General features: G+C 70.3%; 57 protein-coding genes and 1 pseudogene (1 of these 58 only partly in view). 30 read left to right on the forward strand and 28 right to left on the reverse strand.

Annotation, left to right across the window (positions count from 1 at the left end; all coding sequences use genetic code 11):
- Both QLQ12_RS00005 and QLQ12_RS00010 read left to right on the forward strand, forming a co-directional pair.
- A partial coding sequence (locus QLQ12_RS00005) for an IS3 family transposase (protein WP_282756114.1) occupies positions 1-442 on the forward strand: 442 nt, incomplete at its 5' end.
- A gap of 349 nt (positions 443-791) precedes the next feature.
- A complete protein-coding gene (locus tag QLQ12_RS00010) occupies positions 792-1,505 on the forward strand; it encodes a hypothetical protein (protein WP_282756116.1) in 714 nt (237 codons plus the stop codon).
- Positions 1,506-2,303: 798 nt separating this feature from the next.
- On the opposite strand, the gene QLQ12_RS00015 is transcribed toward QLQ12_RS00010, so the two are convergent.
- Entirely contained in the window at positions 2,304-6,053 is a 3,750-nt protein-coding gene (locus QLQ12_RS00015; RefSeq protein WP_282756118.1) for a hypothetical protein, read from the reverse strand.
- 210 nt (positions 6,054-6,263) lie between these two features.
- Between QLQ12_RS00015 and QLQ12_RS00020 the strand changes: the two genes are divergently transcribed.
- Entirely contained in the window at positions 6,264-6,404 is a 141-nt protein-coding gene (locus tag QLQ12_RS00020) for a hypothetical protein (RefSeq protein ID WP_282756120.1), read from the forward strand.
- Between the two features lie 111 nt (positions 6,405-6,515).
- Here QLQ12_RS00020 and QLQ12_RS00025 read toward each other — a convergent pair whose 3' ends face one another.
- On the reverse strand, positions 6,516-6,860 hold the full coding sequence (locus QLQ12_RS00025; RefSeq protein ID WP_328518247.1) for a helix-turn-helix transcriptional regulator: 345 nt from the start codon (positions 6,858-6,860) through the stop codon (positions 6,516-6,518).
- Here QLQ12_RS00025 and QLQ12_RS00030 point away from each other — a divergent pair.
- The 5 genes and pseudogenes from QLQ12_RS00030 (at position 6,756) to QLQ12_RS00050 (ending at position 10,703) form a co-directional block, all read left to right on the forward strand.
- Positions 6,756-7,031 carry a hypothetical protein gene (locus QLQ12_RS00030; protein ID WP_282756910.1) on the forward strand — a complete coding sequence of 92 codons (276 nt, stop codon included), beginning with the start codon at positions 6,756-6,758 and terminating at the stop codon, positions 7,029-7,031. The two genes, QLQ12_RS00025 and QLQ12_RS00030, sit on opposite strands and share 105 nt — an antisense overlap.
- Before the next feature lie 14 nt (positions 7,032-7,045).
- A pseudogene (locus QLQ12_RS00035) lies at positions 7,046-7,135 on the forward strand (Crp/Fnr family transcriptional regulator); the annotation flags it as partial.
- A gap of 1,361 nt (positions 7,136-8,496) precedes the next feature.
- Positions 8,497-8,634 carry a hypothetical protein gene (locus QLQ12_RS00040; RefSeq protein WP_282756124.1) on the forward strand — a complete coding sequence of 46 codons (138 nt, stop codon included), beginning with the start codon at positions 8,497-8,499 and terminating at the stop codon, positions 8,632-8,634.
- 173 nt (positions 8,635-8,807) lie between these two features.
- Positions 8,808-9,215: a hypothetical protein gene (locus QLQ12_RS00045; protein WP_282756125.1), complete on the forward strand. Its 408-nt coding sequence runs from the start codon at positions 8,808-8,810 to the stop codon at positions 9,213-9,215.
- Positions 9,216-9,785: 570 nt separating this feature from the next.
- Entirely contained in the window at positions 9,786-10,703 is a 918-nt protein-coding gene (locus QLQ12_RS00050; RefSeq protein WP_282756127.1) for a tyrosine-type recombinase/integrase, read from the forward strand.
- A gap of 74 nt (positions 10,704-10,777) precedes the next feature.
- Here the strand turns inward: QLQ12_RS00050 and QLQ12_RS00055 are convergent, their stop codons facing one another.
- Both QLQ12_RS00055 and QLQ12_RS00060 read right to left on the reverse strand, forming a co-directional pair.
- Positions 10,778-11,326 (reverse strand): nucleotidyltransferase family protein, encoded by a 549-nt coding sequence (locus QLQ12_RS00055; RefSeq protein ID WP_282756129.1) that lies wholly within the window; start codon positions 11,324-11,326, stop codon positions 10,778-10,780.
- Positions 11,327-11,464: 138 nt separating this feature from the next.
- A complete protein-coding gene (locus tag QLQ12_RS00060) occupies positions 11,465-12,154 on the reverse strand; it encodes an SMI1/KNR4 family protein (protein ID WP_282756130.1) in 690 nt (229 codons plus the stop codon).
- Between the two features lie 84 nt (positions 12,155-12,238).
- Here QLQ12_RS00060 and QLQ12_RS00065 point away from each other — a divergent pair, with 84 nt between their 5' ends.
- A complete protein-coding gene (locus QLQ12_RS00065; RefSeq protein WP_282756132.1) occupies positions 12,239-12,571 on the forward strand; it encodes a hypothetical protein in 333 nt (110 codons plus the stop codon).
- Between the two features lie 57 nt (positions 12,572-12,628).
- Here the strand turns inward: QLQ12_RS00065 and QLQ12_RS00070 are convergent, their stop codons facing one another.
- From QLQ12_RS00070 to pcaH, 8 genes are all read right to left on the reverse strand, one after another.
- Entirely contained in the window at positions 12,629-12,961 is a 333-nt protein-coding gene (locus QLQ12_RS00070; protein WP_282756134.1) for a cold shock domain-containing protein, read from the reverse strand.
- A gap of 163 nt (positions 12,962-13,124) precedes the next feature.
- A complete protein-coding gene (locus QLQ12_RS00075) occupies positions 13,125-13,679 on the reverse strand; it encodes a hypothetical protein (RefSeq protein ID WP_282756136.1) in 555 nt (184 codons plus the stop codon).
- Positions 13,680-13,858: 179 nt separating this feature from the next.
- Complete coding sequence (locus QLQ12_RS00080; protein WP_282756138.1) at positions 13,859-14,521, reverse strand: hypothetical protein; 663 nt, start codon at positions 14,519-14,521, stop codon at positions 13,859-13,861.
- Positions 14,518-15,081, reverse strand: coding sequence for an RNA polymerase sigma factor (locus QLQ12_RS00085; RefSeq protein ID WP_282756139.1), 564 nt, complete (start codon positions 15,079-15,081; stop codon positions 14,518-14,520). The genes QLQ12_RS00080 and QLQ12_RS00085 overlap by 4 nt, the downstream gene beginning before the upstream one ends.
- A 169-nt stretch (positions 15,082-15,250) precedes the next feature.
- The gene (gene pcaDC / locus QLQ12_RS47340) at positions 15,251-16,387 is read right to left on the reverse strand and encodes a bifunctional 3-oxoadipate enol-lactonase/4-carboxymuconolactone decarboxylase PcaDC (protein ID WP_282756141.1); all 1,137 of its coding nucleotides are present in this window, start codon (positions 16,385-16,387) and stop codon (positions 15,251-15,253) included.
- 61 nt (positions 16,388-16,448) lie between these two features.
- Positions 16,449-17,657: a lyase family protein gene (locus tag QLQ12_RS00095; RefSeq protein ID WP_282756143.1), complete on the reverse strand. Its 1,209-nt coding sequence runs from the start codon at positions 17,655-17,657 to the stop codon at positions 16,449-16,451.
- Positions 17,658-17,748: 91 nt separating this feature from the next.
- Complete coding sequence (gene pcaG / locus QLQ12_RS00100; RefSeq protein WP_282756145.1) at positions 17,749-18,312, reverse strand: protocatechuate 3,4-dioxygenase subunit alpha; 564 nt, start codon at positions 18,310-18,312, stop codon at positions 17,749-17,751.
- On the reverse strand, positions 18,309-19,070 hold the full coding sequence (pcaH, locus tag QLQ12_RS00105) for a protocatechuate 3,4-dioxygenase subunit beta (protein ID WP_282756894.1): 762 nt from the start codon (positions 19,068-19,070) through the stop codon (positions 18,309-18,311). Before pcaH ends, pcaG begins: the two co-directional genes overlap by 4 nt.
- A 75-nt stretch (positions 19,071-19,145) precedes the next feature.
- Between pcaH and QLQ12_RS00110 the strand changes: the two genes are divergently transcribed.
- On the forward strand, positions 19,146-19,895 hold the full coding sequence (locus QLQ12_RS00110; protein WP_282756146.1) for an IclR family transcriptional regulator: 750 nt from the start codon (positions 19,146-19,148) through the stop codon (positions 19,893-19,895).
- A gap of 40 nt (positions 19,896-19,935) precedes the next feature.
- The gene (locus QLQ12_RS00115; RefSeq protein WP_282756148.1) at positions 19,936-21,102 is read left to right on the forward strand and encodes a 4-hydroxybenzoate 3-monooxygenase; all 1,167 of its coding nucleotides are present in this window, start codon (positions 19,936-19,938) and stop codon (positions 21,100-21,102) included.
- Here the strand turns inward: QLQ12_RS00115 and QLQ12_RS00120 are convergent.
- On the reverse strand, positions 21,025-21,621 hold the full coding sequence (locus QLQ12_RS00120) for a hypothetical protein (protein ID WP_282756149.1): 597 nt from the start codon (positions 21,619-21,621) through the stop codon (positions 21,025-21,027). The genes QLQ12_RS00115 and QLQ12_RS00120 overlap by 78 nt on opposite strands.
- Entirely contained in the window at positions 21,618-22,418 is an 801-nt protein-coding gene (locus tag QLQ12_RS00125; protein WP_282756150.1) for a hypothetical protein, read from the reverse strand. The genes QLQ12_RS00120 and QLQ12_RS00125 overlap by 4 nt, the downstream gene beginning before the upstream one ends.
- Before the next feature lie 231 nt (positions 22,419-22,649).
- Between QLQ12_RS00125 and QLQ12_RS00130 the strand changes: the two genes are divergently transcribed.
- Entirely contained in the window at positions 22,650-23,246 is a 597-nt protein-coding gene (locus QLQ12_RS00130) for an NAD(P)H-dependent oxidoreductase (protein WP_282756152.1), read from the forward strand.
- Positions 23,247-23,331: 85 nt separating this feature from the next.
- On the opposite strand, the gene QLQ12_RS00135 is transcribed toward QLQ12_RS00130, so the two are convergent.
- Entirely contained in the window at positions 23,332-23,982 is a 651-nt protein-coding gene (locus QLQ12_RS00135) for a response regulator (RefSeq protein ID WP_282756153.1), read from the reverse strand.
- Positions 23,979-25,190, reverse strand: coding sequence for a histidine kinase (locus tag QLQ12_RS00140; RefSeq protein WP_282756155.1), 1,212 nt, complete (start codon positions 25,188-25,190; stop codon positions 23,979-23,981). Before QLQ12_RS00140 ends, QLQ12_RS00135 begins: the two co-directional genes overlap by 4 nt.
- A gap of 140 nt (positions 25,191-25,330) precedes the next feature.
- Between QLQ12_RS00140 and QLQ12_RS00145 the strand changes: the two genes are divergently transcribed.
- On the forward strand, positions 25,331-26,500 hold the full coding sequence (locus QLQ12_RS00145) for a DUF418 domain-containing protein (protein WP_282756157.1): 1,170 nt from the start codon (positions 25,331-25,333) through the stop codon (positions 26,498-26,500).
- Between the two features lie 187 nt (positions 26,501-26,687).
- A complete protein-coding gene (locus QLQ12_RS00150) occupies positions 26,688-27,671 on the forward strand; it encodes a pectinesterase family protein (RefSeq protein ID WP_282756159.1) in 984 nt (327 codons plus the stop codon).
- A 27-nt stretch (positions 27,672-27,698) separates the two neighbouring features.
- On the opposite strand, the gene QLQ12_RS00155 is transcribed toward QLQ12_RS00150, so the two are convergent.
- Positions 27,699-29,231, reverse strand: coding sequence for a hypothetical protein (locus QLQ12_RS00155; RefSeq protein ID WP_282756161.1), 1,533 nt, complete (start codon positions 29,229-29,231; stop codon positions 27,699-27,701).
- A gap of 10 nt (positions 29,232-29,241) precedes the next feature.
- On the reverse strand, positions 29,242-30,333 hold the full coding sequence (locus QLQ12_RS00160) for an FAD-dependent monooxygenase (RefSeq protein WP_282756163.1): 1,092 nt from the start codon (positions 30,331-30,333) through the stop codon (positions 29,242-29,244).
- 130 nt (positions 30,334-30,463) lie between these two features.
- Here QLQ12_RS00160 and QLQ12_RS00165 point away from each other — a divergent pair, with 130 nt between their 5' ends.
- From QLQ12_RS00165 to QLQ12_RS00175, 3 genes are read left to right on the forward strand one after another with little or no spacing between them, the layout of a single operon-like run.
- Positions 30,464-30,856 carry a thiol-disulfide oxidoreductase DCC family protein gene (locus tag QLQ12_RS00165; protein ID WP_282756165.1) on the forward strand — a complete coding sequence of 131 codons (393 nt, stop codon included), beginning with the start codon at positions 30,464-30,466 and terminating at the stop codon, positions 30,854-30,856.
- Positions 30,853-31,500 (forward strand): DUF5819 family protein, encoded by a 648-nt coding sequence (locus tag QLQ12_RS00170; RefSeq protein ID WP_282756166.1) that lies wholly within the window; start codon positions 30,853-30,855, stop codon positions 31,498-31,500. The genes QLQ12_RS00165 and QLQ12_RS00170 overlap by 4 nt, the downstream gene beginning before the upstream one ends.
- Positions 31,490-32,578: an HTTM domain-containing protein gene (locus QLQ12_RS00175; protein WP_282756168.1), complete on the forward strand. Its 1,089-nt coding sequence runs from the start codon at positions 31,490-31,492 to the stop codon at positions 32,576-32,578. The genes QLQ12_RS00170 and QLQ12_RS00175 overlap by 11 nt, the downstream gene beginning before the upstream one ends.
- A gap of 88 nt (positions 32,579-32,666) precedes the next feature.
- Here the strand turns inward: QLQ12_RS00175 and QLQ12_RS00180 are convergent, their stop codons facing one another.
- Both QLQ12_RS00180 and QLQ12_RS00185 read right to left on the reverse strand, forming a co-directional pair.
- Complete coding sequence (locus tag QLQ12_RS00180) at positions 32,667-34,934, reverse strand: DUF4153 domain-containing protein (protein WP_282756170.1); 2,268 nt, start codon at positions 34,932-34,934, stop codon at positions 32,667-32,669.
- 206 nt (positions 34,935-35,140) lie between these two features.
- Entirely contained in the window at positions 35,141-35,428 is a 288-nt protein-coding gene (locus QLQ12_RS00185) for a hypothetical protein (RefSeq protein ID WP_282756172.1), read from the reverse strand.
- On the opposite strand from QLQ12_RS00185, the gene QLQ12_RS00190 reads away from it, so the two are divergent.
- The 5 genes from QLQ12_RS00190 (at position 35,417) to QLQ12_RS00210 (ending at position 38,768) form a co-directional block, all read left to right on the forward strand.
- Positions 35,417-35,650 (forward strand): PLAT/LH2 domain-containing protein, encoded by a 234-nt coding sequence (locus QLQ12_RS00190; RefSeq protein ID WP_282756174.1) that lies wholly within the window; start codon positions 35,417-35,419, stop codon positions 35,648-35,650. The genes QLQ12_RS00185 and QLQ12_RS00190 overlap by 12 nt on opposite strands.
- A gap of 133 nt (positions 35,651-35,783) precedes the next feature.
- Positions 35,784-36,284 (forward strand): SigE family RNA polymerase sigma factor, encoded by a 501-nt coding sequence (locus tag QLQ12_RS00195; protein WP_282756176.1) that lies wholly within the window; start codon positions 35,784-35,786, stop codon positions 36,282-36,284.
- Positions 36,277-36,786, forward strand: coding sequence for a hypothetical protein (locus QLQ12_RS00200; protein ID WP_282756178.1), 510 nt, complete (start codon positions 36,277-36,279; stop codon positions 36,784-36,786). Before QLQ12_RS00195 ends, QLQ12_RS00200 begins: the two co-directional genes overlap by 8 nt.
- A 114-nt stretch (positions 36,787-36,900) precedes the next feature.
- A complete protein-coding gene (locus QLQ12_RS00205; protein ID WP_282756180.1) occupies positions 36,901-38,106 on the forward strand; it encodes a sensor histidine kinase in 1,206 nt (401 codons plus the stop codon).
- Positions 38,103-38,768 carry a response regulator gene (locus QLQ12_RS00210; protein ID WP_282756182.1) on the forward strand — a complete coding sequence of 222 codons (666 nt, stop codon included), beginning with the start codon at positions 38,103-38,105 and terminating at the stop codon, positions 38,766-38,768. Before QLQ12_RS00205 ends, QLQ12_RS00210 begins: the two co-directional genes overlap by 4 nt.
- On the opposite strand, the gene QLQ12_RS00215 is transcribed toward QLQ12_RS00210, so the two are convergent.
- Both QLQ12_RS00215 and QLQ12_RS00220 read right to left on the reverse strand, forming a co-directional pair.
- On the reverse strand, positions 38,743-39,528 hold the full coding sequence (locus tag QLQ12_RS00215) for a CPBP family intramembrane glutamic endopeptidase (protein ID WP_282756184.1): 786 nt from the start codon (positions 39,526-39,528) through the stop codon (positions 38,743-38,745). The two genes, QLQ12_RS00210 and QLQ12_RS00215, sit on opposite strands and share 26 nt — an antisense overlap.
- A 100-nt stretch (positions 39,529-39,628) precedes the next feature.
- Complete coding sequence (locus QLQ12_RS00220) at positions 39,629-40,363, reverse strand: signal peptidase I (protein ID WP_282756185.1); 735 nt, start codon at positions 40,361-40,363, stop codon at positions 39,629-39,631.
- Between the two features lie 123 nt (positions 40,364-40,486).
- Between QLQ12_RS00220 and QLQ12_RS00225 the strand changes: the two genes are divergently transcribed.
- A complete protein-coding gene (locus QLQ12_RS00225) occupies positions 40,487-41,140 on the forward strand; it encodes a hypothetical protein (protein WP_282756187.1) in 654 nt (217 codons plus the stop codon).
- Between the two features lie 373 nt (positions 41,141-41,513).
- Positions 41,514-42,122: a hypothetical protein gene (locus tag QLQ12_RS00230; protein WP_282756189.1), complete on the forward strand. Its 609-nt coding sequence runs from the start codon at positions 41,514-41,516 to the stop codon at positions 42,120-42,122.
- 10 nt (positions 42,123-42,132) lie between these two features.
- Here the strand turns inward: QLQ12_RS00230 and QLQ12_RS00235 are convergent, their stop codons facing one another.
- Positions 42,133-43,197, reverse strand: coding sequence for a S24/S26 family peptidase (locus QLQ12_RS00235; RefSeq protein WP_282756191.1), 1,065 nt, complete (start codon positions 43,195-43,197; stop codon positions 42,133-42,135).
- Between the two features lie 406 nt (positions 43,198-43,603).
- On the opposite strand from QLQ12_RS00235, the gene QLQ12_RS00240 reads away from it, so the two are divergent.
- The gene (locus tag QLQ12_RS00240) at positions 43,604-47,065 is read left to right on the forward strand and encodes a LamG domain-containing protein (RefSeq protein ID WP_282756193.1); all 3,462 of its coding nucleotides are present in this window, start codon (positions 43,604-43,606) and stop codon (positions 47,063-47,065) included.
- 76 nt (positions 47,066-47,141) lie between these two features.
- Here the strand turns inward: QLQ12_RS00240 and QLQ12_RS00245 are convergent, their stop codons facing one another.
- The gene (locus tag QLQ12_RS00245) at positions 47,142-47,330 is read right to left on the reverse strand and encodes a tautomerase family protein (protein WP_282756195.1); all 189 of its coding nucleotides are present in this window, start codon (positions 47,328-47,330) and stop codon (positions 47,142-47,144) included.
- A gap of 171 nt (positions 47,331-47,501) precedes the next feature.
- Here QLQ12_RS00245 and QLQ12_RS00250 point away from each other — a divergent pair, with 171 nt between their 5' ends.
- From QLQ12_RS00250 to QLQ12_RS00270, 5 genes are all read left to right on the forward strand, one after another.
- Positions 47,502-49,001 carry a sodium:solute symporter family protein gene (locus QLQ12_RS00250; protein WP_282756196.1) on the forward strand — a complete coding sequence of 500 codons (1,500 nt, stop codon included), beginning with the start codon at positions 47,502-47,504 and terminating at the stop codon, positions 48,999-49,001.
- 107 nt (positions 49,002-49,108) lie between these two features.
- Positions 49,109-49,909, forward strand: a complete 801-nt coding sequence (gene kduI / locus QLQ12_RS00255) for a 5-dehydro-4-deoxy-D-glucuronate isomerase (RefSeq protein ID WP_282756199.1) — start codon at positions 49,109-49,111, stop codon at positions 49,907-49,909.
- 17 nt (positions 49,910-49,926) lie between these two features.
- On the forward strand, positions 49,927-50,664 hold the full coding sequence (locus tag QLQ12_RS00260; RefSeq protein ID WP_282756201.1) for an SDR family oxidoreductase: 738 nt from the start codon (positions 49,927-49,929) through the stop codon (positions 50,662-50,664).
- 44 nt (positions 50,665-50,708) lie between these two features.
- Complete coding sequence (locus QLQ12_RS00265; RefSeq protein WP_282756203.1) at positions 50,709-51,470, forward strand: IclR family transcriptional regulator; 762 nt, start codon at positions 50,709-50,711, stop codon at positions 51,468-51,470.
- A gap of 158 nt (positions 51,471-51,628) precedes the next feature.
- Complete coding sequence (locus QLQ12_RS00270; RefSeq protein ID WP_282756204.1) at positions 51,629-52,843, forward strand: oxygenase MpaB family protein; 1,215 nt, start codon at positions 51,629-51,631, stop codon at positions 52,841-52,843.
- A 10-nt stretch (positions 52,844-52,853) separates the two neighbouring features.
- Here QLQ12_RS00270 and QLQ12_RS00275 read toward each other — a convergent pair whose 3' ends face one another.
- The 4 genes in view from QLQ12_RS00275 to QLQ12_RS00290 are tightly spaced (at most 23 nt apart) and all read right to left on the reverse strand, a layout consistent with a single transcriptional unit that may run on beyond the window.
- On the reverse strand, positions 52,854-54,017 hold the full coding sequence (locus QLQ12_RS00275; RefSeq protein WP_282756206.1) for a TetR/AcrR family transcriptional regulator: 1,164 nt from the start codon (positions 54,015-54,017) through the stop codon (positions 52,854-52,856).
- A 23-nt stretch (positions 54,018-54,040) separates the two neighbouring features.
- On the reverse strand, positions 54,041-55,546 hold the full coding sequence (locus tag QLQ12_RS00280) for a tripartite tricarboxylate transporter permease (protein ID WP_282756208.1): 1,506 nt from the start codon (positions 55,544-55,546) through the stop codon (positions 54,041-54,043).
- A 1-nt stretch (position 55,547) separates the two neighbouring features.
- Positions 55,548-55,991, reverse strand: a complete 444-nt coding sequence (locus QLQ12_RS00285) for a tripartite tricarboxylate transporter TctB family protein (RefSeq protein WP_282756210.1) — start codon at positions 55,989-55,991, stop codon at positions 55,548-55,550.
- On the reverse strand, positions 55,992-56,517 hold the 3' portion of the coding sequence (locus tag QLQ12_RS00290; RefSeq protein ID WP_282756212.1) for a tripartite tricarboxylate transporter substrate-binding protein. 449 nt of this gene lie beyond the right edge of the window; the window shows 526 of its 975 coding nt (coding positions 450-975); its start codon lies beyond the right edge, outside the window; its stop codon occupies positions 55,992-55,994. It abuts the gene before it with no gap.

Here is a 56,517-nt window from a genome sequence, read left to right on the forward strand (position 1 = left end):
CATCGTCGGCTGGAAGACCTCTGATCGGTGCGACACCGATCTGATCCTGGCCGCGCTCGAGTACGGCATCTGGTCGCGTGACGTCCGCGACGGCCAGTTGATCCACCACTCGGACAGGGGTTCGAACTATACGAGTTTCCGCTTCTCACAACGGCTGCAGGACAACGGAATCCGACCGTCCATGGGCTCGGTCGGCGACTCGTTCGACAACGCGCTGATGGAGAACTTCTGGTCGACGCTGAAGATCGAACTGGTCTACCGCACGAGCTGGCGAACCCGAGACGAAGCCGAGAACGCAATCTTCGGATACATCGACGGCTGGTACAACACCCGCCGCATCCAGAAGGAACTCGGCTACCTCAGCCCCGACGAATACGAGACCGCCTGGCACGCCCAGACCGAGCCAGATAACCTCACCCCTACCCCCGCCGGAAGCAGGTAACCACCGCTCCGTCGAAACGGGGGGAACTCAAACGAGCTCGACGCCTTGGCCGCACACTGACATGCCGCTGAGCGGCCGCGCGAGCCGCGTCACCGGAGTCACCCTTGTAGCGAAGCCCTCAAGATTGTCTGGCCTCGATACGGCACGATGGCGGTCATGGCTTGGCGATTGAGCCGAAGACCTACAACGGCCTGCCCGGAGGAGGCACGGCATCAACGCTCGCGGCCACAGCGAGGCCACTGCCCGTCTGTCCGCTCCGGGCGTCGCCCTGCGTCAGGTGCAGCCGCTGGCAAGAGGCCGGAATGGTGAGCGAGGTCGGGGGCAAAAGCACCGTTTACCATGATCGCCCATGGCATCCACGAACGACACGCCCGCGACGTTCGAGCCGCTACCGGAACCGACGGTTGATCGGTCGGCGGCCTATCACGCCTTGCTACTGGCACTGCTCGAACTAGTCGGTGCCGAATCCTCGAACTTTGAGGAGCCCGACAACCACCTGTTCTGGCGTCACCGTGCCCGGCGGTCGATCGGTGAGGGCGTTACACGCCGGGCCAAACACCCGACCGGCGCTCGCGGCATGCCTGACGAATGGTTCGAACCGCTGCTCCGAGCTGCGGTGTACGAGCCGGATCCGAGCTTCAACCGGCAGCTGGTCGAACCCGCCATCGCCGCGTTCGGCCGCCGTCGTGTCCAGGTTGCGCTGATCGACTACCTCGACACCGGCGCCCCCGCCGACGCGGCAGGCGCGGCACGTGCCTGGTACTGGACCTCGGTAGGAGTCAGATACCTGCCGGGAACGACGACGATGACCCCCGAAAGCGCCGCTGAATTTGAGGCGGTCAGCGACCTGCGCGAGCGGTACCGCCTTACAGCATTGCGTCGCTTTCTCGCCGACGACGACCTCGACCTGCGCCGGTGCATACTGCCGGGCCTCACCCTCGACCCACAGATGTACCCCAGCCAGATGCGCGACCAAGTAACTCAAGCCGTGCAGATAGCTCGCACCTCAAACGACCATTACCTCCGGCATCGAGTGGAGATCCAGGTCAAGCGCGAGCGATGACCACCACCCGTCGACGCCATCCGGATTTGCCGCTGATAAAGCGTGCTGAGTGCCGCAGAAGGTGCCGGGCGGCTAGCGTCGCTTGGGGAGAACCCCACGAAGTTGCGCCGACGCCCAGCACCCTGTCTCGGGGTAGGCGTTCTCACGGGTACCCATGAGCCGCAACGCGGCCAGGCAGCGTCCTCCTCGGCCGCCGATAACGCGCGGTCGGGCAGTCCGGCGTTCCGCCGCGCGACAGTCGGTCCCGCAGATGCGGAATGGCGGCGTCGACCTGGTCGGCGCGGCCGGCCTACGCCATCAAGGTGTGATCATCTAGCCGTCCGGCGTCGCGCAGTTGCCGCGATCTAGGCGTCTGCCCGGATGCTGCGCGGCCCTGACCAGCGGTTCTGTCGGACCACCCGGGGTGCGATTCAATAACATTCGGTAAGGCACGGAGCGCTGAACACCATCTCACGCCGTTTGCGCAGGTAGAGCGGTCTGTCCCAACGCTGCGACCTTCGTGCCAGCGACGTGCGCCCTGAACACCGGCCTCCGCAGCGCTGCCCTTCTCCCCCGCTTGCCTCAGCGCTGCCGTGCGCGCCCGGCGAGCCACGTCGCTTGGGGAGAACCCCACGAAGTTGCGCCGACGCCCAGCACCCTGTCTCAGGGTAGGCGTTCTCACGGGTACCCATGAGCCGCAACGCGGCCAGGCAGCGTCCTCCTCGGCCGCCGATAACGCGCGGTCGGGCAGTCCGGCGTACCGCCGCGACGGTCGGTCCGGCAGATGCGGAATGGCGACGTCCGTGGCGGATGCGTGCATCACGAAGGTTCGTTACTGCACAACTCATCCACACGTCGTAGTACTACTTGAGGCCAATGCTTGGCTAGCGCTGGCAACGACACTAGCCACGACGCTTCCGCCAACGCCTCGCCTAGAAACTGAGCAGCCCGGTCGATGTTGTTGGCTGCAGTTGGCCCGGCTGCTGCGGTCAACGCTCGTGCCTGCTGGAACGGGCCGCTGATTGAGCGGGCCACCGTCTCGGCCCAGTCAGGGTCCCCGCTGGCGGCGGCCGCCCCGGCCACCGGGACCAGCGCCATCGTCTGCCCGAGCGGGTCGTTGATCGAGCGGGCCACCGTCTCGGCCCGGCTGGCAAGGTGCCGGGCCCGATCAAGATCCCCGCCGGAGGCGGCCGCCTGGGCCACTGCGGCCAGCGCCTGCGCGTGCTGCATCGGGTCGGTGATTGAGCGGGCCACCGTCTCGGCCCGGTCAAGGTTCCCGCCGGCAGCGATCGCCTCGACCACCGGGACCAGCGCCCGTGCCTGCTCATACGGGTCGGTGATTGAGTGGGCTACCGTCTCGGCCCGGTCGGCAAGGTGCCGAGCTTGGTCAGGGTTGCCGCCGGCGACGATCGCCCCGGCCACTGCGGCCAGCCCTAGTGCTTGCTGGAAGGGGTCAGTGATCGAGCGGCCCACCATCTCGGCCCAGTCAAGGTCTCCGCTGGCGGCGGCCGCCTCAGCAACTGCGGCCAGCGCCTGCGCGTGCTGCTTCGGGTCGGTGATTAAGTGGGCCACCGTCTCGGCTCGGTCAGCAAGGAGCCGAGCCCGGTCAGGGTTGCCGCCGGCGACGATCGCCCTGGCCACTGCGGCCAACGCCCATACCTGCTGGTACGGGGCGGTGATCGAGCGAGCCACCGTCTCGGCCCGGTCAAGGTCACCAGCCGCGGCTATCGCCCGGGTCACTGCGAGCAGCGTCCGCGCGTGTTGAAACGGACCGGTGATTGAGCGGGCCACCTTCTCGGCCCGGCTGGCGAGGTGCCGAGCCCGGTCGGCATCCCCGGCGGCGGCCGCCTCCGCCACTGCGGTCAGCGCACGTGCCTGCTGATACAGGTCGGTGATCGAGCAGGCCACCGTCTCGGCCCGGTCAAGGTCCCCGCCGTCAGCGATCGCCTTGACCACCGGGATTAGCGCCCGTCCCTGCTGGCTCGGGTCGGCGATCGAACGGCCCACGATCTCGGCCCGGTCAAGTTCCCCGGCGGCGACGAACGCTCCAGCCACTGCGGCGAGCGCCTGTATCTGATGGCTCAGGTTGGTGATCGAGTGGGCTACCGTCTCGGCCCGGCTGGCCAGGTGCCGGGCCCGGTCGGGGTCTCCGGCGGCGACGGCCACCCCCGCCACTACGGCCAGCGCCTGTACCTGCTCATACGGGTCAGCGTTTGAGTGGGCCACCGTCTCGGCCCGGCTGGCGAGGTGCCGGGCCCGGTCAGGGTCTCCGGCAGCGACGACCGCCCCCGCCACTACGGCCAGCACCTGTGCCTGCAGGAACGGCGGGGTGGTGACGGAGTGGGCCACCGTTTCGGCCCGGTCGGCGAGGTGCCGAGCCCGGTCAGGGTTGCCGCCGGCGATCGCCCTGGCCACTAGGGACAACACCCATGCCTGCAGAATCGGGATGGTGATCGAGTGGGCCACCGTCTCGGCCCGGCTGGCCAGGCGCCGGGCCCGGTCGGGGTCTCCGGCGGCGGCGACCGCCCCCGCCGCTGCGACCAGCGCCTGTGCCTGCTCATAGGGGTCGGTGATCGAGTGGGCCACCGTCTCCGCCCGGCTGGCGAGGTGCCGAACCCGGTCAGGGTTGCCGTTGGCGGCGGCCGCCCCCGCCACTGCGGTCACCGTCTGGGCCTGCAAGACCGGATCAACGATCGAGCCGGCCACCGCCTCGGCCCGATCAAGGTCCCCAGCGGCGGCGGCCGCCTCAGCGACTGCGGCCAGCGCCCGCGCCTGCCGCTTCGGGTCGGTGATCGAGTGGGCCACCGTCTCGGCCCGGCTGGCTAGGTGCCGAACCCGGTCAGGGTTACCGTCGGCGATCGCCCCGGCCACCGCGATCAACGCTCGTGCCTGCTGGTCAGGGCCGGTAATCGAGCGGGCGAGGGCTTCCGCTCGGGCGGGTTGTCCGAGGGCAGCCCAGACGGCGGGCAGGCCGACGGGGATACGACTGTTGCGGTCGGCAAGACTTGTACGGCGGATACACAGCCGCAGCATCGCCTCCAGGTCCGGTCCCGGCCTAGCGAGCACGAGATCTTGGCAGGTTGTGATCTCAGCGAGAGCTGCGGCGTCGCCGCCGCTCAAATCGAGCATCCGGTCGTGGCGGTCTGGGTCAGTGACCAGTTCGACCAGCCGGGATACATCGCCAGTGGTGCTGAGCATCCGGGAGTAGCTGAGCAGCAGGTACTCCGGGGTACTCTGCGGCCAGCGTGGATCGCCGTTGCTGGGGCGGCGATAGCGGTCGGCCCAGTCGTGCAACCGGCTGCGGTAGCCGGTCAGCCGGGTGTCGCCGAGGTACCGGCGGGCGGCGGCGTCGAGTTCCTCGTGACCGAGCAGATACACCGACGGGCCAGTCTCCCTGGCCCACTGCGGGGTGCGGCGGGTGAAGGTGCGCCCGGACACGGTATGCAGCACTTCTTCGATGGCGACCAGCCCGGCCCCGGTCAGTTCGTGCAGGTCGTCGCTAGACAGGCCACCACGGGCCGCGGTCAGCAGACCCAGCAGGTCCTGCTCGACCGGGCTGCCGGTCAGCAGCCGTTTCAGCTCGGTCTGCCCGAGCCGCTGCAGGTCCCGGGCGTGCGGGGATTCGGTGAGCGGCCGGATGGTGGCTTGCTCGCGCAGCGGATGCCAGTCGGGCACGTCGTCCGGCACGGGCGGGTTGGGCCGGCCGGCCACGATGACCCGCATCCCGGCCGGCGGGACACCGGGCAGCAAAGCGGCGATGCTGCGCGCGTGTGGGCCGGTGGTGACCCCCCGATCCTCGTCGAGGCCGTCGATGAGCAGCACCAGCCGCATGCCCCGCTGCCGGCAGCTTTCCGCGACCTGGGTGAGCAGGTCCAGCAGCCACGCTTCCCGCAACGACTCGTCGATCACCGCTGGGACCGGCTGGCCGCTCAACGCGGCTAACTGTTCGCCGACCACGGTGGTGAACGCCTGCCGGGTGTCCTGCGCGGCGAGGCGAGCAGTGATGAAGAACGCCACCACTTGCACTCGCGAGCGCACCGTGTCCGGCGGGTGCAGCACGAACGTCGACAACAGGGCCGACTTACCCGCCCACGGCCCGGCCTGCCACCACACATACGACCCGGCATGCTCGTCTAGGCAGAACCGGGCCAACTCCTGCAAGTCCGCCTCGCGGCCGACCAGTTCGGGTGGGGCGATCTGACGGACCTGCGCCAGATACGCCGACCGTGGCGCCAGCAAGGGCTCCGGCGCAGACGACCGCTCAGGTGCGCGCATCAGCAGGGTGACCTGCGCCGCGACGGTGTGCTCATCCTGATCGCATGCCTGCGCCAGCGTCCGGGCGACCGCGCAGACATCATCCAGGGCCGCTGGCCCGCCCTGGGAGATGATCCGGTGGATTCTGTCCTTCTTCGGTGAACCGTCGAGGCGGTCATCGGCGGCGATCCGCTTCTCCAGGTCCTCCAGCGCGGGCCTGCCTGCTGCCTCGTGCAGCTCATAGAGAAGATCGCGAACCTGCTGCTGCGGGCCGGCGTCGAGCTCGGGCCGGGCCAGCTTCCGCGGGCGGCGCACCGGGTCACGCTTGGCGGCTGCCGGAGGCCGGCGGCGCACTGGTCGAGACTCGTCGGCATTCATCGCTCACCGATGATGCCCGACCGCAACCGGTCGTGGGCTGCTCGACACCCGTCGGCACTCAGGTCAGCCCCTGCGAGACGGCCCGAGGCTGGAAAGCGCAAGCCGGCGCCGGCTCCGCTTTCGTTACAGACAGGCAGGGAGCATCCGATGACCCGATCCCCGCAGCACCACAGCGGCCCCCACCAGCCCCGCACGCAGATCGCCCTGGCCGTGATCACCGGCGTTCTCACCGGCGCCATCCGCGCGCTGACCGACCGGCTCCTCACCTACCTGAGCACCGGCAGCTGACCCGGCCCCGGGGCGGGATCCCCCGCTGTACCGGCGGGATCCCGCCTCCTTCCATCCACCAGTGCAGATGAGTACGGAGATCCGTGCGGACGACTTCGGCAATCGACACAACTAGTGCCCGATGACACCGAAAGTTTGTCGTAACTCGTGTCGGCTTACTACGTCGGATAACCATCCGTGCGGGTAATCGGTCTTATCTGTAGTTGTGGACTTCGGTGGGCTCCGCCCAGAGGCGCTCCACAGTGGTGGCGAGCGTTCCGCGATCTCGAGTGCGAGGAACACCGAAGGCGCGTAGTCTCCCGAAACGATAGACACGATGGTCTGGCGGTTGACCTCGACTACGTCTGCCAGTTGCTGCTGGCTCAGGCCGAGATCGCGGCGACGCTCGCGCATGCGCGGGCCCGCGGCCGCGGCCTGGCCAGCGGCCCCGCGGACGGGGCCACTCGGGCGCGGCATCAGTGCGCCTCGTCGCCGTGCACTTGTTCACGGCGGGCCCTGTCGACCAAGTACTGGCAACCGTTCTACTACATCCTGGAAGCGCACGGTGTGACCGTGTGGCTGGGCAACGCCAACGACGTCAAGCAGGTCCCGGGCCGGCCCAAGACCGACCTGCTCGACGCGGTCTAGCTGGCCAAGTTCAATGCCGCACCTCGAAGATCTGCATCATCCAGCGCAGCGAACTTCGCGCCTTCCTCTGCGGCCACCCTGACGCGGCGATGGAACTGGACGGCGCGGACACGGTCGATGCGTTGGGCTCAGGGATCCGGGGTGCGATTCAACAATATGTCGTCAGGCACGGAGCGTTAAACACCATCTCAAGCCGTTTGCGCAGGTAGAGCAGTCGTCCCAACGCTGCGAGCTTCGGGCCAGCGACGTGCGCCCTGAACACCGGCTTCCGCAGCGCTGCCCTTCTCCCCTGCTTGCCTCAGCGCTGCCGTGCGCGCCCGGCGAGCCACCCTCATCGCGTGCACTCGATCCGACGCATTCTCATGCCGAAGAGCGGGCGTCTGGCGCCCCGGCTATTTTCACCATGCGGAGGCTTCTGGCTGTCTGAGCCTTGCCACTTCACTGTCAACTCAGGCCAGCGGGCTTGTTAACCCGGCATACCAGGCGGCGGGGCCTCACGGCCACCCTGCCGCGAACGTGACCAAAGGCCGTACGCAACAGCTATCGCAAGCGCGATGCCTGCGCAGATGACCGTGCGAAGCAGTCGGTCCTGAGCACGGGCGTCGCACAGACCCCCGTAAAACTCACGTATCGCGGCGTCGGGGGCGATCAGCGAGCCGCAACTACGGGTCACGTAAGGCGCGCCGAAAGCGAGAACCGCATACAACAGAGCGGGAATCAAGAGAAGCACACCAGCGCAGGTGCGGCGAACCCATTCGCCGACCGACGCGCTCCTACCTGACACCAGCCTGACCAGCGCACCGAACGCCGCCCCACAACATCCGATGGCTACCGCGACGCCTGCCGCGGTTCCTGGCCCTATGCGGCCCAACGAAGACTCCGGATGAGGCGGACCAAGGACGATGTACACCACGCCAAGCGCGGCGGACGCCGCGACGATGCTCGTGGCAACGTCCCAACGACGACGCCTCAAAACCTCTGGTCTCTCCGGCATACCCGCTCCGGTTCATGAAGGTGGACTGTGGCGGTCCTCGATGGCCTGGCGACACGAACGGCGCTTCTCTCATTCGATGTATCCGGTCTTGCGCACGAGGAAAGATGCCTCGATTTCGCATGCTCAGTCTGGGCGATTTGCCACCCCAGGGCGACCCGAAGCCGACATTTCGTACGCTGAACTCCCGCCCTCGACGCCCGGATTTGCCGCAGATAACCCGCGGTCGGGTCTCGTCACCAGCCCGCAGAAGACTCGTCCACCGACACTCACCGTAGTCACCCTTGGTGACGCCGTGAACTGCTCAGAAGCGGTACCTGCCGGGCGGCCAAGGGTGAACGGCAAGCTGAGCGCCCGCACCTGCTCCCCGTCTACGACGAGGTGATCTCCTGCCCTCTTCGGCAAGCCTGATGACGTCTGGCTCGGCCTGCACGACCCGCTGGCCGCGGCGGCGTACTGCGTAAGGATCTGAACTTGGTACGCGAGCGCGCCGGCCTCTGCGTGACCGTCGGGCTCACCCGGGTCCTCGACGTGATCCTTCCGGGTGGGTCATCATGGACCCACAAGGGCGGACGCTCCTGCTCCGGACTCGGGAGCCTGCCGCTGCGGTGACCGGGCAGCGCCCGTCGGGGAGGATTTCGTCCAGCCGCTGCCCGAGTTCGGGGTAGAGATCGCGGTGACCCCAGCACCGCATGATGCAATCGTGCTCGTCACGGCAAGGCTGTCGACCGGGCGGTGAGGCAGCGGAACTGCGCGTGCGGGCAAGGCAGTTGGATCATCATGTGATGGTGCTGGTGACGTGCCGGTCGGAGGCCGGTGAGTGGGCAATGTGGCGGGTGGGTAGGCGGCGCCTGGCCTGGCTGCCCGGCAACTCCCGCCCTCCGCAGGGGCTGGATTTCTTCACCGACTGCCCGATCACCGCGCCCGCGGTCGTGATCCTTGTCTTCCTCTGCCTGGCGGTGTCGTGGATCTGCTGCCTGCTCGCCACGATGGTGGTGTGGCCGGTGCGGGTGCTGGTCGCCAGGTGGCTGGTGGTGGCGTATCCGGTGGTGGGAGACGGCAGCCCCGGGTTCCGGCGCCGGATCCGCGGCCGGGCCGAGGCAGACGCGCTGGCGCGGCAGTGGGCCGCGGAGATCGAGGATCACGGCCGTCCGCAGGTGCCCGCCACCACGCCGGACGACGGGCATGCCTGACAGCAGCCTGGAATTGGAAGGGGCAATCGGCGGCCGAACTCGATATCGTCGAGGCCGCCGTGGAACTGGCCGGTGCCGACGTCGCTCCTGGCGGCGTTGACGCGGTTGCGGCCTCCCGTTTCCGGTGGGGAGGTCGTGCACATCGTGCTCTCGGCGACCCTGAGCTGGTGGTGTGCGGATCGCGTGACGCGCGAGGCGGGGCTGCAGCCGGGTGCTCCGCGTGCGTCGCGCTTCCCTGGACTGTGCCTCTGAGTGAGAGTTTGCGTAGGTGAAGGGGTGGTTGGAGCCCTCGGTCGGATCGAACCGACGACCTCCCGTTTACAAGCAAGAAGTCGATCATCCCGGATGATTCGCCGGACCCCGCTGAACTCCCGCCCTCGACGCCCGGATTTGCCGCCGCGAGTGCGTGAGGAACGGCCGACAGGGTGCCGAGCGGCGGTCGTCGCTTGGGGAGAACCTCATGAAGGTGCACCGCCGCCCGGCACCCGAATAGTAGGCGCCTCGTCCTGCTCCAGATCGGGGAGGACCTGGGGCAGTCAGGGCGCGATCCGGCTGGTCGAAGCCGGGTGTATGACTACCTCAACAGCACCTCAGCCGGCCCTCACCGCTTCCGACCCGCGCCTGCTGGCGGCTGCGGTAGCCGCGTATCTCGGTCGCTACCGCGGTCAGTCCCGGCTGCACACCGATTCCGACCTGAAGGTGTTCCTACGATGGTCGGCTGACCAGCCCTTGGACCCGCTCGCCGCGGCTCGGGCAGACGTCGAGCGCTACGTGCGCTGGCTGCCGGACCTCCGCTGCTACCAGCCATCGACGGTGTCCCGCCGGCTGTCAGTGGTGATTGGCTTCTACCGGGTCTGCGTGATCGACGCGATCCTGCCGCACTCGCCCGCCGACTACGTCCGCCGGCCGCTGGTGCCACCCGAGTCGCCCACCCTTGGCCTCAGCCATCTTCAGTTCGAGGCGATGATCACCGCCGCCCGGCTGTCGGCCAACATCAACGACTTCGCCCTGGTCGCCATGCTCGGCCTACTCGGGCTACGGATCTTCGAGGCCTGTGGGGCCAACATCGCCGACCTCGGCGAAGAACACGGCCACCGCGTACTCAAGGTCCGCGGCAAAGGCGGCAAGGTCGTTCTGGTGCCGCTGCCACCGGCAGTGGCCCGTGCGATCGACCGCGCCGTGCAGGAGCGCGGCGACGGCCCGATCCTGCGCAACACCCGCAGCGCCCGGATGGACCGGCACGCGGCAACCCGCCGACTCAAGCACCTGTCCGAGAACGCCGAACTGCGCATCCCGAAGATGCACCCGCACATGCTGCGCCACACCTTCGTCACCACCATGCTCGACGCCGGCGTCAGCCTCCGTGACGTCCAGATCGCCGCCCGCCACGCCGACCCACGCACCACCATCCGCTACGACCGCGCCCGCAAGAACCTCGACCGCCACCCCAACTACATCCTCGCCGCCTTCATGGCCTCCGGCACGTAGCTGTGATCAACGCCCGACCATGCCGAGAAGAGGACGTTCTGCCGTGGTCTCTCGTCCTTCGCGCGGCCTGAGCGCTAGATTTCCAGCCGTAGTCCGGCCCATCGGTCGAGCCATCCTTTGGTCTGCACTCGGCGCTGTACCTTCGGCCGGCCCGCTGCGTTGTCGAAGGCCGGAGAGGGGCGGACGACCATTCCCACAAGGTCATCCATCCCATGACAGGAAACCAGGTGAACAGAGTCGTCCCGTAGAGTCACCGCGATGCATGTTGCTGTTTCGGGCCAGTGCGATATCGCATCCAGGGCGGACATGTAGGGCTCGTCGCCGTTGCGCAGATGCATCCGTGCTTGATTTCGAATCTCCCACGGCACCTCAGGCATGGTCGCCAGGGCGCGAGCTTCGGCGCGTGCGTCCTCGCGCGGGTCCGGCTTCTCCGGGTCGAAGTAGGCGACATCCACGTCGCGCTCCGGCGAGACCGGAAGATTGCTGATCGCGTCCCAGACACGGTTGCGGACGAAGCCGGCACCGATCCACCAGTCCGGTAAACCGAGGTCGGCCGTAGCGCGGAGGACTCTCATCGCCCCCGGGTCTGACTCGATTACACCGACCACGTCCTGCACGCTCATGACCACCCAAGGGACCCTAACGAACGTACGCACGTACCTCTTGCGGAGGCGGCGGCTGAGAGCGAAGGCCGTCATCGGCACGCTTTGGCGCAATCACCACCGCAACATCCGCCCATGCCGCTGAGTTCGCGCGACAACTCACCCCAGCCATTCGAGGTACCACGTCTGGAAGTCCGACTGCGGAGTGAGCCCGCCGTCCGCGCCTCGGTCATCCATCCACACCTGGCCGCGGGCGGCTCCGGTGACGACTAGGACCATGTCCATCGTGCAACCGAGGGTGCCGATCGGCAGCGCACCCGCCGCCTGCCAGGGGTCCTCGTAGTCGTCATCGGCATTGTCGTTCCAGTACGCCTGGTGGGGAAACGGCGTCGCCAAAAACCCGTCAAGCCTGCACCAGTCATCGATGTGCGGTTGTTGCATCGCAGGGCCGTCAAGGTTGTAGATGCCATAGCCCGGTCCGGCGCCGCCGTCACCGACTGTCAGCAGGAACTCGCGGTAGCTGTCCGGTAGCCGCACGCCGTACCGCGACTCGAAGCCCTCAACATGGTCCGGCGTCAGCGGTGCTGCGAGGTCGTAACGATGGATATCGGCCCCGAATTTGGTCAGGCCAGGGTCGGCCGTGGCCTTGTCTGCGAGTCTGCGCCGGATCTCTGCCACATCCCACATGCCGCCCCGTTCGTTGAGGTGAGATACACCGGCGGTGACCGATGCGCCGGCCGCCGTCGTCATCAAGGGCGCGCTTTCCGCCTGCCATCGCCGGTGTGTAAGCGGGAGGTTAGCCCGGATGGCGTTCGCCCAAGAAATCGCGAGCATGAAATACGCTCTCATGCCGCCGTCCGGGTACTCATGAACGGCATCGCCGTCACGGCCGGTCGTGCGCGTGGTTGGACCGCTCTGGCTTAGGCTGCCCGAGTGAGTTCGCCGGATGTTCTGAGCATTGACAGGTTGTCAAAAGGGCTCTTCGTCGAATATCTCGGCGAGACGACCACCGACGATCTGGTGGTGGGTATGGGCGATCCGCCACCCGCTTGCGACCGCCTCTGGCACGGACATCCCGGAGTCATCTGGGAGCCGGTACCGCAGCATGTGCAAGTGACGTGGGTGGGCTTGGAGGACACGGTCCAGAGCTTCGGAACCGGTTATAGCTGCAATGACCACGGCCTGTATGGCTTGGGCGTCATCACAGCTTCCGACTATGAGAAGCGACGCCGTCGCGTACTAGCAGGGCAGACACCTCAGGACTGAACGACAACAGCGGCAGAACGTACTCTCCTGCCGCCATCCGTACGTGGCGGGCTCGGACTACCGCTGCGATCCCGCTGCGTCGTCCGGGTGAGGCGCATCGAACGTCAGGGTGAGCATGCTGCGGTAGGCCGCAGAGCCGCCGACCCGAGTTGGAGGTTCGTCGGGCGGCTCGACACCGTCCGTCCAGACCTTCACGGCCCGGTAGTCGAAGCCGTCCTGGCTCGCTGCCTCGTAACGGAATGAAACATGCTGCCCAGCCGCCAGCTCGCGATAACCATTCATGGCAATGGCGGAGAAGGACGCCCAACACCCGCCCGGCACATCCGGGCCGTCAATGACGCCCCAACCCTCGTCGGCGTGGAAGATGCGCACTGAACCAACGCTTGCCATGGACTAAGTGTGCACGCCTACCGGTGCCGAGCCCGTCCTCATCTGCCGCCGAGCGTGCGCGGGCGACTCGCCGGGCCGTGACGCTCGGTAACCGGCCTCCGGGCTGCCAGACGTACTGAACTGCCGAGTTGAGTGTGTCGCAGAGGCTCGGGCACTGACGCGATCATCTTCTTTCCGGAATCTCCGGCCAGCTATAGGAGAATGACAGTGAGAAGGTTCTGTCGATCCAGTCGCTGGTCGCCTCACCGCCAACGGGCCCGGGTCGGACACCTGCGAAGCGTTCGCGCACCGCGGCAAGTTCGGCGGAGCGTTCGCAGACGTCCGTCAACCGACCGACGTCAAAAACCAGTTCCCAGACTCGCTGAAAGCCGTAAGCGGGACGAAACCCCATATGAAGGTAGCCGATGTCTGCGTAGCCGGCGCCGATCAGTAACCTGCCGGTAAACGGGACTGGCGCGCCCAGTCCTCGATACACCTTCACACCGCGGCTGTGCACCGGCGACACCCCCAAATGCGCGCCGTCATAGCCAGGATCAGTCTCTAGTTCGGCGAGAACCAGATGGTCGTCGTCAACCCTGTACGAGGCTACATAGCCCCGGTAGCACGCCGTACTGATCGCCTTGGCCCCTACCGCCGCGAACAGGCCGTTTCCGTCGACGGCAGTCACGTCGTACAACTCGCCCTGCCAGTGAACTTGGTCTGCGGACTGTCCCGTCATTCTGGCGAGTAGAGCACATCGCGACGGGCGACGCACTATTCTGCCGCAGATAATGCGCGCTCCGCTTCGGTCTCAACACGCCCCGAGCTCGCCTACCGGCACGGAACGTAGCCGGCCTCGGTGACGCAGTGGATCATCCGCGGCGACGCTCAGCCGGTGCCGGAGGTTGAAGCGCAAGCTCACGAGTTGTTGCAGAACCGCGGCGGCTCGGCTCCTTCCGCGGCGAACCCGGCGACCATCACCAGGCCGGAGGTGGCCGAGCCCGGCCCGTGCACGGCCACCCAGAGCACCTGCCCGGCCGGGATGGAGGCCGGCCGGACGATGAACGCCCACTCGTGCGCCTGCAGCCGGGCCCCGGTGGCGGGGTTGCGACGGTCGTCGCCGGTGCCCGGGACCGCCTCGAAGGCGTCGAGCCAGGGAAACATCCCGGGCGGCGGCGGCCCGTCCGGCGGCAGTGGATGGGGTGGCTGCAGCGACGGGTCCGGTGGGCGCAGCACGTTGAGGCAGTCGGGCGTCTTCGCGACCAGCTCGATGCGGGCGCCGTTGCCGCGCAGGTCGCGTTCGGCCGCGGCGAGAGCCGGCTCGGCCGTGCTGTCGAGCACCACCACGAAGCCGCCGTCGGGAAGTGAGTGGAGGGCGTGAGCGGGCGTCGCGGTGGACGCGGTCAACACGCTGACCAGAGCCGCGACGCCCCCGGCGGCCAGCGCGGAGGCGCCCGCCAGCAGCCGGCGACGGCCGCGCGGCGCGTGCCGCGGGGCGGGGTGGGTGGGTAGTTCGTCGTGCAGCCGGCGCAGCAGCCGGTCCTCGAACCGATCGACAGTGCGCGGCGATTCGCTGGTCATGACGTCTCCACCGGTCGTGGGTCGAGAGCAAGGGCGGCCTCATGGGTCTCGCGCAGGGCCCGGCGGGCCCGGAACAGCCGGACGCGCGCGGTTCCCGAGCGGATGCCGAGCGCCGCGGCGGCCTCGGCCACGGTCAGGCCGTCCACGGCGACGAGTTCGACGACGGCGCGTTCGGGTTCCGGCAGCCGGGCGACCTGCCGGTAGAGAAGACGGGCGGCGTGGGCGGCGTCGATGCGTTCCTCCAGCCGTCCGATGTCGTCGTCGTCGAGCAGCCGCCGGCCCGCCAGCCGTTGACGCCGGGCGGCCTCGCGGGCGCGGCGGCGGGCGTCACCGGCGATGTGGTTGCGGGCGATGCCGTAAAGCCAGCCGAGTTCGCCACCACGCTCCGGGCGGTACACCGCAACGGCCTCGACGACCGTGTGGAACACGTCGGCGGTGATGTCCGCCGCGAGGTGGGGGTCGTCCACCCGGCGAGTGACGAATCCCAGGACCGCGTCGACGTGCGCGCGGTAGAAGGCCGTGAACGCATCGGGGTCGGTCAGGGGTGGCGGTCGGCCCATGGCGGCTCCTCATCGTGTCCGGACGGTCCTCCACCAGTTATTGGTCGCCGGCGCGCCGAGTGTTACCGACACGGACGCGGCGTACGCACGGTTACGGATGGCCGGCCCGGCCGGGGGGACGTCGTGGGCATGACGATGAAGGCGGGTTCGAGCGTTCCGGCGGCCGCGGTCACGGCTCCTGGGTGCGGTCGGCCAGGACGCGCTGGGCGATGCGGAAGGCGGTGTTCGCGGCCGGCACACCACAGTAGATCGCGGTCTGCAGGATCAGCTCCTTGATCTCATCGTCGGACAGGCCGTTGGTGCGGGCCGCCCGCACGTGCATCGCGAGTTCCTCGTGATGTCCTAAAGCGATCAAGGCGGTGAGAGTGATGAGGGAGCGTTCGCGGCGCTGGAGGCCGGGACGGGTCCAGATCTCGCCCCACGCGTACCGGGTGATCAGGTCCTGGAAGTCGCGGGTGAAGGCGGTGGTCGCGGCGGTGACCCGGTCGACGTGCGCCGCGCCCAGCACCTCGCGGCGGACCGTGATGCCGGCCGAGCGCAGCTCGTCGAAGTGCTGGTCGAGCAGGGTGGCGACCACCTCGGGCGACTCGGCCGGGGCCAGATGGGCGACGTCGTCGAGGACGACCAGGCGGCCGTGCAGCACCCCTTCGGCGATCGCGGCCAGGTTCTCCGGCGGGGTCGGCCGGTCCGCGCGGCCGGCGACGGCCAGGACCGGCGCGGCGATCTCGGCGAGCCGCTCGCGGACGTCGAACCCGGCCAGTGCCTCGCAGGCGCGGGCGTAGCTCTCCGCGTCGGTGACGCGCAGGCCAGCGATGAGCGCCTCGGCGACGTACGGCTCCCGGTCGGCGAAGCCGGGCGCGAACCAGCGTTCCCGGGACCCGTCGATCACCGCCCCGACGCCCTCCGCCCGGACCAGGTCCGCCCGGTCCAGCCAGGCGGAGGCCGCACCGATCCGGGCGCCGGAGCAGAGCACGACGGCCGCGCTCACCCGCTCGGGCGCGTCCAGCAGCAGTTGCAGGCCGACCGCGCCGCCGAGCGAGTCCCCCGCGTAGCCGAAGCTCTCCCCGGGCCGGATCCGGTCCGCCAGCGTGAGCACGTCGCGGGCCAGATCGGCGACCGTGAACGGGCCGGCTGCCGGTGCGCTGCGACCGTGACCGGGCAGGTCCCAGCCGACGACGTGGTAACGGCCGTACAGCCGCTCGGCGCAGGCCGCCCAGAGCGCCTCGACGCTGGTCCCGAGGGAGGGCCCGAGCAGCAGCAACGGCCGGTCCGGCGCCTCGGTGAAGGTGGTCGCGGTCAGCAGCAAGTCAACCCCTCTTCGACAGCTTCATGGGTACGGCCGGCCGGCTCCCCGCGGGACGCGCCGGTCACGGGTGAGACTCCTTGGAGCGGGCTATCGCGGCGTCGATGATCTGATCGCCGGCGCCGGGATAGGGCTGACCAGGCGCCGCGTCCGGCGAGACCGCACGCTGCTCGGCGTCGATACCGGGCCGGGCGGCGGCCAGGTTGGCGGTCATCCGGGCGGCATCCACCCGCAGTCCGGCCAGCAGTTCGGCGGTCTGCGCGCCGGCCGTCACCGTGCGGCGGGCCAGCGTGCGCAGCGTCGCCCACTCGACGTGCCAGCCGCCGTCGGGGCGTTCGTCGACGGCGGCGGCCGCTCCCGCGTGCACGGTCGCGGCCAGCGACGGCGCGGCCAGGGCGGCCCGGCGCACCAGGATCGACAGGACCGGGTTCTGCTTGTTCGGCATCGCCGACGAGCCGCCCCGTCCGGCGACCGCGCCCTCGGACAGCTCGTGAATCTCGGGGCGAGCCCCGACGAGCACGTCGTTGGCGATCCGGCCCCAGGCGTCGGTGCAGGTCACCAGGGCGTCGGCGATCCCGGTCAGCGGGGCCCGGGCGGTGTGCCAGGGGTCGCGGACCGGCAGGTCCAGGGTGGCGGCGGTGGTCTCGATCAGATCCCGGGCCACGGACACCGAACCGGCGAGGGCCACCGGCGCGGCCAGGCTGCCGGCCGCGCCGCCGACCTGTGCCGGCAGGTCCGCGGCGGCGGCGAGACGGTCGCGGGCGTCCAGCACGCCGGTGAGCCAGCCGGCGGCTTTGAGACCGAAAGTGATCGGCACGGCGTGTTGCGTCAGCGTGCGGCCCGGCATCCACGTCGCCCGGTGCCGGTCAGCGAGCCGGGCCAGGGCCGCCGCTTGTGCGGACAGGTCGTCGCGGATCCGGGCGGCAGCGTCCCGCAGGCACAGGACCAGGCCGGTGTCGATGACGTCCTGACTGGTCAAGCCTTTGTGCAGCCATGCCGCGGCGGCCGGGTTACGGGGCTCGAGACGTTCGCGCAGCAGCGCGAGCAGCGGGATGAGCGGGTTACCGCCGGACTCGGCGCCGGCCGCCACGATCGGCACGTCGCCGGGACCGATCAGGCCGGACAGGTCGTCGCGGGCGCCGGAGCCGGCGATGCCGTGCCGCACGAGCGCGCCCAGCCAGGCGGCCTCCATCCGGACCATCGCCGCCAGGACGGTGGCGTCGGTGAACAGGTCACCGGCACGATCGTCGCCGGGCCACAGCAGATCGCTCACGGCGTACCCTCGAGGCCGGATGCCCGGCCACCGGCGACCCGGTGGCCGCGGCGCCCGCCGTGCCCCGCCACCACCCGGCGAGATCTTCGGGTCAGGCCCATGCGTCGCGGACGCGGGGGTAGGTGAGGAAGACCGTCTCGCCGTCGCCCTGCAGACGCACGTCGAAGACGAGGCCGTCGGGCTCGCGGGTGGCGATCAGCGTGCCGCGGCGGTCCGGGCCGACCGCGCTCAGCAGCGCGTCCGCGGCCAGCGCGCCGTCGTCGCCGGGCAGGTAGGCGCGGGTGAACAGCCGGTCCATCAGGCCGCGCGCGAAGACGGTGACCGCGAAGAACGGGGCCTTGCCGGGTTCGGTGGCGCCGGGTTCGAGGGTGGTGAACTGGTAGTGACCGTCCGGTTCGGTGGCGGCGCGGCCCCAGCCGGTGAAGGTCCAGCCGTCGCGGCGCAGCGAGCCCGGCTGGCGCGGGATGTGGCCCTGCGGGTCGGCCTGCCAGATCTCCAGGACCGCGTCGGGCACCGGGGCGCCGTCGCCGTCGTAGACGTGGCCGTGCAGCCGGACCGCCCGTGGGTGACCGGGCACCACCAGCTCGTTCATGCCGGGATATTCCAGGCCCAGGTGGAAGAAGGGGCCGACGGTCTGGCCGGGAACCGCGCTCATGCGTCTTCCTCAACGTCGGAAACGGGAACGTCTGATTCGAGCGGAGTGCGGTGGGTGCCGGTGAGCACGATGTCCCAACGGTAGCCGGTGCTCCACTCCGGGGTGGTCAGGTCGTGGTCGTACTGGGCGATCAGCAGGTCCCGCGCTTTCGGGTCGGTGATCGACTGATAGATCGGGTCCAGGGAGAAGAGCGGGTCGCCCGGGAAGTACATCTGGGTGACCACCCGCTGGGTGAACTCGCTGCCGAAGATCGAGAAGTGGATGTGCGCCGGCCGCCACGCGTTGACGTGGTTGCGCCACGGATAGGGGCCGGGCTTGATGGTCTGGAACCGGTACGACCCGTCCGGACCGGTCAGCATCCGCCCGACGCCGGTGAAGTTCGGGTCGTGCGGGGCCGGGTGCTGGTCCCGCTGGTGCCGGTACCGGCCGGCCGCGTTCGCCTGCCACACCTCGACGAGCTGGTTCGCCGCCGGGCGGCCGTCGCCGTCGAGGACCCGGCCGGAGACCACGATGCGCTCGCCGATCGGGATGCCGGCGTGCTGGATGGTCAGGTCGGCCTCGTCGTCGGCGACGTCGCGGTGCCCGAACGCGGGCGCCCACAGCTCCACCGCCTCCGGGTCGATCAGCTGCGCCGGCTGCTTGGGGTGCCGCAGAATGCTACTGCGGTACGGCGGGTAGTCGAGCTTCGGCTGTGGACCGCCCGGCCGCTGGGCCGCCGCCTCGATCTCGGTGTTGATGTCAGCTTGTGACAGCTCCATGTTCACGCTCCGGACGCTAGGCGGAATCGCTCGCCTCGGCGATAATCCTCTTCCACTGAGTGGAAGGTGCCAGAAGTGGGCGACAGTGTCACCTCCCGCGCGCTCGCCCTTCTCGGGGCCTTCGACGGCGAGAACCGCAGCCTCTGCCTGACCGAGCTCGCCCGCCGCGCCGGGATTCCGCTGGCCACCGCGCACCGGCTGGTCGGCGAGTTGCACCGGTGGGGCGCGCTGGCCCGCGAGCCGGGCGGTGACTACGTGATCGGCCGCCGGATCTGGCAACTCGGGCTCCTGGCGCCGGTGCAGAGCGGGCTGACCCAGGCCGCCTCCCCGTTCCTGCACGACCTGTACGGGACGACTCTGGCCACGGTGCACCTCGCCGTGCGGGACGGCCTGGAGGTTCTCTACGTGGAACGGCTGGCCGGGCACGTGTCGGTGCCGGTGGTCAGCCGGGTCGGATCACGACTGCCGATGCACGCCACCGGGGTCGGGAAGGTGCTGCTCGCCTACGCCCCCGAGGAGGTACGCCTGGAGGTGCTGCAGAACCTGACCAGGATCACCGCCTACACCGTCACCCAGCCCGCCCGCCTGCTCGACCAGCTGCGCCGGGTCCGGGCCGAGGGCTACGCCACCACCGGCGAGGAGATGAGCCTCGGCGCCTGCTCGGTGGCGGTGCCGGTGCGCAACGGCGAGACCGTGGTGGCGGCCCTCGGCATGGTGGTGCCCGATCTGCGCCGGCAACTGCCCCGGCTGGTGTCGGCGCTGCAGGTGGCGGCGCACGGGATCAGCCGCACCCTTGCCGGCCCGGCTTCCGTTGAGTGGAAATGAGGTCTTGCTACCGGACGGCCTCCATGAGGACGCTGAGGGCATGCGTACCCAGGTCGCCATCATCGGCGCCGGCCCCGCCGGCCTGCTTCTCTCCCATCTGCTCGCTCAGGGCGGGGTGTCCTCGGTCGTCATCGAGACCCGCTCCGAGGAGTACGTCGCGGCCCGCATCCGCGCCGGCATCCTGGAACACTCCAGCGTCGAACTGCTCGAGTCGGCCGGGCTGGGGGCGCGGCTGCGGGCCGAGGGCGACCAGCACCGGGGGATCTACCTGCAGTGGCCGGGCGAACGGCACCACCTCGACTTCGTGGATCTGACCGGTCGCAGCGTGTGGGTCTACGGTCAGACCGAGGTGCAGAAGGACCTGGTCGTGGCCCGGAAGGCGGACGACCAGGAGATCCACTACCAGGTCTCCGATGTGGCGCTGCACTCCCTGGAAGACCGGCCCTACGTCACTTTCACCGACGAGTCCGGGCATGCCCGGCGTCTCGACGCCGACTTCGTCGCCGGGTGCGACGGCTCCTTCGGCCCGAGCCGCGCGGCCGTGCCCGCGGCCCAGACCTACGAGAAGGTCTACCCGTACTCCTGGTTCGGGATCCTCGCCGACGTCGCCCCGTCCACCGATGAGCTGATCTACGCCTGGCATCCGGACGGTTTCGCCCTGCACTCGATGCGCTCGGCCACCGTCAGCCGCCTCTACCTGCAGGTCCCGAACGGCACCGATCCGCAGTCGTGGTCCGACGACCGGATCTGGGAGGAACTGTCCACCCGGCTCGGGCACGGGCAGAACGGCTGGAAACTCACCCCCGGCCCGATCACCGACAAGAGCGTCCTGCCGATGCGCAGTCACGTGCGGACGCCCATGCGGCACGGCAACCTGTTCCTCGCCGGCGACGCCGCCCACATCGTCCCGCCCACCGGCGCCAAAGGCCTCAACCTGGCGATCGCCGACGTGGCGCTGCTCAGCAAGGCGCTGGTCGCCTCCATCGCCGACCGGAACGACACACTCGCCGACCGCTACTCCGACGACGCACAGCGCCGGGTCTGGCGGTGCACCCACTTCTCCTGGTGGATGACGACGATGCTGCACACCTCCGGCGACCCGTTCGACGCGCAGTTGCAGCTCTCCCAACTACGCTGGGTCGCCGGCAGCCGGGCGGGCGCCACCGGGCTCGCCGAGAACTACGCCGGCCTGCCCATCGGCTACTAGCCCGTCGGGCGGGCCGGTCGCCTCGATCGTCGGAGGCGGCGGCGCATGGTCGACGGCCTCCCGATAGGTGCCGGTCGGCAGCGTGGACGGGCTGGCGCCGGGCGGCACCTGCCCGTTCGGCGCCGCCGGCTCCCGGGCCAGCAGTCCCTTGGCCAACGACGCCCCGGTGGCCAGGAAAGCGACGTTGAAGGCGCTCTCCCAGTCGAACGTGGTGATGTCGAAGACGCCCGCCACCATCGAACCGGACAGCGACGCCAGGAACGTCTTCGCCAGCCGGGTCAGCAGGTCGGGCCAGAACGCCAGGTTGGTCTGCTTGGAGAGGTACTGCACGGCGGTGAGGACCACCGAGGAGAGGAACGCGCTGACGGCCAAGGTCAGCGAGTACTTCCACGGCAGGTCGATGACCGAGCCGACGCCGCCGGCCAGCAGCGTCGCGACGAACACCTGCCCGGCCGACCAGCCGGCCCGCTCCACGAAGTCCAGAACGACCGCACGCCACTTGGGAACGACCTGAGTCACCCGGTCGACGTTCCCCTCTCCGGAGATCGACGAACATCAGCCGAACGGATCAGTTCCCGGATCGCGTCCCCGATCCCCGCCGGCACCGTGCGGCGCCGGCACAGCCACTCGAAGGTGAACCGGGCCGCGGCCACGTTCCCGCCGTAACCGGGCACCATCGAGGCCAGCGGCAGCACCTCCACCGGATAGGCCCGCTCCACCCGCCGGGCCGGCTCGAACGCGTCCCGGTACGGCGGCTCCCCACCGCCGAGCCGCAGCAGCGCGATCGCCCCGTCCACCGCACGGCCCTGAATCAGCCGGACCGCCGACAGCCGCTCCCCGCGCAACTCCCGGTGCAGCCCGATGTAGAGACTGACCAGCGCGTCGTTCAGGTGGAACTCCTCGGTGTCGAACGGCGGCCGCGGCACCGGCGGCCCAGTGTGCGCCAGATCCACCGGCGCGCCCGGCCGCCGCCACACCACCCGCGCCCCGGAGAACGGCACCCGCGACAGCTCTCCGGCGGTCAGCACCAGGTACTCGACGAAGACGCCGTCGGCGTACAGCGCCTTGCGCCCGCTCCGATGATGAGCGAACCGGTAGGTCACCGGCGCCGGCGCCTCCAGCCAGTCCACCCGGTCCAGGTAACGCCACTTCGCCCCCTCGTCGACGATCACGAAGAAGTCCAGGTCGGAATGCTCGTCCAGGCGGGCCGGCTGGGCGCCGCACGAACCCAGGCCCAGCAACGCGACCGTGTCGTCCCGGGCCGCCAGAACGGCGGCGATCTCATCGAGCCTGCGCAGCACCGGTTGCATTCGCACCTCACAAGAGAAACGGTGAACCCACAAGGAGCATCACCGATTCCGCACGCCGGCCCAACCCCCTGCACGTTCCCCTCGCTCACGGCGGCGTCGAAACCGTTTCTCCGGTACGCCTTCTCGCCCGTCACCAACCGCAGGGCCGGCCGTCACCGGACCTCCGGTTCCCAGGCCGTCCCCTCCGTGACCACCCGTCGCCGCCGCCGGTGCCGGGGGCATGCGACGATCGGCCGGATGAGCAGCGTCCATGTCGTCTACGCCCACCCCTCGCCGGAAGGCTTCACCCGGGAGGTGCTCGACGCGTTCCTGGGCGGGCTCACGTCGTACACGCTGACGGATCTCTACGCGACCGGCTTCGAGGCCGCGATGTCACCCGCCGAGTACAGCCGCCCCGCCGCCGGCCCGGTCCCCGGCGACGTCGCCGCCGAACAGACGCGACTGGACGCCGCCGACGTGTGGGCGTTCATCTATCCGGTGTGGTGGGCGGACTGTCCGGCGATACTCAAGGGCTGGTTCGACCGGGTGTGGACGGCCGGGTGGGCGTACAAGCCGATGCGGTTGCGGGTGGCGCGGCGGGCGATCGTGCTCTGCACGGCCGGCTACCCGGTCGCCGATCTGGAGGCGTCCGGCGTGCACCGGGCCATGCGCACGACGATGCTCACCGACCGGATCGGCGCCCGCGCCGAGTCCTCCGACTTCGTCGTGCTGGGCGGCGCGGTCCTGCGCGATGCGGATCCGGCGGGGTGGGCCGCCCTCAAGGCCACCCACCTGCGCCGCGCCACCGAACTGGCCCGCTCCACCGCCCGGCCCGGCCACACGAACAGCACCTGACCGAACCGGCACCGAGGGCGGGCGTCGACAGCAGCCCGGGCCGAATCCGGACCCGGGCTCTTGTGGGGTGGATGGGGTTGGGCGGTCAGGTGGAGATCAGGCCGGCCTCTCGGGCGAGCAGCCCGGCCTGGGTGCGGTTGGCGCAGTCCAGCTTCACCAGCAACCGTGACACGTGGCCCTTGACCGTGGCCTCGGTGAGGCTGAGCCGCGCCCCGATGCCGGCGTTCGGCAGCCCCTCGCCGAGGCAGGTCAGGACGTCGATCTCGCGCTGCGTCAGTTCGCCCAGCAACTGCCGTGCCCGGCGCCGGCCCACCTCCTCCCGGCCCGCGGCGGCCACCAGTCCTCGGGTGGCTTCCGGGGAGAGGACCGTGTGACCGTCGGCGGCGACGCGGATCAGACCGGTGAGGTCCTCCGGCCGGGTCGACTTGATCAGGAATCCGGCGGCGCCGGCCCGCAGTGCCCGCAGCACGTACTCGTCGGCGTCGAAGGTGGTCAGCACCACCACCACCGGGCGGTGTGTCAGCCGGGCGATCCGGCCGAGCGCGGTGAGCCCGTCGACTCCGGGCATCCGCAGGTCGAGCAGCACCACGTCCGGCCGGTGGCGGATGACCGCCTCCACCGCCGCCGCTCCGTCGAACGCCTCGTCGACGACCCGGATGTCGTCGGCCGCGCTCAGGATGGTCCGCAGATGGGCGCAGACCATCGGCTCGTCGTCGACCACCACGACGCGGATCACAGGATTCCCTCCGTCGGCACACACACCGGCAGGGTCGCTGCCACACGGTAGCCGCCGTCGGGCCGGGGGCCGGTGGTCAGCTCACCGTGGACCAGTTCCACCCGCTGCCGCAGGCCGATCAGGCCGCTCCCGGAGCCGGCCGTGGCCAGCACCGGGTCGGACGCCCGGCGTGACCCGGTGTCGGTCACGCTCAGCCGGATCCGGTCGGCACTGTAGCCCAGTTCCACCCGCACCGCCGCGCCCGGGGCGTGTTTGCGGACGTTGGTGAGCGCCTCCTGAACGAGCCGGTACGCGGTGCGCCCGACCACCGGCGCGACCGCGACCGGGACGCCCTCCTGCACCACCTCCACCGGGACACCGACGGATCGTGACTGCTCGACGAGTTCGGACAGGTCCGGCAGCGCCACCGGGGACGGCTCCCGGTGGACCGCCCCGTCCTCGCCGGCCGGTGAACGCAGCACCCGCACCAGATCGCGCAGCTCTTCGAGGGCTTGGCAGCCGGCCGTACGGAGTTCCTCGGCGGCCTGTCGTGTGCCCTCGTCGGTGGCCGACACGCCGAGGGCTCCGGCCTGCAGCACCATCAACGTCACCCGGTGCGTCACCACGTCGTGCATCTCGCGGGCCAGCCGGGCGCGCTCCTCGGCTCGCGCCTGCACCGCCAAGAGGTGCTGTTCCCTCTCGGCACGTTCGACGCGCTCCGCCAGCGCCCGCAACAGCTTCCGGCGGCTCGCCACCCACATGCCGAGGAGGGCGGGCATCACCGTCATCACGAGCCCGAGCGTCACCACGGTGACGTGCGGCTGCCACGGCCGGACGGCCAACAGCGTGACACCGGTGACCAGAACCCAGCCGAGTCGCCGGCGGTGGCCGTACACGAGGGTGGCGTAGATCGCGTACGCGCTGCCGACGGGTGTGACGACCCAGACCGGGTCGACGTCGACGGCCCAGATGAAGCCGGGTACGACCAGCTGCGGGATCAGTTGCAGAAGCGCCACCACGCCGATGGCCCCGAGCACCGCCTCCGGCGCCCTGCGGCGCAGGACGAGTCCGAGTTGGACGATCGCCTGCACCACCAGCAGCGCTCTGCCGTATCCGGTGTCGAGATGCCAATGACGTATCGCCAGCCACGTGTCGGTGCCCGCCACGCTCACCGCGAGAGCGATGTCCCAGGCGATGTGGCGCCGGGAGCTTTCAGTGGGTCGCCGCATGAACAACACGGTAACGACACCGCCGCACGCCCTGTCCCCGACGAAAGTAGGAACCGAGGGCGCCCGATGCTACTTTCGTCGCCCCCGCACCGACGTTCCGGGCTGCCCCGGTGGACCGGATCCGGGATGGGATGTCGACCATGACGGTCCCTGATGAAGCAACCGCCACGCCGGTGGCGGCCGGAAGCCGGATCCAACTGCTGGACGTCCTGCGTGGTGTGGCGATCCTCGGCACTCTCGGCACCAACATCTGGATCTTCACGGATCCGCGCGGGCCGGCGGGGGCGCTCATTCCCCCCGAGTCGGCCGGTGTCGTGGAGACGCTGCTGCGCATGGTCAGCAACGGCAAGTTCCTCGCGCTGCTCACCCTGCTGTTCGGGGTGGGACTGGAGTTGCAGTACCGTTCCGCGCTCCGGCGGGGGCGGCGCTGGCCCGGCTGGTACCTGTGGCGGGCCGTGCTGCTGCTGGCTGAGGGGGCGCTGCACTATCTGCTGATCTTCGAGTGGGACGTCCTGATGGCGTACGCCCTCGTCTCCATTCTGATCGCCGGCATGGTGGGGCGCAGCGACCGGGCGGTCCGCGCCTGCATGGCCGTCGCGGCCACCCTCCATCTGGCTTTCATCGGCCTGCTCACGGTCGCCGGCGTCGACGGCGGCGGCAGTGACGCCGCGGTGCCCGGCGGCGCGGACCTGTATCGCCTCGGTGGCTACCCGGAGCAGGTCGCCGCCCGGATCGAGGGCGTGTGGCTGTACCGCTCCGAATCCATCCTGATCATCCCCCTCACCGTCCTGTTGTTCCTGGCCGGCTCGCGGCTGCTGCGAGCCGGCGTCTTCACCGCCGGGCCGGCGGGGAGGTCGCTGCGCGGCCGGCTGGCCGTCGTCGGGCTGGGTATCGGCCTGCCGTTGAACCTGCTCACCTCGTTCGCCGGGCCGCGATGGTTCTTCGTCGACCGGTACGTGTGCGGCCCGCTCGTGGCGCTGGGCCTGCTGGCCGTGGTGACCAGCCTGCTGCTGCGGACCTCCGGCGGTCAGGGCCGGCGGCGGCTCGCCGACGTGGGCCGCACGGCGTTGTCCTGCTACGTCCTGCAGAACCTGATCTGCGCGGCCCTCTGTTACGGCTGGGGACTCGGCCTGGCGGGGCGCTTCGCTGAGCTGCGCCCGTGGTGGCCGCCCGTCGCCTGGGCGGCGGTGGCGGCCGGTCTCGTCGTCGCGGCCGGCTGGTGGCTGCGCCGGTTCGATCGCGGCCCGCTCGAGATCGCCTGGCACTGGGCGTGGCAGCTACCCCAGCGACGGCCCCAGCCGGTCCGCTAGTTCTTCCACGGCGATGACCGATTCGTCGGCTCGGTGGTGACAGCGATCAAGCCGACGAATCGATGCCGGGGCTGGAAAGCACGTTCACGACATTGACACATGACTATGTCTGATCTAGGTTCGAGCGTATAGGGAAAGCGCTTACCCCCAGGTCGAATCCCCGTGCGACAACCCGGAGGGAATCCCCATGCCCCGCTCCGCCACCGCTGTCGCAGTCCTCGCGGCAGCCGTTCTCGCCGTGCCCGAGCCGGCGGTCGCCGCGACCTCGTTCACCGTCGCCACCGACGGCTCCGGCAACTACACCACCATCCAGGCCGCGATCGCCGCCTCCTCCACCGGCGGCGTGATCACCATCAAGGCCGGCACGTACCACGGCCAGGTGAGGATCCCGGCGAACAAGTCCGGCATCACCCTCCAGGGCGCCACCGGCGCCTCCGCCGACGTGATCATCACCGGCAGCACGCCGCAGTCCACCGCCGGCGCCGCGGGCAGCGCCACCGTCCACAATCTGGCGCCGAACAGCACCATCAAAGGCGTGACCATGCAGAACACGTACGGCCCCGGCAGTCAGGCCCTGGCCGTCTACGCCGCCGGCGACCGGCAGGTCTACCGCAACGTGCGGATGCTGGGCCACCAGGACACCTTCCTGTCCTGGGGCGGCACCGGCGCCGCACAGATCCGGCAGTACGTCTACAAGTCCTACATCTCGGGTGCGGTCGACTTCATCTACGGCAACGGGGCGGTGGTCATCGACAGCAGCACCATCGAATCCGTCAACCGGAACAGTTCCAACAACGGCTACATCACGGCGGCCGCCACCGACGACAGCAACCGCTACGGCATCTTGATCACCCGATCGGTTCTGAAGAGCCCGGCCGCCGCGCAGACGGTCGCCCTGGGCCGCTGCTGGCACGCCGGCAACGCCTCCGACGCCATCGGCCAGGTCCTGATCCGCGACTCGACGATCGGCGCCCACATCCGCCAGTCCGGCGCCTGGCAGGACATGAGCGGCTGGTCCTGGCGGACCTGCCGCTTCACCGAGCACAACAACACCGGCGCGGGCAAGACCAACGGCACCACCGACCGCCCCCAGATGAGCGCGTCCACCGCCGCCGGCTACACCTCCGCCAAGTACCTGGCCGGCTCCGACGGCTGGAATCCGGTCCAGTGAGGCGTCCGGCCGGAAACCCGGCGACCGTCAGCGGCTTCCCGCCGGAACCGTCCTGACGCACAGATAGGGGCGGGACAGCGCGAGCGCCACGCCGGTGAAGGCGATCCCGAGGTAGACCGGCGCCAGGTGCTCGACGCTGGTATAGCCGATCACCATGTGGACCGCGACCGCCGGCAGGAAGCCCGCCACGGCGGCCCCGGCCAGCGTCCACCACACCCATCCGCTGCCTCGCCGCCATCCCCACGCGCTGAGCGTCATGATGGCCAGCGCCGCCGCGATCAGGGCGCCGCCGAATCCGGCGCGATCGTGGGCGATGTAGGGCAGGAGGCGGGGATTCCCCTCCAGCAGCGGAGCGGCGTGGGTGCCCAGAAAGCCCAGGTCCGTCGCGACGAACACATCGGTGAGGCCGACCACGGACACGACCAGGCCACCGGTGAGCAGGCCGAGGCCCGTGACGATCATGAGGAGCTGTCCGATGAGCGCCCGCCGGCGCTGCGGCTCCGGCCCGTCCGGGAGCAGCGTCCACCGTGGCGCGTCCGGGCGGCGGACGACCGTCAGCACGAACATCGGGAACAGCACGACCGTGACGGCCGTGTGCAGCGGCTCGACGAAGCCCGAGCCCAGGAAGTACAGGACGCTGGGGAATCCGACCGCCCCCGACAGCAGGTACGACGTGCGCGCCCAGGGCCAGCCCTGCCGGATGCCGCCCCAGGCCAGTCCCGCGTACAGCACTCCGATGGCGATCATCGTGCCGGCCATGGTGACCCGGTCGTGCTGCAGGAACGGCACGAGGCGCTCGTTGAGCGCCGTCAGCTGTTCGCGGCGCATGCCCAGGTAGTCGTTGTCGTACCAGAGCAGGACCGGCCCGAGAGTGATCATCGCCGCGCCGATGCCGGCGCCGATCATCCCCGCTCCCACGAGCAGGCCCCACAACCAGGCCGGCCAGCGGCGCGGGTCGCGGCCGGCGTCGCGCAGGCCGGGGGCGGGCCGGGACGGCGTCTGCACCTCGATGACCCGCTGGAACCATCCCGGTCCCGCGGCGACGAGGACACCGGTCGTGGCCAGCACGACGGCGCTCCGGTCGGCCAGCGCCCGCTGCGCCGCCCCGATCGCCGGGTCGGTGAGGCGCACGATGCCGTCCGCGGACCCGGAACGGGCCGGCTCGGCATCGACGATGACGCGGTCGACATACGGTTCGAGGGCCGCGGCGACCGCCGGATCCGCGGTCCGGGCGAACACCGTGCACGTCCGGCCCGCCACGGCCGCCCGCACGGCCGGGACGTCATTCTGCGTCACCGGTCCGATCTCGATCACCCCGGCGCCCTGGACGGGCAGGGCACGCACGGCGTCACGGGCGTGACGGACGGGCACCGTCGCGCCGAGCCGGTGGGCCAGCCCGGGAGGCGCGACCCGATGGGCGAACACGGCCGACACGGCGCGCGCTCCGGCGGGCCGCGACGTCAGAGTCGCGAGCAGATGCAGCGCCGCCCGCTCGGCACGCCGCCGGCCGAGCACGCGGGCAGCTGTCGAGCGGAGCGGATGATAGGTCCAGTCCGGCACGCGGCCATGATCACACACGGAAGCCGATCACTGGTGCCATGGAGTGCAGGACCACTGCGGCCGGAGTGAGCCGGGCGACCAGGTCCCGGATCGCGGCCGCGGGCGCCCAGCCGATCTGCCCGATCGTGTTGAGCCGGGCCGAGCGGCTGACGATCGCCTGGGTGCGGGGGCGGCGCAGGGCGTCGTACCGGGCGAGCCCGGCCGGCACGTCCGCGACGCCGGCGAGGCAGTCGGCCAGCACCACCGCGTCCTCCAGCGCCTGGCATCCCCCCTGCCCGAGACTGGGGGTCATGGCGTGCGCGGCGTCGCCCAGCAGCACCGTGGCGCCCCGCACGAACGACGGCAGCGGCGGCAGGTCGTAGAGGTCATGGCGGAGCACCGCCTCGGCCGGCACCGCGTCGAGGAGAGCCGGAATGGGCTGCGGCCAGGCCCCGAAGCGGCGCAGCACCTCGGGAAGTTCGCCACCGGGTGTGACGCCTCCCTCCGGCACCGTCGCCGTGCCGAAGCAGTACACCGATCCACCGGGCAGCGACGCGTACCCGAATCGTTCGCCCCGGCCCCACACGACCGCGCCCTCGCCCAGGGCCGGCAGGGGGCGGGTCACCATGCGCCAGGCGGTGTGCCCCGCGTACCTCGGCCGGACGTCGGGCCACAGCCCGGCCCGGGTGGTGCTGCGCAGACCGTCGGCGGCGACCACGAGGTCGGCCTCCGGCGCCCGGGTCACCGTCACCCCGGGACGGAGCACCTCACCGGGCAACGCCTTGAGCAGGACCTTCAATAGGTCGGCCCGGTGCAGGACGACGAGCGGACAGCCGAACCGGCGCTCCAGCTCGTCGGACGTCACCCGGGTCAGCCAGCGCCCGCGCCGGTCCTTCGCGCCACCGGCGGCCTCCCTCTCCGCCACGTCCAGCACGTCCGCGAGCAGGCCGAGCCGGTCGAGCGCCCGCAGCGCGTTCGGCCACAGCGAGATCCCGGCGCCCACTTCGGTGAAGCCGGGCGCCCGCTCGTACACCGTGACGTCCCAGCCGGTGCGCCGCAGCGCGACGGCGGCGGCCAGCCCGCCGATGCCGCCCCCGATGATCGCCGCGTTCCGCCCACTCATGCGGTGACTGTAGCCAGGTGAGCCGGCACCGCGCCGCGCCGCGTCACCGATGACGCGCCGACGGCTGCGGAGGCGCTGACCTGGCGTACGAAAGGGATAAAGTCGGTTAAAAGCTCTTGGAATGAGGATCATGGCCGCGCCGACCTTCGTGTACGACGGTGACTGCTCGTTCTGTACCGCCTGTGCCGAGTTCATCGGCCGCCGGATACCGACCAGCGCCCGGCTGGTGCCGTGGCAGTTCGCCGACCTCGACGCCCTGGGTCTCACCGTCGAGCAGTGCGACAAGGCGGTGCAGTGGGTCGGCGAGAACACCGCCGCCGGCCCGGACGCCATCGCCCTTCTGCTGCGCGACGCCGGCCGGATGTGGCGGCTGGCGGGGACCGCGCTGCAGTGGCGGCCGGTGCGGCTCGCGGCCTGGCCGGTGTACCACTGGGTGGCCGAGCATCGCCATCTGCTGCCCGGCGGCACCGCGGCGTGTTCGCTGCCGCAGGCCCAGCGCGAGCTGCCCGGACGAACGCGGTGACGGCGCGGGCGCGTGACGGCGCGGCGACACCGAACCCGCCGCGGGCGCTGCGGGTGGCCATGGGCGCCGTCGCGGCCGTGTGCGTGGCGGTGTCCGTCGCCCACGTGACGCTGGTGTTCCTGCACGTGGCCCCGTCGAACCCGGTCTCCCAGCGCTACGACCGGCAGATCAGGGGGTGGATCTCTCCGCTGTTCGAGCAGAACTGGATGCTCTTCGCCCCGAACCCGAACGCCACCCGCACCCAGATCTTCGCGAGAACCGGGACGATGACGGCGGACGGCGGCGGCGAGGTGAGCGACTGGTTCGACATCAGCGCCGTCGACAAGGCCGACACCCGGCACAACCCTTACCCGAGCCGTACGACACAGCACATGCTCCGCCGGGCCTGGGACTCCTACGTGGCCACGCACGGCGAGGACGAGATCTCCCACGACGCATGGGCACTCACCCGGCAGCGGTATCTGCGCAACATCGCCGTGCGACGGGTCGCCGCGCACAGTTCGCGCCCGTACCAGATGATCCGGCTGAAGTCCGTCACGCAGTGGATCGCGCCCCCGGATACGGGTGGCCCGGCGCCGACCTATTCGACCGAGCCGTATACCAGGCTTCTGCCCTGGTGGAATGTGACACCCGATGGCAGTTGACCAGACTTCCCGCGTACCGCTCACGCCTGACCGGGCAGCTGTCGCGCCGGACGCCACGACCACCGGACGGCTGAGGAGCCACATCGACGGCGCCTACCGTGTTCTGACCGAGCGGCCGCTGTCGCTGTACGCCGCGGCGTTCATGCGCATCGGGTACGGGTTGCTCTACGCCGTCGTTCTCGTCCGGGAGTTCCCGCACCGTCACCAGATCTGGGGCCCGGAGTCGCCGTGGACACCGGCCCTGGCGCGCGAGACGTTCGACCAGACCGGCTGGTTCAGCCTTCTCACCCTGTCCGACAGCCGGCAGTACTTCGAATTCTGCTACGTCGTGGCGCTGCTGACGGCCGTCCTGTTCACGCTCGGCTGGCGGACCCGGGCGGTGTCGGTCCTGTTCGCGATCGTGGTCGCGTCGTTCTACGGCCGGAACGTGCTGATCGGCGACGGTGGAGACAACCTGGCGCTCCTCATGGCCGTCTACCTGGTCTTCACCGCGTGCGGCCGGCGCTGGTCCCTCGACGCGCGCCGGGCCCGGCGGCGTGCGCCGGTGGCGTCCCGGCCGGCCGGCGCGCAACCCTCGGGCCGGTGGGCGGCGGCCGGCATCGCCCGGCGGTTCACGGCGACGGTCCTGCACAACTGCGCCATGCTGGTGATCATGGCCCAGATGTGCATCCTCTACGGGGCGGCGGGCCTCTACAAGGTGCAGGGCGACCTGTGGGCCAATGGGACCGCCCTGCACTACGTGCTCCATTCGGACCTGTTCCGGCCGTGGCCCGCGCTGTCGGACTTCGTGGACGACCATCAGCTCATGGTCGGCGTCGCCAGCTACCTCTCCGTGCTGGTGCAGGTCGCGTTCCCGTTCACCCTGTTCAGCAAGGTGAAGTACGTCGTCCTGGCCATCCTGGTCGGCATGCATCTGGGCATCGCCGTCCTCCTGGGACTGCCCGTCTTCTCGGGCGTGATGATCCTCGGGGACGCGGTGTTCCTGCCCGACCGGTTCTTCCGGTCGGTCCCCCGGCTCTGGCGCGCCCTGCGCGCACGGCGGCGCGGGCCGGGCACACCGGCGCTGACCACGCCCTGAAACCCACCCCCCGGAGAAGCCGGAGCCGCGAGGCCGGCGCCGCCGAAGCGGACGCCGGACCCGCGGCTGCGTGCCGGGGAGAAACGCGTTACTTGCGTTTCTTGGGCAGATCGAACTGATCGGCGGCACGGCAGTCGGCGCGGTTGCCGACCGCGGCCGGGCCCAGGGCGGCGAGCGCCTCGCGGGCCCGCGACCGGCCGAGGTTCCACGCGTACCACGGGTCGGGTTCCTTGAGATCCTCGGCGATCCAGCTCAGCGTGCACCGGCGCACCGGGTCGGGCAGGCGGGTCAGCGCCGGCGTCGCGTCGGCGGAGAGCGCCCGCAGGTACCAGGCGTCGATCTTGCCGGTGTCGCGGTAGCGGACAGCGTTGCGGCTGGCCACATAACCCTCGGGGTCCAGCACCGCGAGGCCGAGCAGCATCACCACGGCGAGACCGACGGTGGTCCCCGGGATCCAGCGGCCCCGCCACTTGACACCGGCCACCGCGATCAGCACGAAGATGGTCCCGAGAAGCATCTCGGACGCCATCACGAAGATGCGCTCACCGGTGAAGCTGTAGACCCTCTGGTAGGCCCACATGCGCGTCAGCGCCGACGCCACGATGACGACGCTCAACCCGCAGAGCAGGCCGAGCAGGACGCGCAGCGCGAGCCGCTCAGCCGGCTCCTCCCGCCGGGCCCAGCGGGCCAGGGCGGCGAGCACCGCCAGCGACAGCAGCGTGACGGCGACCAGTTGCCAGAAGCCGCTGCGGGCGTACTCCGCGTAACTGAGCCCGGCCGTCTTCAGCACGTGCCGGTGGCCGCCGAACAGCACGGTGAACTGCACGGCCACGAAACCACCGAAGAGCAGCACCAGCGCGGCGCAGGCGGGCGCCCATTCGACCAGCCCGAACCGGCCCCGGCCCTCGGTGTCCAGGCTGGACGTCGTCGGCGGCGCCGACAGCGTGTAGATGCCGGACACCGCGATCAGACCGCCGGCCACGGCCAGGAAGATCCACTGGAACGCCGAGCCGACGTCGAGGTCGGGCACGGCCCTGTCGAGGAACGTCGAGAACGCGACGTCGGCCGAGGACAGCAGCGCGCCGAAGACGAGCAGGACCACGACCGTGAGGCCGGCCGAGAAGACGACCCGCCGGGCCATTCCCGGGTTCCGGCTCGCCCGCAGGTGTTTGCGGACCCACGGGATGCCGCGGAACGCCGCGTACGGGGCCGCCACCAGGCTGAACAGGATGGACCGGACCTGCTTGCCGCCCACGATGGCCAGCGCCGCGCATCCGAACGCGCCGAGGACACTGAACGTCACCAGCCACCAGGCGTTCCGGAACGCGGGGACGAGGAGCAGGGCGAGCGCGGCCGCCGCCCATCCGGAGCGGATCCACCGCTCGGAGCGCGACAGGTCCGCGGAACGCCGGACCGCGCCCACGACGCCGAGCGTCAGCGCGAGCCAGCCGAGGAACCAGCCGATGCCCACCCGGTCCAGCGGCAGGAAGACCACGAAGCCGAGCGCGCCGGCGAGCACGCCGGCCGGGACGGCACGGCTCTGCGCCTTCGCCGGGCCGGGCCAGTGCTTCTCGCGGAACTTCTGCCACGCGGTCGGCTGCTGCTGGTACACCCCACCGTACGGGCGGACCCCGAGCGGCGGCGGGGCCGGTCGAGGGTCGTCCGGGACAGGCTGGTGCCGCGCCGCGGGGTGCGCGGCCGGGACCGGTGCCACCCGTGGCGGAGCCTGCGCCGGCGCCGCGGCGGCAGGCCCCTCGCGCCGGCCGGCCGGTGGGACGCCGGGTCCACTCGCCGCGGGCGCGCCGGACGGCCACGGGTGGCCGGCGGGCACAGCCGCGGCCGCGGTCTTCACCTCGGCTTCCGGCGCGGCCTTCTCGCTGCCGGCCGGGCCGGCGGTGGCCGGCGGGGCGGAAGCAGGCGACGCGGCCGGCTTGGCGGCGGCCTGCGGTACCGACGGCAGGGCGGAAGCAGGCGACGCGGCCGGCTTGGCGGCGGCCTGGGATACCGCCGGCAGGGCGGAAGCAGGCGACGCGGCCGGCTTGGCGGCGGCCTGCGGTACCGACGGCTGGGCGGGAGCCGGTGGAGCGGTGGTCGACGACGGCGCAGGTGACTGCACCGGGATCATCGGGAGGAACACCGCGTAACCCCGCGTGCCAGAGGGAATCTGGACGGGGATCGCCCACGCCGGCTCGCCGTCCGGCCCTGGCCAGACCATCGACGGGACCGCATCGGCCGGCGGCATGACCAGCAGTTGGGGTGCCGGTGCGGGAACCGCGGTGACGTCGGGGGTCGGGCCCGCCGCCACGGGCCGTGCCGTGTCCGCCGGATCTCGTTGCTCTGGTGGCAGGTCGGCCACAGAAGCCTCCTCGGTTACTTGGTTCGCACACTGTAGGGCGAATGCGCCTCGATTTCTACGCTGGGACGGGTCCGTACCGCCGCGACGATCGAGCATTGGCAGAAATCCGGGATAGCCGACCGGCGGATCCGTCGCGTAGCGGGCCGAATCGGGCAGGCGCGGCGGGCTGAACCGAGCGGACGCGGGCATCCGCGCGGCCGCGGCTGTCAGGTGAGAAGCCGCTGCTCCGCCTGGTCGGCCTGGTCGATGAAGAGCGCGGCGCCGCAGGAGGCGAACAGCGCCCGGGCCCGGTCCAGCTCCTGCCGCGCCCGGATGACGCCGCCGTCCGCCGCGAGCGCGGTCGCCGCGTGCAGGTGCGCTCGCCCGGCCAGCAGCCGATCGATCAGGCGCTCGGCGCTGACGGCCGTGCCGGCGTTCAGCGCCAGCACCGACAGGATCGCCTGGCGCCGCAGCCCGGGCACCGGCCGGACCTCGTCGCCGACGTGGACGTCCACCGTGCCGAGAAGGCGAACCCGTACACGCTCCCCTCGAAGCGAGGGGAATCCCTCGGCATCGTCCGGACCGTCACCGTGCAGAAGAGCGCGCCGGAGCGGGACGCCTGGTACCTCGAGTACGTCCAGGTCCACGACGAGTCCGAGGGCAGGGTCTACGTCTGCCCGGTCAACCGGTGGTTCGGGCAGACCGACTCGATCCAGCACCGGTTCACCTGTTCCTGACACACCGGAGGGCCGGGACACCGGCGGACGTCCCGGCCCTCCGGCAATCCTTGATCGGGTCACGCGCGACCGCGTGGCGAAGAAATCCGCGTACGGAGGGAACCGGCGGGCGCCGCCGGGGTTGATGAAGGGTATGAGCCACTCGTCCCCCGCCTCGGAGGCCGTCTCCGCACTCTTCCGCTCCCGCTATGCACGGTTGGTCGGCGTGGTCGCGCTGGTCTCCGGCAGCAGAGCGGAGGCGGAGGACTGCGTGCAGGACGCGTTCCTCAAGGCCTTCGACCGGTGGGACCACGTGTCGCGGCTGGAGTCGCCCGAGGCGTGGGTCCGGACGGTGGCTCTGCGGCTGTCGTCGAACCGGCGGCGCAAGGCCCGCAACATGTTCAAGGCGCTCACCCGCCACGGGCCACCACGCGACGAGCCGTCGCCGGAGGCCGATCAGGTCGACGTGGCCCGGGCGTTGCGGAGGGTCTCCACCGGCCAGCGGCAGGTCGTCGTCCTGCACTACCTGGTCGGGCTCGGCGTCGACGAGATCGCCCGGGAGCTGCGGGTCGCGCCGGGCACCGTGAAGTCGCGGTTGAGCCGGGCACGCGTCGTCCTCGGTCCCCTGCTGCGTGAGGAGATCTCGCATGTCTGACATCCGGGAACTGCTGGCGGCCGAGGCGGAACGGCGGGAGCCGGCACAGGCGCCGGCGTTCGCCGAACTGCTCACGGCCCGGGCCCGGCGGCGGCGGCGCGGGGCGGCCCTCGGCGTCGTGGCGGCCGTCGCGGCGGTGGTGGGTGGCTCGGCACAGATCGCTGACGACGTCCGGCCGCCGGATCGTCCGGGGATCGTCCGGGAGCCGCTGACGAACGCGCCGGGCGCGACGGTCTCCGGAACGCTGCGGCAGGTCGGCGGGCCGATGGGCACGCAACCCCACGGCGTCGCGGGGACGGTCCATTTCCAGGCGGTGGACGGTTCCGTCCTGTCGGCTGAGGTCGCCGGGGACGGCAGGTTCAGTCTGTCGATCCCGGCGGGCCGGTATCGAGTCACCGGAACACGAGCCGGACACGACACGGCGACCTGCCGCACCCGGGACGATGTCGTCGTGCCGGACGGCGGGCTCGACGGCGTCGACGTCGGCTGCCACGTACGGTGACATCGGGTGCGGTGACATCGGGGCGGGCCGAGCCGGCGCCGGGTGGCGGTTGATCATTAGGCTGGCACCGCCGCCGGGATCAGGGCAGGCCTCGCGGACGGCGATGGGGAGACAGTGGAGCAACGCACGTTCCTCGCGGCCCGCGCCGATCGCTGGGCCCGGGAGCGACCGCTACGGCTGGACCTCGCGCTGACCGGCCTGACCTGGGTGGTCTGCGGGCCGGCGAGCGCCCTGGTCGCGGGCGCCACCGGCCTGACCGTGGCCACTGCCGGCATCGTCGCGCTGGTCTTCCGGCGACGGTTTCCGGCCTTGGTGCTGGGCTGGTCGGCGGCCGCGTTCGCCGTACAACTGCTGGTGGTGCCGATTCCGCTGCCGGGAAACGCCGCTCAGGCGATCGTCGTCTACACGGTCGCCGCGCGGGTGGCCTCGCTGGGCGTACGCCTGCTCGCTCTGGGGTGTGCGGTGGCCGGCAGCCTGGCCGGCGGGTTCCGCTGGAGCACGCCGCCGCAGTATGCGCGCAACGCGCTGGTGATCGGGGTGACGCTGGCGGTCTGTTCGGTGTTGATCTGGGTGATCGGGGAGCTGGTGCGCGGCGGCCGTGCCAACACGCGGGCGCTGTACGAGGCGCGGATCCGCCTGGAGGAGAACCGGCTGCAGGAGGAACGGCTGGCGGCGCAGCGGCGGCGGATGGTGGCGGCCGCGGAGATCCACGACATCGTGGCCCATTCGCTCACGGTCGTGATCGTGCAGGCCGATGCCGGGGAGTACGCCGCCGGGCACGCGCCGGCGTGGGAGCGGGCCGACGCCGGTGCGGTGCTGGCCACCGTCGCGGGCACGGCCCGGACGGCCCTCGCCGAGGTGCGTGGGGTGATCGAGATGCTGCACCAGCCGGAGTCCGCCGGGGAACCGCCCGGTGCCGCCGTGAACCTTGAGGACGTGCGGCGGCTGATCGAGTCGGTGCGGGCCGCCGGGTTGCCGGTCCAGGTCACCGGGATCGACGCCTGGTTCGACGAGATGCCGGCCGCGGTCCGGCTCGCGGTGTTCCGGGCGATCCGCGAGGCGCTGACGAACGTCCTCAAGCACGCCGGCGCCGGCGCCAACGCCTGGCTGACGGTGGAGCGCGGCGGTGACGCCGTCCGGGTGCGTGTGGAGGACGACGGTCCGGGGCCGCCCACGCCCGCGCCGTCCGCGGCGAAGTCCGGCCATGGGTTGAACGGGCTGCGTGAGCGGCTGAGCGAGGTGGACGGTGTGCTGACGGCCGGTCCCCGGCCGGGGCACGGCTTCCTGGTGGAGGTCACGATCCCGGTGGGTGGCCGGTGAGCGGGCCCATCCGGGTGTTCCTGGTCGACGACCAGGAACTGGTGCGCACCGGTTTCGAGCTGATTCTCGGCGCGACGCCCGATCTGCTGGTCGTCGGGTCGGCCGGGGACGCGCGGACGGCGATCGACCGCCTGCGCGCCCCTGAGCTGCGCGCCGACGTCGTGCTCATGGACATTCGCATGCCGGGCATGGACGGCGTCGAGGCCACCCGGCGTCTGATGGCCCTTCCGGATCCGCCGCGAGTGGTCATGCTGACCACCTTCGACGCCGACGACCTGCTGGTCGCGGCGCTGCGGGCGGGCGCGGCGGGCTACCTGCTCAAGGACGCGGGGGCCGCCGAGCTGGTGGCGGCGGTCCGGGCCGCCGCGGCCGGTGACGCGCCGGTGGCGCCCCGCCTGGTGCGCCGGCTGATCGACTCCTTCCTGCTGGCCGCCCCGCCGCCGGAGCCGGCCGCCCGGCCGGCGCCCACTGGCCTGGACCGGCTCACCGCGCGGGAGCGGGAGATCCTGGCCGCGGTCGGTCTGGGACTGACCAACGCGGAGATCGCGGCGCGGCTGTGCGTGGCCGAGTCGACCGTCAAGACCCATCTGGGGTCGGTGCTGCGCAAACTCGAGTTGCGCGACCGGGTGCAGGCGGTCATCGTGGCGCAGACGATCGTCTGAACGCGATCAGCGCGATGCATCCGGCAGTGCCGAGCAGCACGAACAGGCCGCTGTCGCCGGCCAGGTACTCGTTGACCAGCACCGGCCGGTCGGTCGTGATGGCATGGGTGCTCAGCATCGCGAACGAGGCGTTGTGCGCGAAGTGGGCCAGCACCGCCGGCCAGACGCTGCCGGACATCGTCCGGAGCCGGCCGATCAGGAACGAGAAGGCGATCACCGAGCCGGTGAACAGCGGAAGGACCAGCCACCGTGCCCCGTCGGCGTGGTAGTACGGCGTGAACACGATGTACGGCACGTGCCAGGCGGCCCAGACCAGGCCGACGACCAGCATCGCGGCCCGCTCGCCGAGGAAGCCCAGCCGGGGTTGCAGGTAACCGCGCCAGCCGAGTTCCTCGGCGAGGGCCAGCACCGGCCCGGTGACGCACAGCGCGAGCAGGTCGCCGCGCCACGCGCCGTCCGGTGTGGTGAACCGGGCGAAGCCGAGGAGGACCACCGCGCCGACGGCGAGCAGGGAGACGCCCGCGGTCGTGAGGAACGCGAGTGGCCAGGACCGCAGTCCGAGCGAGCCGAGCCCGAGCCGGCGCCAGCCGGCGCGGGAATGGCCCTCCCTGGTCACGACGAGCATCATCAGCAGCACGACGATCGCGGGCGAGATTGCCAGAATCAGTCCTTCCGCGATGGTCGCCGTGGCCGCGGACATCGCCAGGACCAGCACGATGAAGGTGGCCGCGGCAGCACGGCCGGAGAGGTTTGCGAACAACGGAACCTGCTTTCCTGAACGGGGTTCGCCCAGTGTTCGCGGTTCGCGACGCGCTTCCCTCCACCCATGATCGGAAGTTCTCCGCCCGGCGGGCGGCGCCTCAGCCGCCGGTGCTAGCACCGCCGGAGGACGCGGCGGCGTCGCCGTCATCCGGTGCGGGTCGCCCATCGCTCGGTTCCGTGTGGTCCTGCGGCTCCGGGGCGTCTGCCGCTTCCGTCGGGATCGGCGCCTCGGCCGGGTTCTCGTCCTCGGAGGTGACATGGTCGACCTCGTGGCGCCGGGTCGCGACGATCCCGAGGAGGCCGGCGCCGGCGACGAAGATCGACACCTCCCGGTACCTGCCCTGCTGGAACCACAGGGCGGGCAGCCCGACATATCTCACCAGGATCCGTGGGCGAGCCTTCACCGAGGCCAGGGGCATCGGCGTGGAGTCCTCCTGCTCGTTGGCGTCACCTTTGGTCACCAAGGTGCCGTCCGGGTTCCGGCCCACGACACGGTGCATGATCAGGTGGCCGGGTTTATCGGGGTTCTCGGCCAGGATCGGTTGGCCAGGCTCCACGGTGCCTCCCGAGAACGGCTGGGCTACCACGACATCGCCGGGGCGAATTCGCGGCAGCATGGAGCCGGAGGTGACGACCGCGCTGCTCCAGCCGATCACCAACGGCAGGACCGTCCAGAGGACCGTGACGGCGACCGTCGCCAGGACGCCTCGAGCCAGGCTGATCAGGGCGAACCGCACCCACGAGCGGATCCGCGCGCCGCGCGAGGGGTATTCGTCGTCAGCCGGCGCGGCCGCCTCACTGGTCACGTCTTCTTCACTGGCGTGATCAGCCAACGCCGCCGCCTTTTTTCTTGAAGTAGAAAGCTTCCAGACCCTTAAGTCGGACCAAGGCCTACCGAACTAGAGGCTGTCAAACACTGGGACAGGATGTCCCGGTCCAGAAGCAGGGAGCTCCTCTTGTCTAAGGCCGCCGACCGCACCCGCCGCAGCCGCATCTCGGCCGCCCTGATCCCGCTGAGCGTTCTCCTCGGTTCTGCACTTGTCTGGCAATCGACCGAGGCGGCATTCGCCGACCAGACCACCACGTCGACCGACCAGTTCAACGCTGGCAACGTCTCGCTCGACGTTGAGGCAGACCTGGAGGGTGCCAACGTTTTCGGAACCCTGAACAACCTGGAGCCGCACGCCAGCCTGACCGCCCTGGTCCTGCCTCCCACCGGCCCGTACAGCGCCGGCGGGGCGGCCTACGGCGGATCCAAGTGCGTCGAGATCACCAACCGCGCCGGTACCGCGGATATCCGCATGCACGCCGACGTCACTGGCAACCTGGCAACCTACATGTTGTTCAGCGTCGACTACGGCAGCGGCGCCACCGACAACAACTGCGCCAACTACGTCAGCAGCGGCGCCGTCTTCGCCACCAGCAACAACAGCAGCACGATGCTCTCCACCTTCCCCACGAACTGGACCGGCGCCGCCGCCACCCAGTGGGCCGGCGCGGCCAACAACGCCACCCGCTGGTACCGGATCTCCTGGCTGCTGCCTTACGGAACCATGAGCACCGCAGCCGGCGAGACCAGCGACGCCACATTTACTTGGGAAGCCCGCTGACGATCCGCGAGACACCGTTTCGCCCCAGGGCCAGCCGCAGATCCGCGCGGCTGGCCCTGGGCGCGTTGATCGTGCGGCTCAGAGCTTCCGGTGTGCTCCCGATCACCTTGAACTCTAACGGCCAACCCCGTCCGGAGTCGGCGAATCGGCAACCGGCTTCAGCCTCCACCTCATCTTCTCGCCGCGGGCTTCCCGCAAGCCGCCGAATCCTCCAGGCAGGTTTGACACCATGGTCAGAGGATCAACCCGAGCGTCGGGCTCGCCTGATCCGATCGGTCGCGGCGTGATCCGGCCGTAGGTGCGAGGGGGGAACGTGCCGAAACCTCACGAAACCACCGAGCGTCGACTGCGCCGCTTCGTTACTGCGGCGATCATGCCCGTCAGCATCTTGACCAGCCTGGGCCTGGTGTGGCTCTCCACCGAGGGGGCGTTCTCGGACACGAGCACCACCGCTCCGGACTCCTTCACCGCCGCCGGCGGGGTCAACGTGACCACCGACAAGGAGGGGCAGGTGGTGTTCGGCGCCCTGACCGGCCTGATGCCGGACGACACCCTGCTGGCGCTGACCCTGCCGGGTGTCGCCGGCCCGTACGCGGCCTCGACCGCCAGCAACGGCGGATCCAAGTGTGTCCTGGTCTCCTACACCGGGGCGACGGCCAACATCCGGATGTACGCCACGGTCACCGGCACCCTGGCCCCCTACGTTCTCTTCACCGTCGACGTGGGTGGCAGCGCCACCAACAACAACTGCGCCAGCTACGCCACCAGCTCCACCATCTACGGGGCGAGCCCGAACAACAGCGCCTACCTCAACGGTCTGCCGGCCAACTGGGGGGACGCGACGGCGACCCAGTGGTCCAACGTCGCCACCGGAACCTCCCGCTGGTACCGGCTCTCCTGGCTGTTGCCGAAGGGAACGTCGAACGCTTCCGGAGGATTGAGCTCGACAGTGACCTTCACCTGGGAAGCACGGAACGCCTGAGCCGACCGGCCTAGCTGCGTCCCTCCCACGTCAGGGTGAACGTGACGTTGAGGCTGGCGGCGTCGTTGTTGGGCAGCAGCATCCAGAACACCTCGTAGGTACGGGTGGTCCCGGACGCGGCGTTCCACCCGCCGGCGCCGGTGGCGTAGTCGGTGCCGAGTGTCGCGAGTGTCTTGGTGAGGTCCCGCAGACCGGCGGCGTTGTAGCCGGTGCCGTTGTAGTCGTTGGTGGCGGCGGTGAAGTCCGAGCAGTTGGCCGCGGTCCCCGTTCCGGATCGGATCTGGAGGGCCAGGTACGGGGCCAGGCCGGTTCCGGTGATGCCGCCCGCCGGGACGTAGAGGCGCACGAGGGCCGGCAGCGACCCGGTATAGCTGACCCGTACGCATCGCCGCTCGTAACTGCCCGGCGTGGCCCCGGTAGCGGTGATGATCGCACCGGCCGGAGAGTTGGCGCCGAACGTGACGGTGCCGGTGGTGAACGAGTCGCTGGCGGTGCTACTGGTCGACACGTACACGGCCTCCACCGCCGGCAGGCGGATGAGGAGCGGCACCGCCAGGATCGAGACCGCTGCGAACGCGGACGGCAGTCGTTCTCGAAGCCCCCGGAATTCCGGCTCGAACCTGTCGCCGGGCGGCAGCCGGCGTCCCGGCGCGGTCGATGACGCGGCGACCACGGCCAGGGCCGCCAGTGCCGCACCGGTGAGGACGAGTGGCACATACGCTCCCTCACGCACCCACAGCCGGGGCAGCGCGATGTACCGCACCCGCCACCGTGGGAGAGCGCGAACCGCGGTGGCGGGTACCGCGGCGGTGTCCTCCGCCGCGTTGGCGTCGCCCTTGGTGACCAGCGTGCCGTCGGCGTTGTGGCGGATCATCCGGTGCAGGAGCAGCCCGCCGGGCTCGGCCGGATTCTCCACGAGAACCGCCTGGCCGGGATGGAGGCCCGCCGCGTCGACCGGCCGGGCGACGACCAGGTCGCCGGGTCGATAGTGCGGCGCCATCGATCCCGACGTCACCACGACGCTGAACCAGCCGACCGACATCATCAGCGGCCCCAGGGTCGCTGCCAGGAGCAACAGGCACAGCGTCATCCGCGCCGATGCCGTCAGCAGAGACCAGGCCCGGTCCCGGCGGCAGTCCGCCAGCTCGCAACAAAGTAACCGGGTGGTACGCACTGGACAGCCCTTCTCGACCCTTTACGGGTCCGATCGGCATTCCCCGCGATTTGATGAGCGGCGTGCGCATGTCGTCATTTCGCACCTGGCAGGGCCGGTGTCCGAGTCCTTCCAAGATTGCCTTTCGGCCGCCGGGGCGCGGGAATCCCGCTAGGTTCGAGGCGGTGTGATCAAGGTTCGGCGGGAGCCGGCGACGATCCGGCGCGGGTGATCGGCACAGCGGATCCCGGTCGCCGGCGAACTGGTCGGGGGGACCCCAATGTCTCTACCGGAGGGCGTACGTCTCCGTTGGGCCGCGGTTGTCGCTGTGATCGCTCTGGCGGTCGCGACAGTGCCCGGCGCCGCCGCCTACTACAACGCGACGACGTCGAGCGCCGGCAACTCGGTGGCCGCCGCCGCCCCCAGTTTCCGGACGTACCCGCAAGCCGTCCTGAACAACACTCCGCGCTTCTATCACCGCAGTGAAGAGGCACAGTCGGCGGCGGCGACCCTGGCTGCCGACGACACGTCCGTCAACAACCGGGACGGGGTTTTCAACGGGGTCACCAACGGGCCGAAGACATGGTGGAAGTTCGACGAGAACTCCGGCACGAAAGCGGCCGACAGCGGGGGGGCTGCGAACCAGGCCACCCTGACCGGGGGTGCCTCGTGGGCGCCGGACCGGACCGGCGGGTCGGCGGTCGCGATGGACGGCGTCAACGACTATGTGACGGCGACCGCGCAGTCGATCCGCACCGATATCGACTACACGGCCTCGGCGTGGGTGTACCTGACGTCCAAGACCAACCCGGGATTCGCGCTCAGCCAGGGCGGTCGATCGCAGACCGCGTTCGGTTTCGAGTACTTCACGTCGAGCGACTCATGGGCGGTGCGGTTGGCGAAGCTCGATGCCGACGGCGCCGGGGCGGACCGGCTGCAGGCGAGAACCAAAGCCAACGTGCGCGCGTGGACGCATCTGGCCGTCGTTCGGGATGTCACCGGCGGCCAACTGTACTTCTACGTCAACGGACAACTCGAAGACAAGATGGCTTACACGGTGACGTGGAACGCCACCGGCCCGTTGCGCAGTGGACTCTGGAAGGAAAGCGCTCTGGGCTGGCCGTACAACGGGCGCCTCGACGATGTGCGTACCTATCAGCGGGCTCTGACCAGTGCCGAGGTGCGAGGGCTGGCCGACGAGAACAATCCGCAGCCGGCGCTGCGCTGGAGGTTCGAGGACAGCTCGAGCCAGAACTCGGTCCTCGACGCCAGCTCCAACGGCAACACCGGAACCAAGTCCGGTGGCCTGACCTGGACCGCCGACGGGTACCGGCACCAGGCGATGTCCTTCGACGGCACCGATGACCACGTGACCGCGACGGGAACGGTGGTGGACACCCGCGACAGCTTCACCGTCTCGGCCTGGGCGTATCTGACGACGAATCTCACCGGTTACAAGACCGTCGCGGCCATGCTCGGCACGAACAGCAGCACCTTCTGGCTGCGCTCCAACGCCGGCACCAACTGGCAGTTCGCCATGACCGAGTCCGACGCCGTCGCACCGACCACGGCCGTCGCCTCCTCGGCCGTCGCGCCGGTGCTCGGCCAATGGGTCCATCTGACCGGGGTCTACGACGATCCCCGGGACAAGATCTACCTGTATGTCAACGGGGTCGCCACGACGGCGGCCAAGACCGTGGAGTGGGCGGCGGCTCCGGCCGGGCCGTTCACTGTCGGCCGGGCCCGCAACGGCGGCCCCACCTCCACCAACTATTTCACCGGCACCATCGACGACGTACGCCTGTACGACACCGCCTTGACCAGTGCGGAAGTTCAGGCGATCTATCGAGCGCCCACCACCGCCTGGGACTTCGACGAGGGAGTCGGCGACACGACGCAGGACCGGGCCCGGACCACCAATCCCGGAACCCCCAATCCCGGGACCCTGTCACCGGCCACGGCCGGCGCCCAGTTCGGCGCCGCCGGATCGGGCTGGAACTCCTCAGGGTCGGTGACCCTTGACGGCGTCGACGACTACGTCGCCGGAGCCGGACCCGCGTTACGAACCGACCAGAGCTTCACCGCCTCGGTATGGGTCTTCCTGACCGCCAAGACCTCGCCCGCGCACAGCACCGCGCTGAGTCAGGAGGACGCCACCATCAGCGGTTTCTACCTGCAGTACCACAGCATCCTCGACCGGTGGGTGTTCGCCATGGTCAAATCCGACTATTCCGTCTTCTATCAGTCTGTGGGCACCTCCTCTCCCAACGCGGGGCAGTGGTACCACCTGACCGGAGTGTTCGACGGGCAGGCGGACACCATGCGGCTCTACGTCAACGGGGTGGCGCAGGGAGCCGCCGTTCCCAACCCCGACGCCTGGAACGCCACCGGCGCCTTGACCGTGGGGCACGGCCGCTGGGGCGTCCCGGTCGACTACTTCTATGGCAAAGTCGACAACGTCCGCACCTACCAGACCGCGCTCAGCGGTGCCGCCGTCCTCGACCTGTACAACGAGACCCCCCGGGTGCGGTACGAATTCGAGGAGAACGCCGGCACCAGCACGGCCAGCTCCGCCGGATTCACGCAGAGCGCCACCGGCCTGGTCGATGGCGCCGCCTGGACCACGGCCGGCCGGACCGGCAACGCCATCAGCCTCGACGCGGCCACCACCGGCCGGGTCACCACCAGCCAGGTGCTGGACCCCTCCGCGAGCATCACGGTCTCCGCCTGGGCCTACCTCACCGACAAAACGTCCTACCGGACGGTGGTCAGTCAAGACGGCAGCGTGGTCAGCGCATTCCTGTTGGAGTACGTCCCCGGCCCCACGGACCGGTGGGCGATGAGCATGTATCCCACGGACGCCAACGGCACCCCGGACCGGGCGACCTCCACCCTCGCACCCAGCTTGAACACCTGGTACCACCTGACCGGGGTCTACGACGACACCAGCGACCAGCTGCGTCTTTACGTCAACGGCGAACTGGAGGGCACTGCCACCCACTCCACGGACTTCTCCGCGCCAGGCACCTTCGCCATCGGACGGGGCAGATACAACTCCACCGTCGGCCAGTTCTACACCGGCGTCATCGACGGCGTCCGGGCATACCAGCGCCCCCTGTCCGGCGACGAGGTCAAGCGCGCGTACCGGGGACTGAGCTGGGTCATGGCCGAGACCAGCCCGATGAGCGCCGCGATACCCGGGGCCCTGCAGGGCGCTCAGCAGGGTCTCACCGCCAGCACCGCGGTCGGCTACGCCGGGAACACGGCGGCGACCGGGGGCAAGGGAGGCGGTTACAACGACGTGGCGGACGCCACCAACCCCCAGGTCTTCACCATGGAGTGCTGGTTCAAAGCCGACATCGGCGGTATCGGCGGCATCATGGGGTTCTCGGACAGCAAGACCGCCCTCGTCGGCGCCGCCAGCGACCGGAACCTCTACCTCGACACCGGCGGCCGGTTGACGTTCGGCGTCTACACCGGCGGTACCTTCAAGACGGTCCGCTCGACCGGCACCTACACCGACGCGGCCTGGCATCACGTCGCGGCCAGTCTCGGTCCCGCCGGCCTGCAGCTCTGGGTCGATGCCTACCTGGTCGCCTCCGACCCCACCGTCACCACCGCCCAGAACATCAATCCGGGCTACTGGCGGTTCGGCGCGCTCCAGCTCGTGGGCTGGCCCAACGGCAACCCGGCACACGGGTACTTCAACGGCGCCCTCGACGAGATCTCCGTGACCCCGGCGCAACTCAACCAGCAGCAGATCTACTGGCACTATTTCGCCAACCACTGACCGTCGCCAGCCACTGATCCGAGAGGTTCGGTGACGAGGTCTCCGGCCACCGGCGGGGACCTCGTCACGCATGTCCTCAGGCGCGGTCCGACTCCAGCGTGCCGCCGTTGGCGACGTCCTCGCGCTCGATCTCGTCGAACCGGATGCGCACCGAGGCCCTCCGGGCCTTGAGGATGTCGACCGCGGCGGCGGTGACGGCCTCAGCGAACTCACGCCGCTGGTCGAGCGTTCGGCCGGACAGCAGTTCAACGGTGATGTTGGGCATGGACCCTCCTGTTTTCCATAGACGGGAACATTGTCCCGTAACGCGGAACAAGGTCAAGGCCCTTCCATGCATGAACTTCACTGTGTTTCGTGTATTGACAAGGTGTTCCATGTAGCAGAACATCCACGGAAACAAGCCTGTAACCCGCGTCATGCACCGGAGGGAGGGCACGTGACCACGCTCGACTGGTCAGTACTCAGCGGGTACTTCCTGGTTATGGTCGGCATCGGCCTGTGGGCCAAGAGCCGCGTTCACAACATCGCCGACTTCTTCACCGCGAGGGGCATGATCCCCTGGTGGCTGGCCGGAATCTCGCATCACATGTCCGGCTACAGCGCCATCATGTTCGTGGCCTTCGCGGCCGTCGCCTACAACTACGGGCTCGCCATGTACATCTGGTGGGCACTGACGATCGGCATCGGCGTCGGCATCGGCGCCTTCGTCTTCGCGGCCCGCTGGAACCGGCTGCGCTCCAAGCACGGGGTGGCGTCCCCGCTGGAGTACCTGGCCCGCCGGTACAACCTGCCCACCCAGCAGGCGCTGGCCTACAGCGGCGCGCTTCTCAAGGTGGTGGACATCGCGGCCAAGTGGGTGGCCATCGCCATCCTGCTGCGTGGCTTCGCCGGGGTGCCCATCGCCTGGGGCATCCTGATCACCGGAGCCGTCACGCTCGTCTACATCACCGCCGGTGGACTCTGGGCCGACGTGCTCACCGACTTCGGGCAGTTCGTCATCCAGGGTGTCGCCGGCGTCGCCATGTTCTTCGCGTTCCTGGCGCACCTCGGTGGCGTCTCCACCCTGTGGACCATGTGGGACGACCTTCCCGAAGGGCACGGCGATCCGTTCAGCGGGCCGTACACCCTGACCTTCTTCCTGGCGCTGCTGTTCATCAAGACCTTCGAGTACAACGGCGGCATGTGGAACCTGGCGCAGCGCTACATGGCCGCCCCGTCGGGCTCCGCGGCCAAGCGGTCCGCGCTGCTGTCCAGCGGGCTGTGGCTGGTCTGGCCGCTGATCCTGTTCATGCCGATGTTCGCGGCGCCGCTGATCGTTCCGGGCCTGGCCAACCCGGAGCAGGCGTACGTCGAACTGGCGAAAACCCTCCTGCCGCCGGGCGTGATCGGCCTGGTGCTGGCGGGTTTCTTCTCCCACACGATGGCGATGGTGTCCTCGGACGCGAACGTCATCTCGTCGGTGGTCACCCGGGACATCGCCCCGGTGCTGGTGCGCAAGGTGCGCGACCTCAGCGACCGCTCGGCGCTCACGTTCGCCCGGGTCACCACGTTCACGTTCGTGGCGATCAGCATGGTCATCGCGATCAGCACCGAGGGGCAGGGCGTGGTCCTGAAGATCGTGGTCGACCTGGTCGCGGCGACCATGGGGCCGATCTCGATCCCGCTGATGCTCGGGCTGCTGCCCTGGTTCCGGCGGAGCGGGCCGACCGCGGCGCTCGTCTCCTGGGCGGCCGGCCTCGGAGTCTGGGTCGTGGTCAAGTGGATCATGGAGGAGACCAGCCAGACCATGGTGGTCGGGGTTCCGCTGGTCACCTCCCTGGTCCTCTACGTGGCGATCGGCCTGCTCAAGCCGGAACGCACGGCCGAGCGCGACCGCATGATCGATTCACTGGACGCCGATCCGGCCGACGAGGCGAAGCCGGTCCCCACCGCGTGATCCCGCGATGAGCGGCGGGGCCACGATCGTCCCGCCGCTCATCGACACCGCTATGCTGTTTCATGTAGCGACAGATCGTTCTATGTAACGGAATGCTTGGAGTGTTGATGGATTCACGACCCGCCACGGCCCCGGACCAACTGGCGAGCATGGACACCGATCAGCTGCGCCGGCGATTTCTGGTGGAGGACCTGTTCAGTCCGGGTGAGGTGCGGCTGACCTATTCCCACGAGGACCGCCTCGTGGTGGGCGGCGTGGCCGGCGCCGCGGATCTGCCCTGCCCGCCCGGGCTGCGCTCGGAGTACTTCCTGGAGCGCCGCGAGCTGGGCGTCGTCAACATCGGCGGCCCGGGGACGGTGACCGTCGACGGCGTTCGCCACGAGCTGGCCGCCAAGGAGGTCCTCTACGTGGGGCGCGGCGCCCGGCAGGTGAGCTTCGACGGCCGGTTCTATCTGGTCTCCACCCCCGCGCACGCGAGCCACCCCACGGTCAAGGCCACCCTCGACGACGCCGAACCGGTGCGCCTCGGCTCCCAGGACGGCTCCAACGAGCGCACGATCTACAAGTACATCCATCTCAAGGGCATCCAGAGCTGCCAACTCGTGCTCGGTGTCACGGTTCTCGAGCCGGGCAGCATGTGGAACACCATGCCGTGCCACACCCACGAGCGCCGGACCGAGGTCTACTTCTACTTCGATCTGCCCGAGTCCGACCGGGTGGTGCACCTGATGGGCCGGCCCGACGCCACCCGCAATCTCATCGTGGCCCCGGAGCAGGCGGTGATCTCCCCGTACTGGTCGGTGCACTGTGGGTTCGGCACTCGCAGTTACGCCTTCGTCTGGGCGATGGGCGGGGAGAACCAGGCCTACGACGATATGGAGCCGGTCGCGATCGGCGACCTGCGGTGACCGGAGCCGGCCCGTCGATGTTCTCGCTCCAGGGCAGGACCGCCCTGGTCACCGGCTCGCGCAGCGGGATCGGCCGGGCCGTCGCGGTGGCGCTGGCCCGGGCCGGCGCGGATCTGGTGCTGCACGGCCGCACCGACGACCTCGACGACGTGGAGAAAGAGGTCCGCCAGGCCGGTGGCGAGACGACGCGCTGGGCCTTCGACCTGTCCGAAACCACCGCCATCCCCGGCGCGGTCGCGGCCCTGCCCGAGGTGGACATCCTGGTCAACAACGCGGGCATCATCCGGCGGGCACCGGCGGCCGAGCACTCCTTCGACGACTGGCGTTCGGTCCTCGACGTCAACCTGGACGCGGTGTTCCAGTTGAGCCGGGCGATCGGCGTCGGCATGCTGGCCCGCCGCCGCGGGAAGATCATTTCGGTGGCCTCGATGCTGTCGTTCCAGGGCGGGGTGCAGGTTCCCGGATACACCGCCGCCAAGCACGGCCTGGCCGGGCTGACCAAGGCGCTGGCCTGCGAGTGGGCCACGGAAGGGGTGCAGGTCAATGCCGTCGCGCCGGGCTACATCTCGACCGACAACACCACCGCGCTGCGGGCTGATCCGGTCCGGGAGGCGGAGATCAGGTCACGCATCCCGGCCGGGCGGTGGGGCCGGCCGGAGGACGTGGCCGGCGCGGTCGTCTTCCTCGCCTCGGCCGCGGCCGACTACGTCAACGGTCACGTGCTCGCCGTCGACGGCGGATGGCTCGCCCGATAGCCGCTGCTCCGGGTCCCCGGCCCCGCTCCCAGTAGGCTGACTCGGTGGCCAGGGAAGGCAGTTCCATCGACAAGACGCTGGCGGTGCTCGAGGCGCTCGCCGAGCACCACCGCGTCACCGACATCGCGGCGGCGACGGGCGTCTCGAAATCCACCGTGCACCGCATCCTCCAGGCGCTCGTCACGTGGGGGTTCGCCCGCCCGGACGGCCTGGGCAGCTACGAGCCCGGCCCACGGATCCTCACGCTGGCCGGCCGGGTGATGCACCGGTTCGACCCGGCCCGGCAGGCGTCCGGCGCGCTGCTCGCCCTGCGTGAGGCCACCGGCTTCACCACCCACTTCGCGATCCGCAGCGTCGACGAGGCGGTCTATGTCGACAAGCAGGAGGGGCGGCGGCCGTACCAGATGCCGTCGCGGATCGGCATGAGCGTCGCCCTGCACACGACGGCCATCGGCAAGGCGATCCTGGCCGAGCTCAGCGACTCCGAGGTGCTGGCGATCTGCCGGCGCACCGGCCTCCCCCAGCGCACGCCCAACACGCTGACCAGCGAGGAAGACCTGCTGGCCCACCTGGCCCGGGTGCGCGCTCTCGGCTATGCGGTCGACGACGAGGAGAACGAGCCCGGCATCCGCTGCGTGGGCGCGGCGGTCTTCGACCACACCGGGCAGGTGCTCGGGGGCATCTCCGTCTCGACGTTGGCGATGGACATGGAGATGGCCGGGCTGGAGACGCGAGCACCCGAGGTCATCGCCGCGGCCCGGGATGTGTCGGCCGCGCTGGGAGCCACCGCTCCGACCACGCGATAGCACCCGCGCCCGGCCGGAAACATCCACGCTTGCCGATGATGTCGCGCCTCGCTATGTTAATAGAAAATCACAGGCTGCGGAACATCGAGACCTGCTCGTATCGCTACCAGGAGCCGGTTCTAACGGCGACTTCAGCCGATCGGGAAGTGGGTAAGCGAATGCAAAATCTCAGCAGAAGAGGCATCCTGACCCTCGGCGCCGCGCTGGGACTGGCGGGTGTGACGGCCCCGTCCCCGGCGTGGGCGTGGTCGTCCGCCGGCTCCATCGCGGGGACCGACACGGTCACCGACCCGTGGAAAGTCTGGGACGACACCACCGACCCGCTCGTCGCCTCGCTCCTGACGAACGGGCAGGTCCCGGCGGTCAACACCGCGTTCGAGTCGTGGATCGGCAACGGCGACGCGCTGCCCGCCGGCCTGCCCGCCGAGCTCACCGCCTATCTCCAGCGGGTCAACCGGCTGCCGTCGTGGGCCGACCGGACCAGGCTGAACCGCGCCGGCCGGTTCAACCGGCGGATGAGCATGTACCTGTTCCTGCTGTACGGCCTGGGCAGCGGAATCATGAGCACGGTGATCCCGCGGGAGGCGCGCAACGTCTACTGGTCCGAGGGCGGCGCCGTGATGAAGTCGCGCGCGGCCAAGACCTTCACCTACGGCTACGACCTGAGCGCGCCCGACGCCTTCCAGCCCACCGGCCACTTCGTGGTCACCTCCGCCAAGACGCGCCTGACGCACGCCGCGGTGCGCCATCTGCTGCCGCAGTCGCCGCGGTGGCGGGCGGTCACCGACGACCAGGACTTCATCCCGATCAGCAACGGCGACATCCTGGTCACCTTCCACAGCCTCGGCACCTACGTGCACGGCAAGCTGAAGTCCTGGGGCATCCGGATGTCGGCCGCCGAAGAGGACGCCTATCTGCACCAGTGGCAGGTCGCGCTGCATCTGCTGGGGGTGCGCGACGACTTCATCCCGGCGAGCTGGGCCGCCGCGAGACAGCAGTCGGCCTACGTGCTGACGCCGATCATGGCGCCGACCCCGGAGGGCATCGACCTGGCCGACATCCTGCTCGGGCTCACCTCGGAGGTCGACCTCGGTGTCACCCGGGGTTTCCAGCGGGAGTTCGCGCGCTACGTGCTCAGCGACCGGATCGGCGACTGGCTGAAGCTGCCGCGCGACTACCCGTCGCGGACCCTGATCGAGGTCGGCTGGCCGGCGTACGTCGCGTTCCGTGAAGGGCTGTCGCCGATCATCCCCACCGGGTTCTCCCTCTTCGACGGGTTCGTCCGCGGCCTGGCGATGCTCTTCCTCAACAACGGCACGTCGGCGACCTACACCCCGATCACCATCCCGACCGGCAACCGGGCCGGGACGTGACCGCGGGCGCCTAGAGGCTCAGGGCACCGGCCACCAGGGCGGTGACGGTGTCCCGGTGGCCGGGGGTGTCCTGCCAGCGCAGAGCGCGCCCGGCCTCGACCACCACGCCGAACCCCGCGTGCACCAGCAACCGGGCCTGGCGGGGGTCCAGCTCGGGGCGGGCCGCCCGCAGCTGCTGCTCCCAGACGGCGATGTGCTCACGCTGCGCGAGTATCAGGGGCCGCTGCAAGCCGGCCGGCAGTCCCACGATCTCGGCTTCGGCGACGCTGTTGAGCGCGTTGTGCTCGAAGCTGTAGGCGACGTACGCCGCGGTCAGCGCCACCACGGCCTGGCGCGGGCCGGCCGCCTGGTGAAGGCTCCGGTCCACCGCCTGGGCCAGCAGCCCCGCCGCCTGCAGACACGCCGCCACCAGGATGTCGACCTTGCCGGGGTAGTGGCGGTAGATCGCCGACGGGGCGAGCCCCACCGCCTGAGCGATCTGCCCGTTCGTGACGTTGGCGAACCCGTCCCGCGCGAACAACGGGACCGCCGCCGCCAGGATCTCGGCGCGCCGGGTGCGCGGCACCGGCTGGGCGGGCAGTTCGACCAGGCGCGCGCTGCCCGCGGCCGCCGCCGGGTCGGTGGCGGCCACCCGCAGGGCGGCCCCGACCAGCAGGTCCTCGATGCGGCGCTGGGCGATCGAGGTGTGATGCATCGTGATGGACCCGATCGCCCCGAGGGCGGCCACGGCGCGCAGGCGCTCGCCGGGCAGCGGGTGCTCGCGCCGGACCATCTCGGTCACCCGGCTCACGACGTGCCCGAACTTCGCCCGCAACTGCCGCCGGTCCGCGCGCTCCAGGTAACGGGCCTCCCACCGATAGAGGCCACCGGCCGCGCGGTGGGCGACGGTGACCCGGGCGAGAGTGGCGAGCACATCCTTGAGGCCGGCGCCGGGCGGCGAGGAGTCGAGCGCCGCGACGAGCCGGTCCACCATCACGTTGGCGCACTCGGCGAACAGCGCGTACTTGTTCGGGAAGTGCCGGTACAGCGCCGCCGCGCTGATGCCCACGCCGGCGGCGATCTCCTCCATGGACGCCGCGTGGTAACCGCGCCCACTGAAGACCTGACCGGCCGCCTCGACGATCAACTGCTTGCGGTTGTGCGGCCGAGTCGCCGAGGTCGGCCCAGCAGTCATGGTCCCTAGTCAATCACAGCGGGCTATTCGTCCTCGGCGAACACCACCTCGCGCCGCCTGCGGATCGACGGGAGGACGGCGACGGCGAGCGCCGCCACGGCCAGCGCCAGCAGAACCGCCGAGATCGGCCGGGTGACCAGGACCGACGCGTCACCGCGCGAGATGATGAGGGCCCGCCGCAGGTTCTCCTCCAGCAGCGGGCCCAGCACGAAGCCGAGCAGCAGCGGCGCCGGCTCACAGCCGCACTTGATCAGGACGTAGCCGAGGAGCCCGAAGAACGCGATCGCGTAGACGTCGTACGCGTTGAAGTTCAGCGAGTAGGTCCCGATCACGGCGAACAGCACGATCATCGGGAACAGCACCTGGTACGGGATCCGCAGCATCCGCACCCAGATGCCGATCAGCGGCAGGTTCAACAGCACGAGCAGCACGTTGCCGATCCACATCGACGCGATCAGGCCCCAGAACAGCGCCGGCTCGTCGTTGATGACGTTCGGCCCGGGGGTGATGCCGTGCACGATGAACGCCCCGACCATCAGCGCCATCACCGGATGGGCCGGCAGTCCCAGGGTGAGCAGCGGAATGAATGAGGTCTGCGCGGCGGCGTTGTTGGCCGACTCGGGGCCGGCGACGCCCTCGATCGCGCCGTGCCCGAACTCCTGTGGCCGCTTCGAGATCCGTTTCTCGACGGCGTACGAGGTGAACGAGGCCAGCACATGGCCTCCTCCAGGCAGGACGCCGAGCGCGGCGCCGAGGCCGGTGCCCCGCAGGATCGGCCCGACGATCCGGCGCCGGTCCTCCGCGGTCGGCCAGAGGCTGCCCACCGCGCCGACGAGGGCCACGCGGGTCCGCTCGTTCTCCAGGTTGCGCAGGATCTCGGCGATGCCGAACATGCCGACGGCGACCGACACGAAGTCGATGCCGCCGAAGAGCTCACGCTGGCCGAGGGTGAACCGGGGCGTGCCGGTGTAGATGTCCTGCCCGACCGTGCCGAGCAGGACCCCGAGCGCGATCATGGCGAGGGCCTTCAGCGCCGATCCCCGCGCCAGCGTGATCGACACGATCAGGCCGAACAGCACCAGCGAGAAGTACTCGGCGGGGCCGAACCGCAACGCGACATCGGCCAGCGGCGGGGCGGCGACGGCCAGCACGACGGTGGCCACCGTACCGGCGAAGAAGGATCCGACCGCGGCGGCGGCCAGCGCCGGCCCGGCCCGGCCCTGCCGGGCCATCTCGTGCCCGTCGAGCGCGGTGACCGCCGCCGACGACTCACCGGGCAGGTTGATCAGGATGGCCGTGGTCGAGCCGCCGTACTGGGCGCCGTAGTAGATGCCGGCCAGCATGATCAGAGCGGTCACCGGCTCGAAGTTGAACGTGATCGGCAGCAGCATCGCCACCGTCGCCGTCGGCCCGATGCCGGGCAGCACGCCGACCGCCGTCCCGAGCAGCACTCCCAGGAAGCAGTAGAGGACGTTCTGGATCAGGAAGGCGGTCGAGAAGCCCAGCATCAGGTTGTCGAAGAGATCCATGTCAGAACCACGGAATCCGCAGCTGGAGCCCGACGACGAAGATCAGCGTGGCGGCGGCGGTCAGCCCGGCGGCCACGGCGACCGCCGTGAGCGGCCGCACGTGCCGGCTGGCCAGCGTGGCGAGAAGCGCGGTCACCAGCGACGTGGGCACGAACCCGAGACGCCGGACGAAGAACCCGAAGAACACGACCGCGAACGAGAGTACGGCCACCGCACGCCAGGGAATCGTCCCGAACGTGATCTGCTCACCCGCGACGAGCCCTTTGACGGCGATCGCCAGGCCCAGAGCGGCCACGATCGCGCCGGCCGCCAGTGGAAAGTAGCCGGGGCCCATCCGCAGTGGGGTGCCACGGTCGTAACCGAGCGCCCCCGCCACGAACGCGCCGCCGATCAGGATGAGGATTCCCCCGGCGAGCACGTCCGGGAGCGAGCGACGACGATCCATTCAGGAGGCCTGGACACCGGCGTCGGCGATGATCTTCGCCCAGGTCTTGAGCTGTTCGTCGAGATGTGTGCGATGGGCTTCCGGGGTGGCGTCGGCGGCCGTGACCGGAGCGGTGCCGAGCTTGGCCATCTGGTCGATGACCGCCTGGTCGGCCAGCGCCGCCTGGAGCGCCCCGGACAGCTTCTGGACGATCTCGGGTGGGGTGCCGGCCGGGACGTAGAGGCCGTGCCAGACGCTGACCCGCAGCTGGGGCATCCCGGCCTCGGTGGTGGTGGGCACGTCGGGCAGGCTCTTCACCCGGTCCGGGGTGGTGACCGCGTACGCCTTCACCTTGCCCGCGGAGATCTGGCCGCTGGTGTTGGTCGTCTGGTCGCACATGAAGTCGACCTGGCCGCCGACCAGGTCGGTCAGCGCGGGACCGGTGCCCTGGTAGGGAACCTCCTGGAGCTTGACGCCGGCGGCGGACTGGAACAGCAGGCCGCACAGGTGCGAGGCGGCGCCGATACCCGCGTTGGCGAGGGTGACC

It is taken from the genome of Actinoplanes sandaracinus (assembly GCF_030009775.1).
GTDB lineage: Bacteria > Actinomycetota > Actinomycetes > Mycobacteriales > Micromonosporaceae > Actinoplanes > Actinoplanes sandaracinus.

Coding starts and splice junctions, on each gene's coding strand:
- QLQ12_RS00160 (WP_282756163.1), bottom strand. CDS start 30,333: ATGAGTGGGCGGAACGCGGCGATCATCGGGGGCGGCATCGGCGGGCTG.
- QLQ12_RS00175 (WP_282756168.1), top strand. CDS start 31,490: ATGGCAGTTGACCAGACTTCCCGCGTACCGCTCACGCCTGACCGGGCA.
- QLQ12_RS00280 (WP_282756208.1), bottom strand. CDS start 55,546: ATGGATCTCTTCGACAACCTGATGCTGGGCTTCTCGACCGCCTTCCTG.
- QLQ12_RS00245 (WP_282756195.1), bottom strand. CDS start 47,330: ATGCCCAACATCACCGTTGAACTGCTGTCCGGCCGAACGCTCGACCAG.
- QLQ12_RS00270 (WP_282756204.1), top strand. CDS start 51,629: ATGCAAAATCTCAGCAGAAGAGGCATCCTGACCCTCGGCGCCGCGCTG.
- kduI (WP_282756199.1), top strand. CDS start 49,109: ATGGATTCACGACCCGCCACGGCCCCGGACCAACTGGCGAGCATGGAC.
- QLQ12_RS00195 (WP_282756176.1), top strand. CDS start 35,784: ATGAGCCACTCGTCCCCCGCCTCGGAGGCCGTCTCCGCACTCTTCCGC.
- QLQ12_RS00130 (WP_282756152.1), top strand. CDS start 22,650: ATGAGCAGCGTCCATGTCGTCTACGCCCACCCCTCGCCGGAAGGCTTC.
- QLQ12_RS00075 (WP_282756136.1), bottom strand. CDS start 13,679: ATGACGGGACAGTCCGCAGACCAAGTTCACTGGCAGGGCGAGTTGTAC.
- QLQ12_RS00165 (WP_282756165.1), top strand. CDS start 30,464: ATGGCCGCGCCGACCTTCGTGTACGACGGTGACTGCTCGTTCTGTACC.
- pcaG (WP_282756145.1), bottom strand. CDS start 18,312: ATGAGCGCGGTTCCCGGCCAGACCGTCGGCCCCTTCTTCCACCTGGGC.
- QLQ12_RS00260 (WP_282756201.1), top strand. CDS start 49,927: ATGTTCTCGCTCCAGGGCAGGACCGCCCTGGTCACCGGCTCGCGCAGC.
- QLQ12_RS00055 (WP_282756129.1), bottom strand. CDS start 11,326: ATGAGCGTGCAGGACGTGGTCGGTGTAATCGAGTCAGACCCGGGGGCG.
- QLQ12_RS00045 (WP_282756125.1), top strand. CDS start 8,808: ATGGTGCTGGTGACGTGCCGGTCGGAGGCCGGTGAGTGGGCAATGTGG.
- QLQ12_RS00150 (WP_282756159.1), top strand. CDS start 26,688: ATGCCCCGCTCCGCCACCGCTGTCGCAGTCCTCGCGGCAGCCGTTCTC.
- QLQ12_RS00200 (WP_282756178.1), top strand. CDS start 36,277: ATGTCTGACATCCGGGAACTGCTGGCGGCCGAGGCGGAACGGCGGGAG.
- QLQ12_RS00140 (WP_282756155.1), bottom strand. CDS start 25,190: ATGCGGCGACCCACTGAAAGCTCCCGGCGCCACATCGCCTGGGACATC.
- QLQ12_RS00115 (WP_282756148.1), top strand. CDS start 19,936: ATGCGTACCCAGGTCGCCATCATCGGCGCCGGCCCCGCCGGCCTGCTT.
- QLQ12_RS00070 (WP_282756134.1), bottom strand. CDS start 12,961: ATGGCAAGCGTTGGTTCAGTGCGCATCTTCCACGCCGACGAGGGTTGG.
- QLQ12_RS00080 (WP_282756138.1), bottom strand. CDS start 14,521: ATGACCAGCGAATCGCCGCGCACTGTCGATCGGTTCGAGGACCGGCTG.
- QLQ12_RS00060 (WP_282756130.1), bottom strand. CDS start 12,154: ATGAGAGCGTATTTCATGCTCGCGATTTCTTGGGCGAACGCCATCCGG.
- QLQ12_RS00020 (WP_282756120.1), top strand. CDS start 6,264: ATGACCCGATCCCCGCAGCACCACAGCGGCCCCCACCAGCCCCGCACG.
- pcaH (WP_282756894.1), bottom strand. CDS start 19,070: ATGGAGCTGTCACAAGCTGACATCAACACCGAGATCGAGGCGGCGGCC.
- QLQ12_RS00285 (WP_282756210.1), bottom strand. CDS start 55,991: ATGGATCGTCGTCGCTCGCTCCCGGACGTGCTCGCCGGGGGAATCCTC.
- QLQ12_RS00145 (WP_282756157.1), top strand. CDS start 25,331: ATGACGGTCCCTGATGAAGCAACCGCCACGCCGGTGGCGGCCGGAAGC.
- QLQ12_RS00025 (WP_328518247.1), bottom strand. CDS start 6,860: ATGCCGCGCCCGAGTGGCCCCGTCCGCGGGGCCGCTGGCCAGGCCGCG.
- QLQ12_RS00050 (WP_282756127.1), top strand. CDS start 9,786: ATGACTACCTCAACAGCACCTCAGCCGGCCCTCACCGCTTCCGACCCG.
- QLQ12_RS00085 (WP_282756139.1), bottom strand. CDS start 15,081: ATGGGCCGACCGCCACCCCTGACCGACCCCGATGCGTTCACGGCCTTC.
- QLQ12_RS00010 (WP_282756116.1), top strand. CDS start 792: ATGGCATCCACGAACGACACGCCCGCGACGTTCGAGCCGCTACCGGAA.
- QLQ12_RS00275 (WP_282756206.1), bottom strand. CDS start 54,017: ATGACTGCTGGGCCGACCTCGGCGACTCGGCCGCACAACCGCAAGCAG.
- QLQ12_RS00230 (WP_282756189.1), top strand. CDS start 41,514: ATGCCCGTCAGCATCTTGACCAGCCTGGGCCTGGTGTGGCTCTCCACC.